The organism is Micromonospora sp. L5, assembly GCF_000177655.2.
GTDB lineage: Bacteria > Actinomycetota > Actinomycetes > Mycobacteriales > Micromonosporaceae > Micromonospora > Micromonospora aurantiaca.
Genome location: NC_014815.1, coordinates 2,607,552 through 2,665,222, shown reverse-complemented (window position 1 = coordinate 2,665,222; position 57,671 = coordinate 2,607,552). Strand labels below are relative to the sequence as shown.

Annotated in this window: 45 protein-coding genes, 2 tRNA genes, 3 rRNA genes, 1 other RNA gene and 1 pseudogene (2 of these 52 cut by a window edge); 22 read left to right on the top strand and 30 right to left on the bottom strand. The window is 70.6% G+C overall.

What is annotated here, in order from left to right:
• Window positions 1-835, top strand: partial view of a 2-isopropylmalate synthase gene (gene leuA / locus ML5_RS12750; protein WP_013289041.1) — the end only. Its footprint begins 911 nt before the window's first position; 835 of the gene's 1,746 nt are visible here — the last part of the coding sequence; the start codon falls outside the window, past its left edge; it ends in the stop codon at window positions 833-835.
• A gap of 121 nt (window positions 836-956) precedes the next feature.
• On the opposite strand, the gene ML5_RS12745 is transcribed toward leuA, so the two are convergent.
• Window positions 957-2,402 carry an MFS transporter gene (locus tag ML5_RS12745; protein ID WP_013474960.1) on the bottom strand — a complete coding sequence of 482 codons (1,446 nt, stop codon included), beginning with the start codon at window positions 2,400-2,402 and terminating at the stop codon, window positions 957-959.
• Window positions 2,403-2,510: 108 nt separating this feature from the next.
• Between ML5_RS12745 and ML5_RS12740 the strand changes: the two genes are divergently transcribed.
• On the top strand, window positions 2,511-3,170 hold the full coding sequence (locus ML5_RS12740; protein ID WP_013474959.1) for an HNH endonuclease family protein: 660 nt from the start codon (window positions 2,511-2,513) through the stop codon (window positions 3,168-3,170).
• A complete protein-coding gene (locus tag ML5_RS12735; protein ID WP_013474958.1) occupies window positions 3,152-3,604 on the top strand; it encodes a hypothetical protein in 453 nt (150 codons plus the stop codon). The genes ML5_RS12740 and ML5_RS12735 overlap by 19 nt, the downstream gene beginning before the upstream one ends.
• Window positions 3,605-3,659: 55 nt before the next feature.
• On the opposite strand, the gene ML5_RS12730 is transcribed toward ML5_RS12735, so the two are convergent.
• The 9 genes from ML5_RS12730 to ffs all read right to left on the bottom strand — a co-directional run bounded on the left by ML5_RS12730 (window position 3,660) and on the right by ffs (window position 14,047).
• Entirely contained in the window at window positions 3,660-4,763 is a 1,104-nt protein-coding gene (locus ML5_RS12730; RefSeq protein WP_013474957.1) for an ABC transporter ATP-binding protein, read from the bottom strand.
• Window positions 4,760-5,875 carry an ABC transporter ATP-binding protein gene (locus tag ML5_RS12725; protein ID WP_013474956.1) on the bottom strand — a complete coding sequence of 372 codons (1,116 nt, stop codon included), beginning with the start codon at window positions 5,873-5,875 and terminating at the stop codon, window positions 4,760-4,762. Before ML5_RS12725 ends, ML5_RS12730 begins: the two co-directional genes overlap by 4 nt.
• An 11-nt stretch (window positions 5,876-5,886) precedes the next feature.
• Window positions 5,887-6,855 carry an ABC transporter permease gene (locus tag ML5_RS12720; protein WP_013289047.1) on the bottom strand — a complete coding sequence of 323 codons (969 nt, stop codon included), beginning with the start codon at window positions 6,853-6,855 and terminating at the stop codon, window positions 5,887-5,889.
• The gene (locus ML5_RS12715; RefSeq protein ID WP_013289048.1) at window positions 6,852-7,856 is read right to left on the bottom strand and encodes an ABC transporter permease; all 1,005 of its coding nucleotides are present in this window, start codon (window positions 7,854-7,856) and stop codon (window positions 6,852-6,854) included. The genes ML5_RS12720 and ML5_RS12715 overlap by 4 nt, the downstream gene beginning before the upstream one ends.
• 78 nt (window positions 7,857-7,934) lie before the next feature.
• Window positions 7,935-9,596 carry an ABC transporter substrate-binding protein gene (locus ML5_RS12710; protein ID WP_013474955.1) on the bottom strand — a complete coding sequence of 554 codons (1,662 nt, stop codon included), beginning with the start codon at window positions 9,594-9,596 and terminating at the stop codon, window positions 7,935-7,937.
• 322 nt (window positions 9,597-9,918) lie between these two features.
• Window positions 9,919-10,512 (bottom strand): recombination mediator RecR, encoded by a 594-nt coding sequence (recR, locus tag ML5_RS12705; RefSeq protein ID WP_013289050.1) that lies wholly within the window; start codon window positions 10,510-10,512, stop codon window positions 9,919-9,921.
• Between the two features lie 8 nt (window positions 10,513-10,520).
• Window positions 10,521-10,829 carry a YbaB/EbfC family nucleoid-associated protein gene (locus tag ML5_RS12700; protein WP_013289051.1) on the bottom strand — a complete coding sequence of 103 codons (309 nt, stop codon included), beginning with the start codon at window positions 10,827-10,829 and terminating at the stop codon, window positions 10,521-10,523.
• Between the two features lie 108 nt (window positions 10,830-10,937).
• The gene (locus tag ML5_RS12695) at window positions 10,938-13,850 is read right to left on the bottom strand and encodes a DNA polymerase III subunit gamma and tau (RefSeq protein ID WP_013474954.1); all 2,913 of its coding nucleotides are present in this window, start codon (window positions 13,848-13,850) and stop codon (window positions 10,938-10,940) included.
• Window positions 13,851-13,957: 107 nt separating this feature from the next.
• Window positions 13,958-14,047, bottom strand: an RNA gene (ffs, locus tag ML5_RS31315) — signal recognition particle sRNA small type.
• 81 nt (window positions 14,048-14,128) lie between these two features.
• Here ffs and ML5_RS12690 point away from each other — a divergent pair.
• Window positions 14,129-14,213 (top strand) — tRNA-Ser (locus ML5_RS12690).
• A 63-nt stretch (window positions 14,214-14,276) separates the two neighbouring features.
• Here ML5_RS12690 and ML5_RS12685 read toward each other — a convergent pair.
• Together ML5_RS12685 and ML5_RS12680 are read right to left on the bottom strand one after the other, a co-directional pair.
• A complete protein-coding gene (locus ML5_RS12685) occupies window positions 14,277-15,497 on the bottom strand; it encodes an RNA polymerase sigma factor (RefSeq protein WP_013474953.1) in 1,221 nt (406 codons plus the stop codon).
• Window positions 15,494-15,826: a YciI family protein gene (locus ML5_RS12680; protein ID WP_013474952.1), complete on the bottom strand. Its 333-nt coding sequence runs from the start codon at window positions 15,824-15,826 to the stop codon at window positions 15,494-15,496. Before ML5_RS12680 ends, ML5_RS12685 begins: the two co-directional genes overlap by 4 nt.
• A gap of 511 nt (window positions 15,827-16,337) precedes the next feature.
• Between ML5_RS12680 and ML5_RS12675 the strand changes: the two genes are divergently transcribed.
• The 7 genes from ML5_RS12675 to ML5_RS12650 all read left to right on the top strand — a co-directional run bounded on the left by ML5_RS12675 (window position 16,338) and on the right by ML5_RS12650 (window position 21,880).
• On the top strand, window positions 16,338-17,360 hold the full coding sequence (locus ML5_RS12675; protein ID WP_236619408.1) for a DNA-binding protein: 1,023 nt from the start codon (window positions 16,338-16,340) through the stop codon (window positions 17,358-17,360).
• Between the two features lie 21 nt (window positions 17,361-17,381).
• A complete protein-coding gene (locus ML5_RS12670; protein WP_013474950.1) occupies window positions 17,382-17,894 on the top strand; it encodes an NUDIX domain-containing protein in 513 nt (170 codons plus the stop codon).
• Window positions 17,895-17,945: 51 nt separating this feature from the next.
• A complete protein-coding gene (locus ML5_RS12665) occupies window positions 17,946-18,560 on the top strand; it encodes a hypothetical protein (protein ID WP_013474949.1) in 615 nt (204 codons plus the stop codon).
• Window positions 18,557-19,078 carry a hypothetical protein gene (locus ML5_RS12660; RefSeq protein ID WP_013474948.1) on the top strand — a complete coding sequence of 174 codons (522 nt, stop codon included), beginning with the start codon at window positions 18,557-18,559 and terminating at the stop codon, window positions 19,076-19,078. Before ML5_RS12665 ends, ML5_RS12660 begins: the two co-directional genes overlap by 4 nt.
• A gap of 259 nt (window positions 19,079-19,337) precedes the next feature.
• On the top strand, window positions 19,338-19,715 hold the full coding sequence (locus tag ML5_RS32000) for a hypothetical protein (RefSeq protein ID WP_143766935.1): 378 nt from the start codon (window positions 19,338-19,340) through the stop codon (window positions 19,713-19,715).
• A 10-nt stretch (window positions 19,716-19,725) separates the two neighbouring features.
• Window positions 19,726-21,108, top strand: coding sequence for a hypothetical protein (locus ML5_RS12655; RefSeq protein WP_013289059.1), 1,383 nt, complete (start codon window positions 19,726-19,728; stop codon window positions 21,106-21,108).
• A gap of 127 nt (window positions 21,109-21,235) precedes the next feature.
• Window positions 21,236-21,880: a hypothetical protein gene (locus ML5_RS12650; protein ID WP_236619407.1), complete on the top strand. Its 645-nt coding sequence runs from the start codon at window positions 21,236-21,238 to the stop codon at window positions 21,878-21,880.
• Between the two features lie 105 nt (window positions 21,881-21,985).
• Here the strand turns inward: ML5_RS12650 and ML5_RS12645 are convergent.
• Window positions 21,986-22,072: transfer RNA gene (locus ML5_RS12645), tRNA-Ser, on the bottom strand.
• 75 nt (window positions 22,073-22,147) lie between these two features.
• On the opposite strand from ML5_RS12645, the gene deoD reads away from it, so the two are divergent.
• The 3 genes from deoD to ML5_RS12630 all read left to right on the top strand — a co-directional run bounded on the left by deoD (window position 22,148) and on the right by ML5_RS12630 (window position 24,069).
• On the top strand, window positions 22,148-22,855 hold the full coding sequence (deoD, locus tag ML5_RS12640; protein ID WP_013289061.1) for a purine-nucleoside phosphorylase: 708 nt from the start codon (window positions 22,148-22,150) through the stop codon (window positions 22,853-22,855).
• Window positions 22,856-22,966: 111 nt separating this feature from the next.
• Window positions 22,967-23,605, top strand: coding sequence for a TetR/AcrR family transcriptional regulator (locus tag ML5_RS12635; protein WP_013289062.1), 639 nt, complete (start codon window positions 22,967-22,969; stop codon window positions 23,603-23,605).
• Window positions 23,602-24,069: a thioesterase family protein gene (locus ML5_RS12630; RefSeq protein WP_013289063.1), complete on the top strand. Its 468-nt coding sequence runs from the start codon at window positions 23,602-23,604 to the stop codon at window positions 24,067-24,069. Before ML5_RS12635 ends, ML5_RS12630 begins: the two co-directional genes overlap by 4 nt.
• Before the next feature lie 12 nt (window positions 24,070-24,081).
• Here ML5_RS12630 and ML5_RS12625 read toward each other — a convergent pair whose 3' ends face one another.
• The 4 genes from ML5_RS12625 to ML5_RS12615 all read right to left on the bottom strand — a co-directional run bounded on the left by ML5_RS12625 (window position 24,082) and on the right by ML5_RS12615 (window position 25,884).
• Window positions 24,082-24,549 (bottom strand): nucleoside deaminase, encoded by a 468-nt coding sequence (locus ML5_RS12625; RefSeq protein WP_030274955.1) that lies wholly within the window; start codon window positions 24,547-24,549, stop codon window positions 24,082-24,084.
• 148 nt (window positions 24,550-24,697) lie between these two features.
• Entirely contained in the window at window positions 24,698-25,222 is a 525-nt protein-coding gene (locus tag ML5_RS12620; protein ID WP_013474946.1) for a tRNA adenosine deaminase-associated protein, read from the bottom strand.
• 122 nt (window positions 25,223-25,344) lie between these two features.
• Window positions 25,345-25,515, bottom strand: coding sequence for a hypothetical protein (locus ML5_RS32330; protein ID WP_018786529.1), 171 nt, complete (start codon window positions 25,513-25,515; stop codon window positions 25,345-25,347).
• 72 nt (window positions 25,516-25,587) lie between these two features.
• Window positions 25,588-25,884 (bottom strand): hypothetical protein, encoded by a 297-nt coding sequence (locus tag ML5_RS12615; protein ID WP_013289066.1) that lies wholly within the window; start codon window positions 25,882-25,884, stop codon window positions 25,588-25,590.
• Window positions 25,885-26,055: 171 nt separating this feature from the next.
• On the opposite strand from ML5_RS12615, the gene ML5_RS12610 reads away from it, so the two are divergent.
• Window positions 26,056-26,793, top strand: a complete 738-nt coding sequence (locus ML5_RS12610) for a M23 family metallopeptidase (protein ID WP_013474945.1) — start codon at window positions 26,056-26,058, stop codon at window positions 26,791-26,793.
• A 57-nt stretch (window positions 26,794-26,850) separates the two neighbouring features.
• Complete coding sequence (locus ML5_RS12605) at window positions 26,851-27,921, top strand: PHP domain-containing protein (protein WP_013474944.1); 1,071 nt, start codon at window positions 26,851-26,853, stop codon at window positions 27,919-27,921.
• A gap of 3 nt (window positions 27,922-27,924) precedes the next feature.
• On the opposite strand, the gene ML5_RS12600 is transcribed toward ML5_RS12605, so the two are convergent.
• On the bottom strand, window positions 27,925-28,899 hold the full coding sequence (locus ML5_RS12600; RefSeq protein WP_174361751.1) for a DMT family transporter: 975 nt from the start codon (window positions 28,897-28,899) through the stop codon (window positions 27,925-27,927).
• A 73-nt stretch (window positions 28,900-28,972) separates the two neighbouring features.
• Between ML5_RS12600 and ML5_RS12595 the strand changes: the two genes are divergently transcribed.
• A complete protein-coding gene (locus tag ML5_RS12595) occupies window positions 28,973-30,643 on the top strand; it encodes a DUF885 domain-containing protein (protein WP_013474943.1) in 1,671 nt (556 codons plus the stop codon).
• 45 nt (window positions 30,644-30,688) lie between these two features.
• Here the strand turns inward: ML5_RS12595 and ML5_RS12590 are convergent, their stop codons facing one another.
• From ML5_RS12590 to ML5_RS12580, 3 genes are all read right to left on the bottom strand, one after another.
• Window positions 30,689-32,284 carry a DUF6114 domain-containing protein gene (locus ML5_RS12590; RefSeq protein ID WP_013474942.1) on the bottom strand — a complete coding sequence of 532 codons (1,596 nt, stop codon included), beginning with the start codon at window positions 32,282-32,284 and terminating at the stop codon, window positions 30,689-30,691.
• A 77-nt stretch (window positions 32,285-32,361) separates the two neighbouring features.
• The gene (locus tag ML5_RS12585) at window positions 32,362-32,985 is read right to left on the bottom strand and encodes a DUF6230 family protein (protein ID WP_013289072.1); all 624 of its coding nucleotides are present in this window, start codon (window positions 32,983-32,985) and stop codon (window positions 32,362-32,364) included.
• A 393-nt stretch (window positions 32,986-33,378) separates the two neighbouring features.
• On the bottom strand, window positions 33,379-34,536 hold the full coding sequence (locus ML5_RS12580; RefSeq protein ID WP_013289073.1) for a DUF3068 domain-containing protein: 1,158 nt from the start codon (window positions 34,534-34,536) through the stop codon (window positions 33,379-33,381).
• Between the two features lie 113 nt (window positions 34,537-34,649).
• Between ML5_RS12580 and ML5_RS12575 the strand changes: the two genes are divergently transcribed.
• Entirely contained in the window at window positions 34,650-35,900 is a 1,251-nt protein-coding gene (locus ML5_RS12575) for an acyltransferase (RefSeq protein WP_013474941.1), read from the top strand.
• A 151-nt stretch (window positions 35,901-36,051) separates the two neighbouring features.
• A complete protein-coding gene (locus tag ML5_RS12570; protein WP_085983664.1) occupies window positions 36,052-37,230 on the top strand; it encodes a glycosyltransferase family 4 protein in 1,179 nt (392 codons plus the stop codon).
• On the opposite strand, the gene ML5_RS12565 is transcribed toward ML5_RS12570, so the two are convergent.
• Genes ML5_RS12565 through ML5_RS12555 form a run of 3 tightly spaced genes read right to left on the bottom strand, consistent with a single transcriptional unit; the run spans window position 37,215 to window position 41,031 of the window.
• The gene (locus ML5_RS12565; RefSeq protein WP_013289076.1) at window positions 37,215-37,409 is read right to left on the bottom strand and encodes a hypothetical protein; all 195 of its coding nucleotides are present in this window, start codon (window positions 37,407-37,409) and stop codon (window positions 37,215-37,217) included. The genes ML5_RS12570 and ML5_RS12565 overlap by 16 nt on opposite strands.
• A 35-nt stretch (window positions 37,410-37,444) precedes the next feature.
• Window positions 37,445-39,154, bottom strand: a complete 1,710-nt coding sequence (locus tag ML5_RS12560) for a hypothetical protein (RefSeq protein ID WP_013289077.1) — start codon at window positions 39,152-39,154, stop codon at window positions 37,445-37,447.
• Window positions 39,154-41,031: a hypothetical protein gene (locus ML5_RS12555; RefSeq protein ID WP_369752259.1), complete on the bottom strand. Its 1,878-nt coding sequence runs from the start codon at window positions 41,029-41,031 to the stop codon at window positions 39,154-39,156. The genes ML5_RS12560 and ML5_RS12555 overlap by 1 nt, the downstream gene beginning before the upstream one ends.
• 169 nt (window positions 41,032-41,200) lie before the next feature.
• Here ML5_RS12555 and ML5_RS12550 point away from each other — a divergent pair, with 169 nt between their 5' ends.
• Complete coding sequence (locus tag ML5_RS12550) at window positions 41,201-45,832, top strand: alpha-(1->3)-arabinofuranosyltransferase (protein ID WP_013474939.1); 4,632 nt, start codon at window positions 41,201-41,203, stop codon at window positions 45,830-45,832.
• Window positions 45,829-47,112 (top strand): lipopolysaccharide biosynthesis protein, encoded by a 1,284-nt coding sequence (locus ML5_RS32785; RefSeq protein WP_013474938.1) that lies wholly within the window; start codon window positions 45,829-45,831, stop codon window positions 47,110-47,112. The genes ML5_RS12550 and ML5_RS32785 overlap by 4 nt, the downstream gene beginning before the upstream one ends.
• Before the next feature lie 13 nt (window positions 47,113-47,125).
• On the opposite strand, the pseudogene nudC reads toward ML5_RS32785, so the two are convergent.
• Window positions 47,126-47,812, bottom strand: a pseudogene (nudC, locus tag ML5_RS31505) (NAD(+) diphosphatase); the annotation flags it as partial.
• Window positions 47,813-48,112: 300 nt separating this feature from the next.
• Here nudC and ML5_RS12540 point away from each other — a divergent pair.
• Window positions 48,113-49,930: a VanW family protein gene (locus ML5_RS12540; protein ID WP_201766740.1), complete on the top strand. Its 1,818-nt coding sequence runs from the start codon at window positions 48,113-48,115 to the stop codon at window positions 49,928-49,930.
• Between the two features lie 58 nt (window positions 49,931-49,988).
• Here ML5_RS12540 and ML5_RS12535 read toward each other — a convergent pair whose 3' ends face one another.
• The 5 genes from ML5_RS12535 to tyrS form a co-directional block, all read right to left on the bottom strand.
• On the bottom strand, window positions 49,989-50,615 hold the full coding sequence (locus ML5_RS12535; RefSeq protein ID WP_013474935.1) for an NADPH-dependent F420 reductase: 627 nt from the start codon (window positions 50,613-50,615) through the stop codon (window positions 49,989-49,991).
• A gap of 206 nt (window positions 50,616-50,821) precedes the next feature.
• Window positions 50,822-50,938 (bottom strand): 5S ribosomal RNA (gene rrf / locus ML5_RS12530).
• Window positions 50,939-51,017: 79 nt separating this feature from the next.
• Window positions 51,018-54,127: ribosomal RNA gene (locus ML5_RS12525) — 23S ribosomal RNA — on the bottom strand.
• 375 nt (window positions 54,128-54,502) lie between these two features.
• Window positions 54,503-56,017 (bottom strand): 16S ribosomal RNA (locus ML5_RS12520).
• The 16S, 23S and 5S rRNA genes sit together here, the layout of an rRNA operon.
• Window positions 56,018-56,625: 608 nt before the next feature.
• Window positions 56,626-57,671, bottom strand: partial view of a tyrosine--tRNA ligase gene (gene tyrS / locus ML5_RS12515; protein WP_041784507.1) — the 3' portion only. Its footprint extends 238 nt past the window's final position; only the last 1,046 of its 1,284 coding nucleotides appear in the window; its start codon lies beyond the right edge, outside the window — the gene reads right to left on this strand; its stop codon occupies window positions 56,626-56,628.

The following is a 57,671-nucleotide window of genomic DNA, read 5'->3' as shown; positions in this document are numbered from 1 at the left end:
GCTGGGCCTGAACATGTTCTCCCAGGGCATCGACCCGATGATCGACTTCTCGAACATCGACGAGGTCAAGCGCGCGGTCGAGTACTGCAACCAGCTGCCGGTGCACGAGCGCCACCCGTACGCGGGCGACCTGGTCTACACCGCGTTCTCCGGCTCGCACCAGGACGCGATCAACAAGGGCTTCGCCGCGCTGAACGCCGACGCGGCGGCGGCCGGGGTGCCCGTGGACGACTTCACCTGGGCGGTGCCCTACCTGCCGATCGACCCGAAGGACCTGGGCCGCACCTACGAGGCGGTCATCCGGGTCAACTCGCAGTCCGGCAAGGGCGGCGTCGCGTACATCATGAAGACCGAGCACCAGCTCGACCTGCCGCGCCGCCTCCAGATCGAGTTCTCCGGCGTGGTGCAGCAGGTCACCGACCACGACGGCGGCGAGGTCGAGCCGGGCGCGATGTGGGAGATCTTCGCCCGCAACTACCTGGTCGACCACCAGGTCGACCCGGCCGTGAAGCTGGCCGAGTACACGATCGGCACCGTCGACGGCAAGGTCGAGATCGACGCCCGCGTCGGCTTCGGCGGCGAGACCCGCCAGCTCACCGCTGTCGGCAACGGCCCGATCGACGCGTACGTCAACGCGTTGCAGTCCCTGGGCGTGGCGGTACGCGTGCTCGACTACCACGAGCACGCGCTGTCCTCCGGTGGGGACGCGCAGGCCGCCGCGTACGTGGAGTGCGAGGTGGACGGCCGTACGGTGTGGGGCGTCGGGGTGGACGCGAACATCGTGACCGCCTCGATCAAGGCGGTCACGAGCGCGGTGAACCGCACCCGCGCCTGAGGTGCTTGAGGTGTAAGGAAGGGCCCCTTCTTAACGCATTCTGCATAGGAGGGGGCCCTTCTTAACGCCCGCGCCCGAATGGCCCGAGTGTTAACAAGGGGCCCTTCCTCTACCGGAGGCGTTAAGAAGGGGCCCTTCCTTCCCCCCGCCCCGGGCGGTGGATCAGCACGGCGGCGAGCACCGCGCCGGCCAGCAGCAGCCCCGCGCACCACGCCAGCGCCCCCCGGTACGCGTCGGCGAGCGCACCCTTCTGCTCGTACCCGGTGCCCGACAGCCCCACCAGCAGCGGCAACGCGGCCACCGCGAGCAGACCACCGGCCCGGGACGCGGCGTTGTTGAAGCCGCTCGCCACCCCGGCGAACCGGTCCGAGACGGCGCCGAGCACAGACGTGGTCAGCGGCGCCACCACGAGCGTGAGCCCGGCGCCGAACAGCGCCACGCCCGGCAGCACGTCCACCCAGTACGACGCACCAGGCCCGACCCGGCGCAACAGCAGCAGACCCACCGCGGCGATCACCGGGCCGACGGTGAGCGGCAGCCGGGGGCCGATGCGGGCCGACAGCGCGCCCGCGCGCGGCGAGCCGACCAGCAGCAGCACTGTCATCGGCACTGTGGCCAGGCCGGTGAGCAGCGCCGACCAGCCGACCACGTTCTGCAGGTAGACGGCGAGGAAGAAGGTGAACCCGCCGAGCGCCGCGTACACGACGACTGTGAAGACGTTCAGCACGGAGAACAGCCGGCTGGAGAACAGCCCGGTGGGCAGCATCGCGGTGTCGCCGCGCCGCCGCTCGACCAGCACGAAGACCACCACGGCGACCACCCCGAGCACCGCCGCGACCAGCACCGCCGGGGAGTCCAGGCCGCGCGCCGGGGCGTCGATGAGCGCGTACGTGACACCGCCGAGCGCGAGCGCGCCGAGCAGCGCGCCCGCCACGTCGAACCGCCGCCGCCCGCCTCCGGTACGCGAGACCTCCTCGTCCCGGCTCTCCGGCACCCAGCGCAGCGCGGCGAGCACCACGCCGACGGCCAGCGGCAGGTTGACGAAGAAGATCCACCGCCAGGAGAGCGTGTCGATCAGCCAGCCGCCGAGCAGCGGACCGAGCGCGGTGGACACACCGGACAGCCCGGACCAGGTGCCGATGGCCCGGCCCCGGTCGTCCGGGTGGAAGCTGGCCTGGAGCACGGACAGCGACCCGGGGGTGAGCAGCGCCCCGCCCGCGCCCTGGAGGAACCGGGCGGCGACGAGCCAGCCGGTGTCCTGGGCCAGCCCGCAGAGCACCGACGCCACAGCGAACCAGACCACGCCGAGCAGGAAGACGCGCCGCCTGCCGAACCGGTCCCCGAGCGCGCCGCCGAGCAGCACGAACGCGGCGAGCATGAGCAGGTAGCCGTTCACGGTCCACTGGAGACCGGCGACTGTGGCGTCCAGTTCGGCGCCGAGCCGTGGCAGCGCGACGTTGACGACAGTGCTGTCCAGGAACACCATGCCGGAGGCGAGGATCGCGGCGAGCAGCGTGCCGCGTCCGGCGGCGGAGCCGGTACGCAGCGCGGGAGCGGGTGCGGTCACGTCTCACCACTCTGCCCGCCGCCCACCGTCGACGCCACGAATCGCGGAAACCGCCGCCGGGTACTGTGCGGACTCGCCCGGAGCACGCAAGCTGGAGAGGTGTCGTCTGTGCGTACGAGATCAGGAGCCCGTGCCGGGCTGGCGGCCGCGCTGAGCGCGGTGCTCGCCCTCGGCGTGGCCGGCTGCGACGTGTCGGTCACCGAGCCGGAGGCGCCGCCGAGCGCCGCCGGGAACGTCAACAAGCAGCTCGGTGAGCTCACAGTGGCCACCGCCGGGTCGATGAAGGGCTACAGCCGCTCCCGTTTCCCGCACTGGCGCGGCACCGGCAAGAACTGCGACGTACGCGACAGCGTGCTGCAACGCGACGGCGAGGGCATCAAGCTGTCCGGCTGCAACGTGGTCGGCGGCCGGTGGGAGAGCGTCTACGACGGCGTGGTGCTCAACGATCCCTCGGACGTGGACATCGACCACACGGTGCCGCTGGCCGCCGCGTGGCGGTCGGGCGCGGACGAGTGGGACGACTCGAAGCGCGGCGACTTCGCCAACGACCTGACCCGGCCGCAGCTCATCGCGGTTTCGGCGCGGTCCAACCGGGCAAAGGGTGACCAGGATCCGTCCCAGTGGAAGCCGCCGAACCGGTCGTCCTGGTGTCAGTACGCGGCGGACTGGGTGACGGTCAAGCACTACTGGCGGCTGACTGTGACAAGTGCCGAGAAGGCCGCTCTCACCGACATGCTGGAGGGCTGCACATGGGCGAGCAAACCGTGACCGGGCCGGGCGCCACACCGGCCCCGGAGGCAGGCGGCGCACCGGCCCCGGAGTCCGCACCGGCCGGTCCGGCCTCGGCCGGGATGACGGCGGACGGCCGGCAGCCGGCGTCCGCCGACGTCGCCGGGGCGGGCATGACCGCCGACGCGGTGCCGGGTGCGCCGGCCGGCGGCGCGCCGGGTGGACCGGCGGACCGGACCGCTGACATCACCGCCGGGCCGGGCGGGGTCATGACGGACGAGGTGGGCGTGGTGACCGGCGAGTTGACGTTGCGCACCGAGCACGCCGACGGCCGGGTGACGCTGCGGGTGCAGTACAAGGACGCCGACGAGTGGTACGCGGTCACCGGTGGTTCCGCGCCGCTGGCCGACCCGGCCGCGCTGGACGCCGTGCACACGATCGCGGTGGGTCTGCTCAACCGCCCCGAGGGCTGACCGACGAACGAGCGCGTCCCCACCCCGGGCCGGGGTGGGGACGCGCTTCGTCGTGTCAGACGTACGATCCGGGTTCGCTGGGCGCGGAGACCACGCCCGGCTCCTCGCCCTCACCCTCCGGCCGGGTGATCTTCGCGGTCACCTCGTGCGGGCGCAGCTCACCGGCGGCGATCTGCTCGGCCCAGTGGCAGGCGACCCGGCTGGCGCCGATCTGGCGCAGCTCCGGCCGCTCGTCGGCGCAACGGGTCGGCTGCGCCCACGGGCAGCGGGTGTGGAACCGGCAGCCCGACGGCGGGTTGGCGGGCGACGGCAGGTCACCGGCGAGCAGGATGCGCTCGCGCCGGTCCTCGACGTCCGGGTCCGGCACCGGCACCGCCGACATCAGCGCCCGGGTGTACGGATGCAGCGGCTCGGTGTAGAGCCGCTCGCTCGGCGCCTCCTCCACCAGCGCGCCCAGGTACATCACGCCGACGATGTCGGAGATGTGCCGCACCACGGCCAGGTCGTGCGCGATGACCAGGTAGGTCAGGCCGAGGCTGTCCTGGAGTTCGTCGAGCAGGTTCACCACCTGCGCCTGGATCGACACGTCCAGCGCGGAGACCGGCTCGTCGGCGACGATCAGCTCCGGGCCGAGGACCAGGGCGCGGGCGATGCCGATGCGCTGGCGCTGGCCGCCGGAGAACTCGTGCGGGTAGCGGGACAGCGCCCATTTCGGCAGGCCCACCGCGTCGAGCGTCTCGCCGATGATCCGCCGCCGGTCGTCCCGGTTCGCGCCGATGCCGTGGGTCTGGAGGCCCTCGGTCAGGATCGACTCGACGTTCTGCCGGGGGTCCAGGCTGGACATCGGGTCTTGGAAGATCATCTGCATCCGGCGGCGCATCGAGCGCAGCTTGCCGGCGGGCAGCGTGGTCAGCTCGACGCCGTCGAACGTCACCTCGCCGCCGGTCGGCGGGGTGAGCTGGAGCAGCGCCCGGCCGAGCGTGGACTTGCCGCAACCGGACTCGCCCACCAGCCCGTACGTCTTGCCGCGCGGGATGCTCAGGTCGACCCCGTCGACCGCCTTGACGTGCCCGACGGTCCGGTCGAAGATCACGCCCCGGCGGATCGGGAAGTGCACCTTCAGGTCGCGGACCTCGACGAGGATGTCGTCGTCGCTCATGGGGTCTCCTCCTCGCGCGGAGCCGGTCCGAAGCCGGGGACGGCGGGCGGGTCGGCCGGTTCGGCCTGGGCCGGCACGGCACCCGGTTCGGTGGTCGTCGGCGCGGTCGCCCGGGCGTCCGCCTCCGGGGTCAGGCCGGGGATCGGCACCGGATTGACGCAGCGGTAGCTGCGCGCGTCGTGGGTCAGCACCAGCTCCGGCGGTTCGCCCACGCACTCGTCGACCCGGCGGGCGCAGCGCGGGGCGAACGCGCAGCCGTCCGGCCAGGGCAGCACGTCGCGCACCGAGCCGGGGATGGGGTTCAGCCGTTCGCCGCGGCCGGCGTCCAGGCGCGGCACCGAACCGAGCAACCCCTCGGTGTACGGGTGCCGGGGCTGGCGGAACAGCGGACGACGGGTGGCCGTCTCCACCACCCGGCCGGCGTAGAGCACGTTGATGGTGTCGCACATGCCGGCCACCACGCCGAGGTCGTGAGTGATCATCACCAGTGCGGTGCCGGAGTCCCGGACCAGGTCCTTGAGCAGCTCCAGGATCTGCGCCTGGATGGTGACGTCGAGCGCGGTGGTCGGCTCGTCGGCGATCAGCAGCCGGGGCTGACAGGCGACAGCCATGGCGATCAGCGCCCGCTGCCGCATGCCGCCGGAGAGCTGGTGCGGGTACTCCTTGAGCCGCCGCCGCGGGTCCGGGATGCCCACCCGGTCGAGCAGGGCGGCCGCCTCCTTGGTGGCCGCCTCGCCCTTCATGCCCCGGTGCCGGGCCAGCACCTCGGTCACCTGGAGCCCGATCGGGATGACCGGGTTCAGCGAGGACAGCGGGTCCTGGAAGATCATCGCCACGTCCCGGCCACGGATGTCGCGGCGGGACCGGTCGTCGAGCTGGAGCAGGTCGGTGCCGTCGAAGACCGCCTTGCCGCCCACGCGCAGGCCCGGCTGCTTGGGCAGCAGGCCCATGATGGCCAGCGACGTGACGCTCTTGCCGCAGCCGGACTCGCCGACCAGGCCGACCACCTCGCCGGCGTCGACCGAGAAGGACACCCCGTCCACCGCGTGCACGGTGCGCTGCCCACGACGGGCGAACGTGACGGAGAGGTCGTCCACTTCGAGCAGTGCCATGACTGACTGACCTACTTCCGCAGCTTTGGATCGAGGGCCTCGCGCATCGCCTCACCGAGCAGGGTGAACCCGAGCGCGGTGATGATGATGCCGAGCGCCGGATAGATCGCCAGGCCGGGCCGGATGCCCAGGTACGGCTGCGCGTCGGCGAGCATGACGCCCCACTCCGGGATGGCCGAGTCGGGGTTGCCGAGACCGAGGAAGGACAGCGCGGCCGCCTCGATGATCGCGGTGGCCAGCGTCAGTGTGGCCTGCACGATGACCGGGGCGATCGAGTTCGGCACCACGTGGGTGAGGGCGATCCTGGAGCGCTTCACGCCGAGCGACGTCGCGGCCAGCACGTAGTCGCTGTTGGCCTGCGCGATCATCGAGCCGCGCAGCAGCCGGGCGAAGATCGGCACGGACACCACACCGACGGCGATCATCACGGTGGTGAGGCTGGCGCCGAGCAGCGCCGCGATGCTCACCGCGAGCAGCAGGCTCGGCATGGCCAGCAGCATGTCGATGAAGCGCATCAGGGTGGTGTCGATCCAGCGGCCCCAGCGCCCGCCGAGCCCGGCCGCGGCACCGGCGACGCCGCCGATCAGCGCGCCGACCGCGAGGCCGATCAGGGTGGAGACCACGCCGACGAGCAGCGTCTGCCGGGCGCCGACGATGAGCCGGCTGAACTCGTCCCGGCCCTGGTGGTCGAAGCCGAGCCAGTGGTCGGCGGAGACGCCCGGGATGATGCCCTGGCCGGACTTGACCAGTCCTTCGCGGATGCCGATGGAGTCCGTCGGGCTGTACGGGACGAGGAACGGCCCGATGACGGCGACCAGGACGAAGACCGCCAGGATGATGACGCCGATGACGGCCGCCGGGTTGCGCCGCAGCCGGCGGAACGCCTCCTTCCAGAGGCTCACCCCCTGCTCGTCGTCGCGGGCGGCCAGCTCGGCGAGCCGGTCGATCTTCTCGCGCTTCTTGCCAGTGGTGATGGTCATCGCACCCTCACCCTCGGGTCGATCACGCTGTAGGAGAGGTCGACCAGGAGATTCACCAGCACGTACACCACCGCAATGATCATGATGAAGCCCATCAGCACCGGGTAGTCGCGTTGGCTGATCGACTCGGCGACGAACGCGCCGATGCCGCTGAACGCGAACACGGTCTCGGTGAGCACCGCGCCGGAGAGCAGGAGACCGGTCTGGAGACCGATCGAGGTGGCCACCGGGAGCATGGCGTTACGCAGCACGTGCCGGCGGCGTACGGTCCGCTCGGTCAGGCCCTTGGCCTCGGCGGTCCGGACGAAGTCCTCGTTGAGCACCTCCAGCACGCTGGCCCGGGTGATCCGGACGATGATCGCGAGCGGGATGCTGGCGAGCGCGATGCCCGGCAGCACGAGGTGCCAGAGCGCGTCGGCGGCGGCGTCCCACTCGCGGGTCATGAGCCCGTCGAGGACGAAGAAGTTGGTGACCCGGGTCGCCCCGATGGTCGGGTCCTGCCGGCCGCTGGAGGGGAACCAGCCCAGGTTCTCCGCGAAGATCGCCTTGAGCACGTAGGCCAGGAAGAAGACCGGGATGCAGATGCCGATGAGCGATCCGCCGACCGAGGCGTGGTCGAGGAACCGGCCCCGGCGGCGGGCGGCCAGGTAGCCGAGCGGGATGCCGATGCCGACCGCGAGGATCATGGCCATCACGGTCAGCTCGACGGTGCCGGGGAACCGCTCCACGAACTCCGTGGTGACGGCCCGCTTCGTACCGGTCGAGGTGCCCAGGTCGAGCCGGATCATCCGCCGCAGGAAGCGGGCGTACTGGACCAGGATCGGCTCGTCGAGGCCGAGGTTGCGCCGGATGGCGGCGCGCGTCTCGGGCGTGCCCCGTTCTCCGAGGATCGCGGTCTCGGGCCCGCCGGGAAGTCGGTGGAGCCAGATGAACAGCAGGACGGAGAGCCCGAACAGCGTGGGTATCAGCTGTAGCAGGCGTCTGATGATGAACCGGAACACGGGCGCCTCGGAGGGTGTGCGGAGGGGTGCGGGCGGGCGCTGTGGTCACAGCGCCCGCCCGCGTACGGTGCCTTCAGATCACTTGAACTCTGCGGTCGCGTACCGCTCGTCGGTGAGCGGGCTCGCCTTGATCCCGGTCACGTCCTTGCCGAACACGATCGCCGGCGGGGAGTGCGAGATCGGCACGCCCGGCAGGAAGTCCATGATCGTCTTGTTCAGTGCCTTGTACTTCTCCGTACGGGCCGCCGCGTCGGCGGTGGTGTCGGCGTCCTTGAACTGCGCGAAGAGCTGGGGGTTGTTGAAGCCCCACTCGTCCTTCGGGCGGTCGAAGAAGGTGCCGATGAAGTTGTACGCGTCGCCGTAGTCACCGGTCCAGCCGAGGAAGTGCAGGTCGTGCTTGTTGCCGGAGGTGGTGGCGTTGAGGTAGTCCGGGCTCCACTTCAGCGGAATGGCCTGGACGTTGATGCCGACCGCCTTGAGGTCCGCCGAGAGCAGCTCGAAGATGTCCTTCGGGTTCGGCATGTACGGCCGGGTGACCTCGGTCGGGTAGTGGAACTTCAGCGTCAGGTTCGACGCGCCGGCCTCGGCCAGCAGCTGCTTGGCCTTCTCCGGGTTGTAGTCGTACTTGGTGACGTCGCCGTTCCAGCCCTCGACGGTGTCCGGGAAGAAGTTCATCGCGACCTTGGCGCCCGGGGGCAGCTTCGAGTCGACCAGGGCCTGCCGGTTCAGCGCGTGCGCGATGGCCTGCCGGACCTTCAGGTCGGCCAGCTTCGGGTTCCCCTTCTGGTTGATCGCCAGGTAGAGGATGTTGAAGGCGGGCCGGGTGAGGACGTTGAAGCCCTCCTTCTTCAGCGGCTCCACGTCCGCCGGGCCGACCAGGTCGTAGCCCTGGATGTCACCCGAGCGGAGCGCCTGCTTGCGGGCGTTCTCGTCCGAGATCGTCTTGAAGATGATGGTCTTCAGCTTGGCCTTGTCGCCGTAGTAGTCGTCGTTGCGCTCGATGGTGAGCGACTTGTTCGCGATGTCCCACGCCTTGAACTTGAACGGGCCGGTGCCGGTCGGGTGCTCCATCGCGTACGCGGGGTACTTGATGTCCTCGGCCGTGCCGGTCACGTTGCTGGCGTCGTACTGCTCCATCGCCTTGGGGCTCTGGATCGAGAACGACGGCAGCATGAGCGCGGCCGGGATCTTGCTGGAGACCCGGGTGAACGCCAGGTCCACAGTGGTGGCGTCCTTGGCGGTGCAGGACTTGAAGAGGCTCGGCGGCAGGTCCGGGTTCTCGTTCTTGGCGAACCCGCCCATGACGTCCTGCCAGTACGCGGTCACGTCCGGGCTCTGCATGAGCCCCTTGGCGTTGTACCAGCGGTTGAAGTTGGCGCAGACGGCCTCGGCGTTGAAGTCGGTGCCGTCGTGGAACTTGACGCCCGAGCGGAGCTTGAACGTCCAGGTCGTGCCCGCCGCATCCGGCGTCCAGGACTCGGCGAGGCCCGGCGTCACCTTGGTGCCGCCCTCCTCCGGACGGACCAGGGTCTCGAAGACCTGGCGCGCCACGCGCAGCGACTCACCGTCGCTGGCGAAGCTGGGGTCGAGCACCTTCGGGTCTCCGGCGACGCCGAAGACGAGGGTGTCCTTCTTGCTATCTCCGGAGCCACTCTCACGGTCGCTCTCGGCGCAGCCTGCAACCGCGAGGGCCGCGACCGCGATGGCCGCGATTGCGACCTTCGGCCTGGATGCACGCATGGTGCTTCACCTCGTCCTTGGGGGTACGGACAACGTGGTGACAGGGTCACCGATGTGCGCAGACCTTAGCCCTCGGGTGGACGGCGCGGAAACGGGCGGGGGGCGGGTTGGTATCGAATCGTGTCTGTTCCGCAACGAGGCATACGAATCGAAGGAGAATCCCTTGCGCTTCCGATGTTTCGTCGGCTAGAAGGCCGAATTTATTACGTCGATCCGGTCCCGGACGCACGTTCCTGTTAGATCGACGAGCATCCCGTTCCGGCCCGGAGACACGTCCGGCGGGCACCCCGCAGGGCACCCGCCGGAGGCGGCACGACCGGATTCAGACGGCCCGTCGGCCCTCGAAGGCCCGGCCCAGCGTGATCTCGTCGGCGTACTCCAGGTCGCCGCCGACCGGCAGTCCACTCGCGAGCCGGGTCACCGCGATCCCCATCGGCTTGACCATCAGCGCCAGATAGGTGGCGGTCGCCTCGCCCTCGGTGTTCGGGTCGGTGGCGAGGATCAGCTCGCGGACCTCGCCGCCGCCGAGGCGGGTCATCAGCTCACGGATCCGCAGGTTGTCCGGGCCGATGCCCTCCAGCGGATTGATCGCGCCGCCGAGCACGTGGTAGCGCCCGCGGAACTCGCCGGTCCGCTCGATCGCCACCACGTCCTTCGGCTCCTCGACCACACAGAGCACCTCGTCGGTACGCCGTGGGTCGCGGCAGATCCGGCACTGCTCCGACTCGGCCACGTTGTAGCAGGTCGTGCAGAACCGGACCAGGTCCTTGACCTTGCGCAGCGCGCCGGCCAGCCGGTTGACGTCGGCCGGATCCGCCGACAGCACGTGGAACGCGATCCGCTGGGCGCTCTTCGGGCCCACGCCCGGCAACCGGCCCAGCTCGTCGATCAGATCCTGGATGGCACCCTCGTACATCTGCCGGCTCAGAACCCGGACAGGCCGAGGCCGCCCATGCCGCCCGCGACCGGGCCCATCTTCTTCTCGGTCAGCTCGCGGGCCGCCTCGGCGGCGTTGTGCACGGCCGCGACCACCAGGTCCTCCAGCGTCTCGACGTCCTCCGGGTCGACCGCCTTCGGGTCGATCTTGATCGCCTTCAGCTCACCGGTACCGGCGACCGTCGCGGTGACCAGGCCCCCGCCGGCGGTGCCGGTCAGCTCCGCCTCGGCCAGCTCGGCCTGGGCCTTGGCGATCTGCTGCTGCATCTTCTGCGCCTGCTTCAGCATCTGCTGCATGTTCGGCTGTCCACCTGGGCGCACGGACCGCTCCTTCTTCCACTCGTCTGCTCGGCCGCGCCCAGCCTAGTCGGGCCACGGCACCGCTGAATCGCGGTCGGCGCGCGCTCAGCGCGCGTCCACCTCGTCGATCTTCTCCGCGCCGAACGTCTCACGCAGCAGCTGCACCGCCTGCTCCTCGCTCGACTGCCGGGCGGTCCGCTCGTCGATCACGTCGTCCAGCGGCTCGTCGCCCGGGTCGAATCCCTCGTAGGCGGGTGCCGCCGCAGGCGCGCCCCCACCTCGCACCGGGCCGTCGAAGTCCGGGTCGTAGGGCGGCTCGCCCGCCCACTCGGCATCGGCCGTCTTCCGCGCCGGCTGCGCCGCGCGCGGCCCCTTGCCGGGACCACCGCCCGCAGCAGCAGCCGCCGCGGCCGCACGCGCCGCCGCGATCGCGCTGTTCTTCGCCCCCGCCGGCCTCGCCGCAGCGGCAGGCGCCGGCGCCGCCGCGGGTGCCGCAGGCTTGGGTACGACGACAGGCGCGGTAGCGGTAGCCGTGCCCCCGCCCGGACGGGCCGCAGCCGGCCAGTCCTCCCCGTCGCCGCCGCTCGCCGCCGAGGCGGTGCCGGTGGCCGAGGCCGTGCCACCGGGTCGGGCCGGCTCCGGCCAGTCCTCCTCGGTCTGGTCTGCCGCAGGGCTCGCCGTCGAACGGTGCGAGGCGTCGGGCGAACCCGCGCCTGCCCGGCCCGCCGGTCCCCCGGCCTGGCTACCAGTGGCCGGGTTGCCAGTGGCCGGGTTGCCCGTGGCGCTGCCCGAGCCGGACACCGGCTGTCCCGGGGCGCCGCCGACGGCGTCGGTTGCCGGACGTCCGGCGACACCGGAGTCAGGACGGCCTGGCCCGGCGTGGGCCGAACCCGGGCGGCCCGGTCCCGCGTCGGAGCCGGGACGGTTGAGTCCGGAGTCGTAGCCCGGACGGCTCGGTCCCGCATCGGCCGCGTCGGCGTCCGGACGGCCCTGAGCAGTACCTAGCGCCCGGGAATCCGGGCGACCGGACCCGGTGTCGGACGCCGGGCCGGACGGGGCGGCCGCCGGGCGGGCCGGGGCGCTCTCGGGCGCGTTGCGGCCCGGTGCGGCGTCGGCCTGCGCGCGGCTCGCACCGGACGGACGGGACGGGCCGCCGAGCGAGGACGCGCCACGCTCGCCCGCCACCTCGCAGCGGATCTGCCAGCGACCGCCCAGTTCCTCGTAGAGCGCGTCGGTCAGCACTGCGGCGTGGTCGGCCATCATCTTCGCCAGCACCGTCGACTTCACGGTCAGCACGAGCGTGTCGCCGTCCAGGTCGCGTACCACCGCGTCCCGCATCAGCGCGGCGATCCGCTTGTTGCTGCGGTTGACCTTGCCGACCACCTCGGGCCACACGCGGCGCACCGCGACCGCGTCGAGCGCGCCGGGATTCGCCGCGCCGGGGCGGGGCGGTTCGGGCGTGGCCGGGTCGGGCATCACGGCGGACGGCGGTACCGGACGTCGGGCAGCGGCGGGAGCATCAGAGGCGGCAGCGGGCGAGCCGGAAGCGGCCGGATCGACGGCGGCTCGCTCGGGAGCGGCCGGGGCGGGGGAAGCAGCCTCCGGGCCGCCTGCCGGCTCCGTCACGGCGGGAGCCGGACGGGAACCGGGTGCGGCGTTCCGGGCGCCCACCGCAGCGGCGGCAGCGGCACGTGCGGCGGCGGCGCCGGTCGGGGCACCGGCAGCCGCCGGCGTGCCGGCGGAATCCGCGTGGACCGCGGCGGCAGCCGCGCCCGGGGCGGGAGCCGCTGGGCGTACCCCCTGGGTCTGGTTGGGGTGCGCGGGGTCGGCGGCGGCCGGCGGCAGCTCGGCGCCCCCGAGCGTCAGCCGGCGCTCCATCCGCTCCAGGCGCTGGAGCAGGCCGCCGGACGAGTCGTCCGCGCCGGGCAGGAGCATGCGCGCGCAGATCAGTTCCAGCAGCAGCCGGGGCGCGGTGGTGCCGCGCATCTCGACCAGGCCGTTGTGCACGATGTCGGCGCAGCGCGACAGCGTCGCCGGGCCGAGGCGCTGCGCCTGGGCGGCCATCCGCTCGATCTGGTCGGCCGGGCCGTCGATGAGGCCCCTGGCCGCGGCATCAGGCACCTGCTGCAGGACGATCAGGTCGCGGAGGCGCTCCAGCAGGTCGGAGGCGAAGCGGCGCGAGTCGTGCCCGGCCTCGGCGACCCGGTCGACGGTGGCGTACGCGGCGGCGCCGTCACCGGCGGCGAGCGCGTCGCACATCTCGTCGATCAGCGCGGCGTCGGTGACCCCGAGCAGCGCGGCGGCCCGGGCGTAGCCGACGCCCTCCGGGCCGGCGCCCGCGATGAGCTGGTCGAGCACGGAGAGGCTGTCGCGCATGCTGCCCCCGCCGGCGCGCACCACCAGCGGGAAGACCGCCGGCTCGACCTTGACGCCCTCCGCCTCGCAGAGCTGTTCGAGGTAGGGGCGGACCACCTTCGGCGGGAACAGCCGGAACGGGTAGTGGTGGGTCCGCGACTTGATCGTGCCGAGGACCTTCTCCGGTTCGGTGGTGGCGAAGATGAACTTGACGTACTCAGGGGGCTCCTCGACCAGCTTGAGCAGCGCGTTGAAGCCGGCCGACGAGACCATGTGCGCCTCGTCGATGATGTAGATCTTGAAGCGGCTGCGGGCCGGGGCGAAGAATGCCTTCTCGCGCAGCTCACGGGCGTCGTCGACACCACCGTGGCTGGCCGCGTCGATCTCGATGACGTCGATCGAGCCGCCGCCGTCGGGAGCCAGCCCGCGGCACGAGTCACACTGCCCGCACGGCTCGGGGGTGGGGCCCTGCTCGCAGTTGAGGGAGCGGGCCAGGATCCGGGCGCTGGAGGTCTTGCCGCAGCCCCGCGGACCGGAGAAGAGGTAGGCGTGGTTGAGCCGCCCGCTGCGCAGCGCCTGCGACAGCGGCTCGGTGACCTGCTCCTGGCCGATCATCTCGGCGAACGTCCGCGGCCGGTACTTGCGGTAAAGGGCCAGTGCCACCCGTCCCGCCTCCTCTCGACCGAGCCATTCTGCGCCGGTCGGCCCCGGGTGACCACCCACCACCCCGTGACCCGACCCGCAGCGACGTTACCCGGCCCGGGAGACAGAAAGGCCTCCCGTGCACCCGGCAGAGCTCGCTTATCCTTGCTGCCTTCCGGCCCTGGGGAGGTTCACGAGGTACCGCCGCACGGGAGGTGACGTCAAGCCTACCCGAAGGGTTGTGGATCTTCCGGGAGGGTGGGGTGGCCCGCCGTCGGGAGACCTGTATCCTGGCTCGCGGAGGATTCGCCTAGAGGCCTAGGGCGCACGCTTGGAAAGCGTGTTGGGTTCACACCCTCACGAGTTCGAATCTCGTATCCTCCGCTCGCAGACGACAGGGTCGGTTCCCGCACGGGGCCGGCCCTGAGTCGTACTCCGCGGCGCCCCTCACCGGCCGCCCAACTGGTCCCGCCGCCGCTTCAGATAAGCCGTCTCCGCGCTGTTCCCCGCCAGCTCGATCGCCCGGTCGTACGCCGCCCGCGCCTCCCCACCTCGCCCCATCCGGCGCAACAACTCGGCGCGCGTCGCGTGGTACGCGTGATAGCCCTCCAGCGGCAACCCGTCCACCTCGGCGAGCGCCACCTGCGGCCCGTCCAGTTCGGCGACCGCCACCGCCCGGTTGAGCCGCACGATCGGCGACGGGTCGACGCGTACCAGATGGTCGTAGAGCGCGGCGATCTGCGCCCAGTCGGTGTCCCGCGCGTCGCGGGCGTCGGTGTGGACGGCGTTTATCGCGGCGAGGATCTGGTAGCGGCCCGGCGGCCGTCCGGCGGCGATGCACGCGCGGACCAGGGCGTGCCCCTCGGCGATGAGTTCGCGGTCCCAGGCGCTGCGGTCCTGCTCGGCGAGGACGACGAGTTCGCCCGTCGCGGAGACCCGGGCGGGCCGGCGCGCCTCGGTGAGCAGCATCAGCGCCAGCAGCCCGGCGGCCTCGTGGTCGTCGGGCAGCAGCGTGCGGACCAGCCGGGTGAGGCGGATCGCCTCGGCGGTCAGATCGGCGCGGACCGCCTCCTTGCCCGGGTCGGAGGCGAGGTAGCCCTCGTTGAAGATCAGGTAGAGAACGGCGAGCACGCCGGTGACCCGGGCCGGGAGGTCCTCGCGGGACGGCACCCGATACGGAATTCCGGCCGCCTTGATCTTCGTCTTGGCCCGGGTGATCCGCCTGCTCATGGCGGCCTCCTGAACCAGGTAGGCCCGCGCGATCTCGGGCACGGTGAGCCCGCCGACCAGGCGCAGCGTCAGCGCCACCCGCGCCTCCATGGCCAGCGCCGGGTGGCAGCAGGTGAAGATCAGGCGGAGCCGGTCGTCGTCGATGACACCGAGCGGTTCCGGCACGTCGGCCAGCATCAGCGCCTCCCGGTGCTTGTCCTCCCGCCGGCTCTCGCGCCGGATCCGGTCGACGGCCCTGCGGTACGCGGTGGTGGTGAGCCACGCGCCGGGATTCGGCGGTACGCCGTCGGCCGACCACCGCTCGACGGCGGCGGCGAACGCCTCGGCTGTCATCTCCTCTGCGACGTCGAGATCGCCGATGCGCCGGGCGAGCGTGGCTACGACCCGGGCCCACTCCTCGCGGTGGACCCGGGTGAGCGCCTCGCCGACCTCGCTCACGCGCCCAGGAACGGCCGCAGCTCGACCCGCCTGTTGCACCGCTGCGACGCCAGCGCGGCGAGCGGCAGCGCCACGTCGAAGTCCGGCGCCTCGATGATCCAGAACCCGCCGACGTACTCCTTCGTCTCCACGTAGGGCCCGTCGGTGAGCAGCGGACTCCCGCCTCGCGCATCCACGACCGTGGCCGTCTCCGGTGCGGCGAGCCCACCGGCGAAGACCCAGTGACCGCCGGAGCGCAACCGCTCGTTGAACTCACCGATCGCGGCCATCTCCGCCTCGGTGGCCGAGCGGGTCGTGTCGTCGAGTACGGAGATCAGGTACTGCGCCATCGGTTCCTCTTTCACTCTCGCCAGCCACGGGCCGGGCCGCCGTCACCCCGGCTACGAACGCCGCCACCGCGATCCGACAGCCCCGACGAGGTCGATCACGCAATTCTCGTACGTGGCACGTCAAAGCTCTCGTCGTCGTCATGGCCCGGTTATGCGTAGCGTGCATAACCGACAGTCACTGAGCAGATTGAATGAGTGAGTGATCGCGGCATCGAGGCCAAGCAGGTGTGCGCGTTGCGGCGCCAACCTGGCTGCCGACAACGGCTCGGGACGGTGCGCTCCCTGTCAACGAGCGGAGCGGGACCGCATCGTCGCTGCTCCCGACGTTCCACCCAGCTTCTGGTCCCATGAACCGCTTCGCCATGCGCTTGCGGATCGGCACCTCGGTCGCGTTGTCCGCGCCTACCGTCACCATCCCTATCACGGGCGACAGCCGCTGCCCCAAACCACTGTCGCTGGCTGGTTCGGGATTACGCAGGCGCAACTGAGCCGCATCGAGAACGGACCGGAGGTGGTGCACCTCGACCGACTGGCGCATTGGGCCCGCGTGCTGCGGATACCCGCGCACACCTTGTGGTTCCGACTACCGGCCGCACCAGGCGACACCCCGCTGCCGGCCGATGTCGTGGAGGTGGGTCCTCAACTGATCCGCGCACTCCGGTCCGCAGATCGTCAGGTCGGCGGCAAGAACCTCTACAGCACCGTACTGACGCACCTCGCCGCCTTCTCCGGGCCGGCGGGTCCTCCTGCCATGTCCCCACAGGTACTCATGGCGACCGCTGCCCTGCGCGAGATGGCCGGTTGGATGGCGCACGATTCCGGGGACAGCACGACGAGTAGACGGCATTTCCTTGACGCCTTGGCGCTCGCCGTCGACAGCAGAGACGCGCTGCTGGTGGCGCAGGTGCACGGAAGCCTGAGCCACCTCGCCTGCCACGGCGGAAACGCGGAGGCCGCGATCTCACATGCCAGGGACGGGCTCGGGGCTGTCGCTCAAGAGGAGGCCGGTGCTCTGATACGCGCCCGTCTTTTCGCCTTGCAGGCACGCGGCCTCGCCGCAGCGGGTCTCACCGCCGACTGCCATGCTTCCCTTCAGCGGGCTGAGTCCGCCTTCGCGGAGGCGGCACCTGCACCCACCGAATGGCTGAGTCCATTCGACCGCACCTCGTTCGATATCGAGTCGGCGCGCTGCCTGCTTCGCCTCGGTGACGTCACGGCCGCTCTTCGTATCCTCAACGGCAACGTCGCCGAGCGGCCGGGCGGCCGGGTGCGGAGTCAGGCGCTCGCCCGGATGCTCCTGGCCACCGCGCTCGTCGGGCAGGCCCGGATCGAGGAGGCGTGCGACCTGACGCACCAGACCGTCGAACTCACCCACGGGCTGGGGTCGGCCGTTGTCCTCGACCAGCTCAGACATCTCGCACTGCTGCTGCGGTCGCATGCCGTCCGGTGCCCGGACGTGCCACAGCTTCTGGACCGGCTTCGCGACGCCATCCGGGAGCGGAGATGGGTGGCGCTGCCGCTGCCGACGGCGTGAGGACGGCCGACAATCGTCGGTATGGCCGACGAGCGTCCCCTGTACGAGCGAGATCCGGCAGCCTGGCAGGTCCACCTCGCCGAGGGCAACGCGCGGCAGCCCCGGAAACGGGTGGGAGCCGACGTACTGCTGCGCAACGGTGACGGCGACATCCTGTTGGTAGACCCGCGCTACAAGCCCGACTGGGACCTGCCGGGCGGCATGGCGGAGGCGAACGAGCCGCCGCACCTGGCCGCCGAGCGGGAGCTACGCGAGGAGTTGGGTCTCGAACTGCGCGTCGGACCGTTGCTGGTCGTGGACTGGGTGGCACCGCACGGCCCCTGGGACGACAGCTTGATGTTCATCTTCGACGGCGGCGCACTGCCTCCCGCCGAGCCGTTGAAACCGGCTGACGGCGAACTGGCCGACGCCCGATTCGTTGCGCTCGATGATGCGCAGGCCCTGCTTCGCCCGTACGTTTGGCATCGGCTGCGTCACGCGGTGGCCGCGCTGAGCGACGGACGCCCGAGGTACCTGACCAACGGAACCATCTGAGACCGTCGTACACATGTTCCATCCACAGCCTGTGGACGCCGAGAGGACCGGATGAGTTACCAGCTCAGCGCCGTGATCGCCGACGTCGAGTTGCTTCGCGAGCAGACCGCCGACCTGGACCACGCGGTGCTCGCCGCGCTCCGCCAGGACTTCGCGCTACTGCCGGTCACCCCCCAACTGGTGCAGGAACTGACCGGCGGCCTGCCGGACTACGCCACCGACGAGCCGCGCGCCGAGCGCCCGTTCCGGCTGGTGCTGTCACCGCCCTTGGCGGAGGTGCTGGCCCGCTGGTCGAGGAGCGGCCCGGTGGCGTACCTGGAGGCGGAGTTCGCGGGCGGCCTGGGCCACCAGTCGGCGGTGGTCTGGCTGGGCGGCGAGGTGAGCTGGGGCCCGCGGTACGACGCCGCGCTGGACCGGCCGCGTACCGAGTGGCCGATCAACACGGCGCTGGCCCGGCTGGGCGCGGAGCCGGGCGCGTGGATCGACCCGTTCGCCGAGCTGGGCCTGCACCTGGAGCGCGACACGGACGGCTGGCTGGCGCACGGCCGCCGTGGACTGTCCGCCGACTACTGGGACGACCTGGCTGAAGAGTGGGAACTACGCCAATCCGACCAGCACCAGCAACCTCATCGCCCTGGCCCCGTTGGTGACTGGGGGATTGCATGAAACTACGACAATTCGGCTTTATTGCCGCGATGCTTGCTGCCGCGTCCGCAGCCGGCAGCGGCGTTCATCCACAGTGGCCCACCCGCCCGATCGGCGCCGCCCAGGTGGTGAGTCTGGAGGGCCTGCGCAACGCGGAGTTCGGCGACACCGAGGCGGCCCTGACCCGGCGCGGCGTGCTGCGCGCCGACGAGGAGGCATGCGGGCCCGCGCTTGTCGGGCACGGTTCGGTCAGCCCGATCTTCGTCGACGACCGGCTCGTCCTGCTGTGGCTCGACGACCCGATGAGCACGCCCGAGGGCATCAGCGCCGGCTCACCGGTGGGCGAGGCCCGCGCCGCGTATCCCGGCGCCGTCGACCTGCCGGCACCGCCCGGCAGTCACCGCTTCGCCGGGCTGCTCGCCCGCGAGGGCGACCGTGCGTACCTGTTCCTGCACGACGGCGTCACCGTCCGCGAGATCATCGCCGGGTACGCGGACTGGGCCCGCCGCCTCTTCGACGAGGGCTACGGCCCCTGCTGACGCTCGGCAGCGACCGCCGGGCACAGCCCTCCACCCGGCCGCTTCCGGCGCCTCGGCTCAACGACCCACGCTCGACCAATGGGACGATTTATCAGGTCTGCCGCTTATCGAATAGCGAAGCCCTGAGCTCTGACGCCGGTACGGCCTGATTGGACGATTCTCTGCGCTTCATTTTCATGTGATAATGGCCGCATTGGTGCCCATGACGGGGCCATCTCGATGTCCGCCTACGTGTCGCGCACCGTGATCTGGGGAGGCCATGGACCAGCCCGTCGTTCCAGCCCTCATTCCCGCAGTCATGGCACTCGTAGGGCTGATCGCGGGTCTTGTCGCGCCGATGATTGCGGGGTCGGGAGAGAGTCGACGGCGAAGAAGGGAGGACCAGCGTGCGAGATGTGACGAGATACTGGGACTGTTCGAGGACATCAGCGTCTATCGCGCCTTGACCGAATCGGAATCGGCGGTACGTCGTCGGTTGGTGCTGTCGGCCGCGCGATTGAAGGACCAGGCAGCTCGCGAGGCATGCCTCGGCCTCGCCAATGCGGTGGCGAGATCAGACGCCGACGAGGAAGACATCCTGCGGCAATGGACGGTCATGATCCGAGAGGTCTCCCGCGTCTATCGTTCACATCTTTGAGGACAGCGACATGGCAAATCATGGGGGCAGGGGCAACGAGGATCTTCGGCTCACCGAGGAATTGATGGGGAAAACCGGCCCCGCCACGTCCAAGTCGTCGAACGCTTTGCGACGGAGCCAGTATCTGGTGGGGCCGCCGGAGGCGAACCGGCGCTCCGAGCTGGAACGTACGTTACGCGAGGCCTCGAAGATCTCGATATGCGGAATCGCCAGCCGGAGCGTAGTACTGGCGATGTCAACAGTTGCCGCGGAGGTACGCAAGAGCGAAAAGGACTTCCCGTGGGACAGCCTGCATTACGTCACACCGACGCCGTCAATGATTCTCACCGGGCGCAGCGGAGTCGGGCTCGGGCCGGTCGTACGGGACTGGCAGGCGGCCGTGGACACGATCCGAAACTGCGCTCGTCAGCAGGCGCGGGCGGTCCCCGCCGCCGCTGCCAGGCGGAGCAAAGCATTGCAGTTGCTGGGGATGCGTCACTATTTCTTGGAAATGCTGATGCACGTCACCGTCCGCAGTACAGGCCGTAAAGAGTTCTGGTTGACAATAGGGGCCGGCCATCAGAGCAACGACCTTCCCCTTCTGGTGGTCGAGGAGACGGACGACAACTATCCCATTCTAGATGACATGCACAGCCGATTGATCGAAGGCTGCGAAGAGCTGGCGATCCGGCAGGTGCGCTGTGACCTGATCGAAGCGAGCGATGTGAACGGCCCCCCACCGCCGGGAGGCTGGCACGACGAGAAGACGCCTTACCTCGTCGTACACGGCCTCGAGCCGTACGGGACCGGCGGGCAGGCCCGTCCCGCCTGCATGCCAGTGGCGGCCGTGATGATCCGCGCGAACACCAACCGCGGCCCGGTCGTCATGCTCAGGCAGCGCAACGAGTTCTCGGACACCGACTCCTTCGGAAAATACTCGCTCATCACCAGCAGGCTCCTTGAGGAGGACCTGGCTACCGCACTGGGAGTTCCGGTATTCGCCGACCGGCACGTGGATGCCGCCACCGACGCGATGTGGCAGGCAACCAGAACCGATGGCCCGCTCGGGGTCCCGGTGAAGGCGTTCATACGCGCAGCGCAGCGGGAGTTGTTCATCTGCTGCGGCCTCGATGCCCCGGAGAGCCGATTCCAGTTCCACGGATACCAGGTCGTTTCCACGGCGGACGGCTCACAACTCGGCTTCGCCGTGTTCGAGTTGGTGCTCAACCGGCATGAGCCTTTCGACGAACTCGTCGCAGCCGAGGACTGGGACCGGGAGGAGAACCTCCTCGTGGTCAGCCAGTCCGACCTGTACACCGAGGCGTATACTGATCGTTTGAATCGTCTGTTGACGCAGCGCGAGGGATGGTTCCGCACCACCATTCTGGCTCGCCCAATTGCCGCCAGTCACTGACCACGCCGACCTATCCGAAAATACAAGCCAACGAAACAGATCGATATTCTTCGAGCGAGGACCGATGTGGCTTCGAGATGAGGCGTCGACGATTCGACGCCGGGCACCGAATGATCTTCCCCAAGCAGTGATCGGTCTCGTCATGGTGCCCGCCGACGACCCGGAGCTGGTACTGGTCGGCATTCGGAGCAGTGAGGGGAACGTCCGCCATCCAGGAGTCGTGAGCATCCCCACCATGCGCGTGCCGGCAGAGTGGGCGATCCAGGAGACCGGAGTCATCAGGAGCGGCGAGACGAGGCAACTCGAAGGAGCGGAGGGCACCTTCGGCAGGACGCGGTCGACGTCGACAGCAGCCGGCTACGCCGTCGAAGCCCTCCTCTCGAAGAAAGTCCTCGACGGCTCCCTCCTCGACACCGGCTACACATCCGGGCGATGCGCCTTCCGGCTGGCGATGCGAAGCGACGTCGACGACCCGACCGGCCAGGACGGGAGCATCGAAGACACTCTGATGCTCACCGTCCTGGCAATCTGCGACTTCGGTGCCGATGCGCTGCGCGGCCGCAGTCACAGTTATTCCCAGCTCGAGTTCGTCAGGTCGTCGGATCTGGTGAAGGCCTGGCGACAACGGGACGGCCAACTGCTGTTCCCGGCGGCCAACCCGCTCGAGGTGTGCATTCGCGGACTCTGCGTCGAGTCAGCGGTACGGCTGCTCGACTCGCCTGCGGTGATACGCGCCATGAGCGCGACAGGCTTCGGGCCCGGCGTGCGGTGACAGGCGCGGCGACGCTGGCCGCACCGACGGCTCCTTCGTGACGGGATGCGAGAACGCCCGGTGCGATCCTCGCGGATCGACCCGGGCGTTCTCGCATTTCACGAGCGGTGGCGGCGGGATTTGAACCCGCGGAGGGCGTAAACCCTCACACGCTTTCGAGGCGTGCTCCTTAGGCCACTCGGACACGCCACCGCCGACGAGGGTACAGGACCGCCGGCTTGGACGCCGAACCGGTATCCCTCGGCCCGGCCTGGCAGGATCTTTGCCATGAGTACGCACATCGGCGCTGAGCCGGGAGAGATCGCCGAGCGGGTCCTGATGCCGGGCGACCCGCTGCGGGCCAAGTGGATCGCGGAGACCTACCTGGAGGGGGCCCGCTGCTACACGACGGTGCGCGGCATGCTGGGCTTCACCGGCCGGTGGAACGGTGTCGACGTGTCCGTCCAGGGCTCCGGCATGGGCATGCCGTCCGCCTCGATCTACGCCCACGAGCTGGTAAACGAGTACGGCGTGAAGTCGCTGATCCGGGTCGGCTCCTGCGGTGCCCTGACCGAGGATCTGCAACTGCGGGACGTGGTGGCGGCCATCGGCTCGTCCACCGACTCGAACATGAACCGGATGCGCTTCGACGGGCTGATCGACTACGCCCCGGTGGCCGACTTCGGGCTGCTGCGTACCTCGGTCGAGGTGGCCGAGCGGCGCGGCATCAGCATGCGGGTGGGGCCGATCCTGGCGGCGGACGCCTTCTACACGGACCGGCCCGACCTGTACGACAGGCTGGCCGACTACGGCGTGCTGGCGGTGGAGATGGAGTCGGCGGCGCTCTACACGATCGCGGCGCGCTTCAAGGCCCGCGCGCTGACCATCCTGACCGTCAGCGACCACATCAAGACCGGCGAGAAGACCACGTCGCAGGAGCGTGAGCAGACGTTCGGTCAGATGGTCGAGATCGCGCTGGACACCATCATCGCCTGACCTGAACGATCCTGGACCGCCTCGTCGCCGCAAGGCGGCGGGGCGGTTCGCGTTACCCGGGTCACAAAAATAAATACGACCGGTCGTGCTTGTTTCCCCTAGGCTGATCGCATGACCTCCGACGGCCGCGTCGCCCGCGGCGACCGCACCCGCACCGCGGTGCTGGACACCGCCGTGGCGCTGGCGACCGAGGTCGGCCTGCACGGCCTGTCCCTGGCCCAGCTCGCCGACCGGCTGGAGGTGAGCAAGTCCGGCCTCTTCGCGCACTGGCGCTCCAAGGAGGCATTGCAACTCGCCACAGTCGACCGGGCCGTGGCGCAGTGGCAGGAACGGATCGTCGCCCCCGCTCTGAGCGCGCCACGAGGCGTACGCCGGCTGCGCGCGCTGCACGAGGCCCGGATCGACTTCTACGCCGCCCGGGTGCTGCCCGGCGGCTGCTTCTTCGCCAACACCGAGTTCGAGTACAACGCCCGCCCCGGCCCGGTCCGGGACCGGCTCGCCGAGGCGTTCGCCAGGTGGACCGCACTGCTGGAGCGCCTCGTGCAGGAGGCGGTCGACCTCGGCGAACTCCCCGCCGACCTGGACGTGCCGCTGCTCGCGTACGAGATCGACGCGCTGGGGATCAGCGCGGTGATGCGGTCCCGGCTGCTCGACCCGGACGCCACCTACCGGCACGCCCGCCAGGGCCTGCTGACCCGGCTGCGGGCGCTCTGCCCGGATCCGACCCTGCTACCGGAAGGCCAGTCATGAGCCACGCCACCGCTGACCGGCAGGTCGCCGAGTTCGGGCACGTCGAGCACGTGCCGGTGCACTTCGACGACCTCGACGCCATGGGCATCCTGCACAACGCCCGCTACGCCGTGCTGCTGGAACGCGCCCTGACGCCCTACTGGGCCGAGCGCGGCGTCGCCTTCCGGGGCGACGTGCACGCCACCCCCGACGTGTTCCACGCGGTCCGTGAGTTCACCATCACCTACCAGGCGCCGGTCGTCGGCGTCGGCACGGTGGCTGTGCACTTCTGGCTCGAACACTTCGGCACCAGCAGCGCCCGCTACGCCTTCGAGTTCCGCTCGGTGGACGGCGCGACCGTGCACGCCACCGGCACCCGGTCGATCGTCCGGCTGGACCCGGCCACGCTGCGCCCGACCGCCTGGACCGAGGTCGGCCGAGCGGTCGCCGCGACGCTGCTGCGCCCCGCCCCGGCCGACGCCTGAGACCGGAAATCCTCAGCGGAAGAAGGCGCGCAGCAACGTCGCGCTCTCGCGTTCCAGTACGCCGCCATACACCTCGGGGCGGTGCGTGACGCGGCGGTCGCGCAGCACGTCCCAGAGCGACCCGACCGCGCCCGTCTTGGGTTCCCAGGCGCCGAACACCACTGTCGAGACGCGGGCCAGCGCGATCGCCCCGGCGCACATGGTGCAGGGTTCCAGCGTCACCACGAGCGTGCAGTCGTCCAGCCGCCAGCGGCCCAGCCGCTGCGCGGCCCGGCGCAACGCCAGCACTTCGGCGTGCGCGGTCGGGTCGCCGGTCAGCTCCCGCTCGTTGCGTCCGATCGCCAGCTCGGCGCCGTCGGGTCCGTAGAGCACCGCGCCGACCGGCACGTCGTCGGCGTCGGGGGTCGCATCGTCCGGGCCGGTCACCGCGACCTCCAGGGCCCGGCGCATCCACAGCTCGTGCCGCTGCCGGCGGCCGATCGCGCCCGGGTCGGCGAGCGCCTCGTCGGCGCCCGGACCGACGCGCCCGGCCCGGCCGGGGGTAGGCTGCCCCGGGCGTACGGTCTCCAGCGCCGGATCTGTCGCGTCGGCCGGTTCGGCGGCGCCGGGCGTCAGGGACTCCCCGGGCTCAGACCTCACGCAGCTCCTCGACCTCGTCCGCGCAGCCGAGCACCTGGCAGATCTCGGCTGTCACGTCGGCCGGCATGGAGCCCTCGTGCGCGCAGAGCGCCAGCAGCTTCTGCGCCGGGATGCCCAGGTCGGCGAGGAGGTCGGCGTCACCGACCGGGTCGGCCTCCGGGTCGACAGCGGGTTGCTCGGTGTCGTCGTCGCCGCCGGAGGCGCGCGGCTCGTCGACCTCCTCCAGCCCGGTCACCGAGGTCTTCAGGTCGCCGACGAGCAGCGCGCCCAGCCGGGACTCCTCCGCGTACGCCGAGTCCGAGCCGAAGACCCGCAGGTCCTCCCCCTCGTCCAGGCGCAGGATGACCAGGTACGTGTCGTCGGCCTCGACGAACAGCAGCGAGAGGTCGGCGTCCGGCTCGACGTCGCGCAGCCGGTCGGCGACCTCCTCGATGTCGGTGACGCCCCGCAGGCTCACCTCACCGGCGGTCCAGCCGCCGTCGACGCGCGCCACGGCAGCAGCGAAGTACGACACGGTCCCCCCAAATCAGCCTCGGCAGCACGCCGACACGTCACGCGATGCACGTTAACCGGTCGGGTCGGCAGGCGAGCGGTCAACGCCCCGTATGGGCCGGCCGTTCCTGAAGAGAAAGCCGATCAGCCGACGACGCGCCGGCGGGTGGCGATGAGTTGGCGCAGCCGCTCGGTGCGGGCCCGCTGCGGCCGCTGGCGCTGCTGTACCGCACGGGCACCGGCCAACTCGGCGAGGAGTTGCAGGCGTCGGCGGCTCCGATCGGGGTCGAGCCGCGGCGGTGTGGTCCAGGCCATACCGCGAGCGTGGACCGTCCTCAGGCGTACGTCAAGGTGGCCTTCGCTACGCAGCGAAACCGGCACCGAAGGTCACCAGAGCGGCCAGTCCCCGGTCTGCGCCCACCGCATCGCGACTATCGCTGCGGCGATGCTCCAGCCACCCGCGGTGACGATCGCCACGCCCGTCGCCACCCCCCGGTCGCCGTGGCGGACCAGCACCGCGGCGGCCAGCCAGGCCAGGCCGCCAGCCAGCAGCGTCCACCAGGCGTAACCGGCGACGCCGCCGCCGACCAGCCCGAACAACAGCAACCAGGCGAACGCGACCAGCGCACCGACAGCGACGCCGGCGCCGGTGATCGGGTACGGCTCGCGGTAGCTGGGCCGCATCGACGTGCTCGACGGGAACAGCCCCGAGGGCGTACGCGGTGGCGGGAACGCCCCCGGACCGGTCCCCTCGGGTCCGCCGTGCCACCCGTGCGTCACCGCCGCCCCCTTTCCCGGACCGTCCGTCCCGCTTCAGCTTTCGTCCCTACGGTAGTGGTCTGTCAGGATGACCGGATGCGCTCGCCATCGATCGGACGCCGCACGCGACCGGCGTACCCGGTCCTGCTGCTCGTCGCGGCGCTCGCCGGGTGCGGCGCCCCTACCGGGCGCGCCGACAGGTGGCAGGAACCGAGTCCGATCGCGACGGCGGCGCAGCCCGCCGACCCCGCCCCGCCGGTCGCCTCCTCGTCCGCCACGCCGTCGCCGGCGCGCACCGACGTGAAGCGGGTCTTCCCGGTGCGGGCCGGCAACGTCGACTACCACCCGACGCACGGCGGCTACCCCGGCACCGACGTGTTCGCCGACTGCGGCGAACCGGTGGTGGCGGTCACCGACGGCGTGGTGCTGGAGGTGAGCCGCGTCGACCGGTTCGACAAGCGCGGGCCGCTGGGCCCGAACAACGGCGGGCTCTCCGTCTCGCTGCTCGGCGACGACGGGGTGCGCTACTACGGCTCGCACCTGAGCGCGATCACCGCGGGTGTCGACGCCGGGGTACGGGTGCGTGCCGGGCAGCAGCTCGGCGAGGTGGGCCGTACGGGCAACGCCAACAACGTCTGCCACCTGCACTTCGGGCTCTCCCCGAAGTGCACGGGCGCGGACGACTGGTGGATCCGCCGGGGCGTGGTCTGGCCGGCGCCGTACCTGAACTCGTGGCGCAAGGGCGGCAACCGCTCGCCGGTCGCCGAGGTCACCGCCTGGCAGCGCAAGCACGGCTGCCCGGCTTCGCCCGGCCGGTCCACCCGCAGCGGCTGACCGACTCGCGGTTGCGGGGCCACGCGGCGGACGGCGTATGCGCGTAGGTTCCAGGACATGAGTGCCCGGGATCCCCTCGCCGACCTGCGCCGGATCGCGTTCCTGCTGGAACGGGCGGACGAGGCCACGTACCGGGTCCGGGCGTTCCGGTCGGCGGCGAAGACGCTCGGCGCGCTGCCCGCCGCCGAGGTGGCCGAGCGGGCCCGCACCGGCAAGCTGACCGAGCTGTCCGGCGTCGGTGACGTCACGGCCCGCTGCGTGGCCGAGTCGCTGGCCGGCGAGGAGCCGGTCTATCTGCGCCGCCTGCTGGCGACCGAGGGCACCGACCTGGACGAGGCGGCGGCGAAGCTGCGGGACGCGCTGCGCGGCGACTGCCACACCCACTCGGACTGGTCCGACGGCGGCTCACCGATCGAGGAGATGGCGCTGGCGGCGGTCGAGCTGGGCCACGAGTACATGGTGCTCACCGACCACTCGCCGCGGCTGACTGTGGCCCGGGGCCTGACCGCGGAGCGGCTGCGCAAGCAGCTCGACCACGTCGCCGCCGTCAACGAGGCGCTGCCGAAGGGCTTCCGGATCCTCACCGGCATCGAGGTGGACATCCTCGCCGACGGCTCACTCGACCAGGACGAGGACCTGCTGGCCCGCCTCGACGTGGTGGTCGGCTCGGTGCACAGCGGCCTGAACGACGACCGGGCGAAGATGACCCGCCGGATGCTGACCGCGATCGCGAACCCGCACCTGGACATCCTCGGCCACTGCACCGGCCGGATGGTCTCCTCCCGGCCCGCCGGGGTGACCGGGCCGGGTGACCGGGGGCACCGGGCGCGTACCCGCAAGGAGAGCGAGTTCGACGCGGACGCCGTCTTCGCCGCCTGTGCCGAGCACGACGTGGCCGTCGAGATCAACTCCCGGCCGGAGCGGCAGGACCCGCCGAAGCGGCTGATCCGCCTCGCGCTGGAGGCCGGGTGCCGGTTCGCCATCGACACCGACGCGCACGCGCCGGGCCAGCTCGACTGGCAGCGCTTCGGCTGCGAGCGTGCCGCGCTGTGCGGCGTACCGGCGAAGCGGGTGGTGAACACCTGGACGGCCGACCGCCTGGTGAAGTGGACGGCCGGCCGTAGCTGAACGTCAGCCCCGGGTGGCCGGCTCGGCGGCGCGGACTGCGGGCGCCACCGCCTCCGGGCGTGGGCGACGCCGCCCGAACAGGCCCTGGGCGACCGCCACACCGACGAGCACCACGAACGCGCCGACCGGCTGGTGCCAGTTCATCCGCTCGCCGAGCACCACCGCGCCGACGAGCACCGCGAACACCGGGATCAGGTACGTCACGGTGGACGCCGTGCTCGCCCCGGCCAGCCGGATGTTGCGCATGTTGATCACGAAGGCGAGCCCGGTGCCGAGCGCGCCGAGCGCCAGCACGCTCGCGATCACGCGCGGGGAGAGGCCGGTCGGCGACGGCGGCGTGCCGACGAACGGCGCGACGAGCGCGAGCTGCGCGGTCGCCACCAGCAGCTGAGCGGCCGACAGCGACAGCCCGGAGTACGCGCTGCCCGCGACGAACTTCTTCTGGTACGGGATCGCCAGCCCGTAGCAGGCCGCCGCGCCGAAGCACATGAGCTGGCCGACGAAGTGGGCGCCGCCCACGCCCTCCCAGACGCCGAGCACCACGAGCACGCCGGCGAAGCCCAGCCCCAGCCCGACCGCACGCCGGACGGTCAGCCGCTCGGTGCGGAACACCAGGACCGCCAGCGGCAGCACGATCAGCGGCGTGGTGGCGTTCCAGATGCCCGCGAGCATCGACTCGACCCGCTGCTCGCCGTAGCCGAACAGCGTGAACGGCACCGCGACGCCGAACGCGGCCACCACGAGCATGTGCGCCCAGACCCGGGGGTCGCGGGGCAGCCGGTCGCGCAGCACGGCAAGCACCACGAGCAGCGTCAGCGCACCGGTGGCCACCCGGTAGAGGGTGAGGTGCACAGGGTGCAGCTCGGTGACACCGACCTTGATGAACAGGAAGCTGGAACCCCAGATGGCGGCGAGCGCGACGAACCCGGGCAGCCAGCTCCGCGCCGGCGCGCGGTCAGGAGTGATCTCGACGTTCACCCCTGACACTCTGCCGCAGAGGTACGACGAAGTCGCGCGGTATTCCGGATGCGGGGTCACGTAGGGTCGCCTCGTGGGACGAATCGATGACCTCGCCAACCGGTACGTGGCCGAGTGGGCCCCGCTGAGCCCGACCGGCGCCACCTACGTCGGCATCGCCGGCTACGACGACCAGCTCGACGACCTGTCGCCCGAGGGTTACGCGGCGCGCGCCGACCTGGCCCGCCGCACGCTCGGCGAACTCGACGTGACCGAGGCGGAGACCGAGGCGGAGCGGACCGCCCAGGAGGCCATGCAGGAGCGCCTCGGCCTGGAGCTGGCCCGCTACGACGCGGGCGAGACCGGCAGCGAGGTCAACGTGATCGCGAGCGGGCTGCACGAGATCCGGATGGTCTTCGACCTCATGCCGACCGACGGCGAACAGGCCCGGGCGAACGTGGCCGCACGGCTCAACCGCTTCGCGTCCGCGCTGGACGGCTACAAGCGCACGCTGCGCGAGGCCGCCGCGGCGGGACGGGTCAGCTCGCGGGTGCAGCTCGTCGAGGTCGCCAAGCAGTGCGACGTCTGGGTCGACCCGGAGGGCGACAACTTCTTCCACGGGCTGGTCGAGCGGATCGACGCGGACGGCGCGCTCGGCGCGGAGCTGCGCAAGGGCGCCGCCGCAGCGACCGCCGCCACCGCCGAGTTCGGGCAGTTCCTGCGCACCGAGCTGGCGCCGGTGGGCAGGGAGAAGCAGGCCGCCGGGCGGGAGCGCTACGAGCTGGCCTCGCAGTACTTCCTCGGCGCGAAGGTCGATCTGGACGAGACGTACGCCTGGGGTTTCGCCGAGCTGGCCCGGCTGGAGGCCGAGATGCGCGCGGTGGCCGCGCGGATCGCCGGGCGCGGCGCCTCGGTCGACGACGCGGTACGCGCGCTCGACGCCGACCCGGCGCGGACGGTACGCGGCAAGGAGGCGTTCCGGGACTGGATGCAGGCGCTCGCCGACAGGGCGATCACCGAGCTGAACGGCACCCACTTCGACATCCCCGAGCAGGTGCGCCGGATCGAGTGCTGCCTCGCGCCGACGAGCGACGGCGCCATCTACTACACCGGCCCGAGCGAGGACTTCTCCCGGCCGGGACGGATGTGGTGGGCGGTGCCGCAGGGCATCACCGACTTCTCCACCTGGCGGGAGGTGACCACCGTCTACCACGAGGGCGTGCCGGGTCACCACCTCCAGGTCGCCCAGACCGCCGTCCGGGCCGACCTGCTCAACCGCTGGCAGCGGCTGCTGTGCTGGGTCTCCGGGCACGGCGAGGGCTGGGCGCTCTACTCCGAGCGGCTGATGGACGAGCTGGGCTACCTCGACGACCCGGGTGACCGGCTCGGCATGCTCGACGGGCAGGCGCTGCGCGCGGCCCGGGTCATCGTGGACATCGGCATGCACCTGGAGCTGGAGATCCCGAAGGACAACCCGTTCGGCTTCCACCCGGGCGAGCGGTGGACGCCGGAGCTGGGCTGGGAGTTCATGCGGGCGCACTGCCGGGTGCCGGACGAGAACCTGCGCTTCGAGCTGAACCGCTACCTGGGCTGGCCCGGGCAGGCCCTGTCGTACAAGGTGGGCGAGCGGATCTGGTTGCAGGCCCGCGAGGACGCGAAGGCCCGCAAGGGCGCCGACTTCGACCTCAAGGAGTTCCACCGCCAGGCGCTCGACCTGGGCTCGCTGGGGCTGGACCCGCTGCGCAAGGCGCTGGCCCGGCTCTGAGCCGGTGCCGGGTGCCGACGGAGAGTCCCGCCGGCACCCGCCGGGTCAGGCGCCGAGCGTCAGCCGCAACGTCGGCCGGCCGGTGAGCGTGTTGCTGGTGACGTACGCCAGGTCGATGACCGGGTCGGTGAACGTCACCGGGATGGGCAGCGTGACCGGCAGGCCGTCCGGGAACGGCAGGTCCGGCGTCAGCGTCAGCTTGATACCGGCGAGCTTGCCGACGAACCGGGTGCAGTAGAACGCGACGTCGTCGCGGACCGTGAGGCGGTCGGTCGCGTACCGCTGGGTGCGGCCCCTGGGACCGTCGGCGACCAGCAGGAAGTCGTCGGTCACCGCCTCCTTCATGCTGAACTTCAGCACCTTGAGCGCACCCTGCTCGGTCTGGAGGTCGGTGATCCCCTCGAACCGTAGCCCGGTCATGGTCACCTTGGAGCCGGTGAGCTTCGACGGCGTCTGGCCCACCTTCGGCAGGCTCGGGTCGGCGGCGATACGCGGCAGGGGCTTGCCGGGTTCCACTTTGCCGGGCTTCGCCGGGTCCACCTTGCCGGGCTTGCCCGGCGCCGGGCACTCGGTCGATCCGGGCCGGGTCGCCGGCTTGCTCGTCGGGGCCGCCGACCCGCTCGCGGTCGGTGTGGGCGACGGCGTCTCACTCTTCTTGCTGCTGCCCTTGAACAGGTCACCGATCCCCTCGAAGAAGTCGGTGATGATGTTGCCCTCCCGCGTCGGGCTCGCGCTCGGCGACGGGGTGGGCGTCGCCGTGGGCGCGCTCGCGCCGGGCGTCGGCGTGGCGGGCTTCGACGGGCAGGCGCTGGCGGCGGGCTTGCTCGGGGCGGCGGCCTGCACCGCTCGGGGCTGTACGGCGAGGCCGGTGGTGGCGAGGCCGAGCACCACGAGGACGATGCCGAAGGCGCGCGGGTCCGCCGAACGCCCCGCCCACTCCGGCGGGCCGCCGTCGGATCCAGCCGCCTGCCCGTTCACCGACTGCCGAGGGACCGGCCGCTCCCCGCCCGGCCGCTCGGCAGTCGGCTGCTCGACGGCCGGCCGTACGCCGGCCGGCACCTCGACGGTCGGCCGCTCGTCCGCGGGCTGTGCGTCCGCGGGCTGTGCGTCCTCGGGCCGCGTGTCCACGGGCTGTGCGTCCGCGGGCTGTGCGTCCGCGGCGGTGCCGGGCTCGGCGTCCGCAGCGGTGCCGGGTTCGTCGTCCGCCTCGGCGTCGCGCTCGTCGGCGGCCGGACCGGCGGGACCGGCCGGAGGGGTCGGCACCCAGGCGAACGCGAGCGCGCTGCCCACGATGCCGAGCAGCAGGCCGACGAAGAAGCCGCCGAGGTTGAGCCCGATCAGGGAGTAGACGGTGGTGATCGCCGCGACGATCGAGTAGAACAGCCGCTGCGGCGGGCTGAGCCAGAGCAGCACCCCGCACGTCACGAGGATGCCCGGGATCAGCAGCGAGAGCAGACCGGTGGCGCCGCTGCTGAAGCTCAGGCCGTTGAGGGTCAACCGGGTGGAGGCGAGCATCTCCACCCCGGCCAGGATGATGAACAGGCCGCCCCAGAACGGCCGGCTCCGCTGCCAGCGGCGGAAGGTACGCCATGCCCGGGCCGCGGTGCCGAGCCGGGCGTGGGACGGGTCGACGGTTGTCACGTACTCCTCCTGGCGGAGCGGGGACGGGATCGATCGGGCGGGCCCGCGGTGGTCGGCCACCGCGGGCCGTGCTCAGCTCAGAAGCACTCCTTGCCCTTGGCGTCGTCGCCCACGTTGACCTTGAGGCGGAGCCCGACCAGGTTGAACGTCGAGGAAGTGGTGTAGCGGGAGACCTGCTTCAGGTCACGGATGGTGACCCGGTCGGAGTTCTGGCCGAACGAGCCGCGCTGCGCCGTCGGGTTGAGGTCGCTGGCGTCGCGTCCGATCTTGATGTTGGTGAAGGTCGCGTTGCCCTCGAGCGAGTCCATCGCGATCACGAGGTCCTTGGCCCGGGCGGGGTCCTTGCCCTCACCGGCGTTGATGGTGAGCACCACCGGCAGGCCGGGCAGGTCGGCGCGGACGGACTGGCAGAGCTTGTACAGCTCGGCGCTGCTGATCTCGGCCATCGCGACCGGGCGGGTCGCGCCGGCCTTCCCGTCCTCGCCCTTCTCGCGGACGATGCCGCCGTACTGCTTGAAGCCCTCACCCTCCAGGCGGTCGGCGCCGATCTTGAACGTCTGCCCGGACACGGTGATGTCGGAGGCGATGGCGCCGGTCGACATGCCGAACAGGATGGCACCGGCGGCGGCCGTGGTGGGCACGATCATGGCGGCGAACCGCCGCCACCGGGTACGACCCTGGTTGTCGAGCCGATTCTGCACGGGGTTCCTCCTCGAACGAATGTGCGCGGCGGCCGGTGGGGAACCGGTGGCCCGCGCCGGGCCCGTCCTCTGTTACCGACGGGTAACGATCGAGCCTGATCGTGCACCCGATGCGGTGCAGCTCACAACCCCCTGATTACCCGGCGGTAACACCGGGGTGAGACAGAGAGGTGACCAGGCGTCACGAAATCCCTGCCCAGGCAGGGCGTGGAGGGCGAAATGTCGCGGCAAACCGGGCATAGATGACGGTGAGCGCGACGGAAAGTCACCGGACATCTCGCCGTTACAATCGAGTAACGAATGTAAAGTAGGTTCGCCCGCATGGGAGATCTTGACGACGGAGGGGTGGGCCGCATCGCGGCCCACCCCTCCGTCGCGCTTCCGGCGTACCGGTCAGCGGCGCTCCACCTCACCGGCGCCCGAACGCTGGGCCGGCACCGACGGATCGTCGGACCGCCAGTTCGTCGACGCCGGCGGGATCTCGTCGTCGAGCGGGCCACCCACGGGCTCCTGGTCCACGCGGGTGGGCGTCGGGTCGGAGGTCGGCGCGTCCGCGCGGTGCCGGGCGCTGCCGTCACCCTTGGGCCGGGTCACCAGCCACACGCCCGCGATCAGGGCGATCAGGCCGAGCACGCCGGCGATGATCGGACCCCAGACACTGATCAGGCCGATCTTGAAACGGTTGTCCTTCACCGTCTCGACGCTGCGGCTGATCGTGGCGTCGTTGTAGTTGAAGTCCGCGTCCAGCAGCACGGTCGGGGCGCCGGTGTCCGGGCGCAGCTCCTTGTACTGCTGCTCGCGGACCTTGACGTAGGCGCCGGTCACCGGGTCGACCCAGAGCGTACGGGTGTTGCTGTAGACGACCTGGCCGCTGGTCGCGCCGGGCGCGAACTTGCCCAGCAGCGTCTTGACGCTGTCCTCCGGGGTGTTCAGCGGCTCGTTCTCGATCCGCTGCTCGAAGCGGTACGTCTCGACGCCCTTGATCTTCTCCGTGCCGGTGAACCGCGCCGGGGCCGTCTTCTTCAGGTCACGGTCGAACACCTGGTAGTCACGCTTGCCGGTGCCGAACGGGAACTTGTAGATCTGGCCGGAGTAGCGCACGTTGCCGACCGGGGTCTGCTGCGCGCCGGACTCGTTGAGCCACTGCTCGTCCCACGGCGCCGCCGCGCCGGAGATCCGGTACAGCGCCAGCTCGGTGCTGTACTGGCTGATCACATCCTGGTTGTCGCCGCGCTTGACCGTCTGGAAGACGTTCCAGATGACCGCGTCGCCCTTCAGCTCCTTGGGCAAGCGGTCCTTCGTGTCCTCCGGCTGCGGGATGACCTCGACGCTGGACACGAGGTCGGCCTGCGGCACGTCGATGCTCACGCCGCCGGCTTCGGACTTGATCTGTAGGAACTTCGCGCCCTTCGCCTCCGCGACGGACGTCGTTGGTTCCAGGTCATAGGGCAGCTTGGTCACGGCGGGGGCCACGTAGAACGGCAGCCCGGCCGCGAAGACCAGCAACAAGACACCTAGCCCGAAGAGCGCGGCGCCCACGCGAAGCTTCACTCATCCTCCTGTAACCTGCCGCCCTACGGTCTGTCGTCCGGGGCACCCGATCCTTAGCATTGGCGGGAGGTTACTCCCCAGTCACCTGCAAAAGCGACCCCCTGGATGTCCAGATGTCCACAGCCACCACGCCAACAATCCCGGAGCCACCGGTAACGGGCCGTCTTCCCGCCCTCGACGCGCTGCGAGCGATAGGCGCGGTGGCGGTCGTCGGTCACCACGTCGGCTTCCAGACCGCCGTCACCATGAACACCACGTGGGGCGGCTGGTTGGCGCGCCTGGACGTGGGCGTGGCGATCTTCTTCGTGCTCTCCGGCTTCCTGCTGTTCCGCCCGTGGGCGCTCACCGTCGCCACCGGGCGCCCACGGCCCCGCGCCAAGCGGTACTTCTGGCGCCGGGCGCTGCGGATCCTGCCCGCGTACTGGCTGGCGGTGGTGGTCTGTTTCGTCGTCCTGCCCGGCAACCACCCGGTGTCGGCCGGTGACTGGCTGCGCCACCTCACGCTCACCCAGATCTACGGCCCGGGCCAGCTCCGCCACGGGCTCAGCCAGACCTGGAGCCTCGCCACCGAGGTCGTCTTCTACCTGCTCCTGCCGCTGCTCGCGGTGCTCGCCGTGGGCCGGACCTGGCGTCCCGTCCGCACCGTCCTGCTCGCCTCCTCCGGCGCGCTGCTGACCGTCGCGTGGATCGCCATGATGGGCGCCGGCTGGCTCGACGGCGCGCTGCACACCATGTGGTTCCCCTCGTACGGCGCCTGGTTCGGCGGTGGCATGGCGCTGGCCGCGGCGCACGTGGCCCTGCGAACCGGCACCGCGCCGGCCGCCTTCCGCGTGCTCGACGACCTCGCCTCGGCGCCGCTCGCCTGCTGGGGTGCCGCGGTCGCGGTGATGGCGATCGCGACGACGCCGATCGCCGGCCCGCGCGACCTGACCAGCCCGACCGCCGTCGAGTTCGGCACCAAGATGGCGCTCTACCTCCTGATCGCCGTCCTGATCACGATCCCGGTGGCGTTCGGCGGCCCGACCCGGGCGAAGGAGGTCTTCAGCACCGGGTCGGCGCGGTGGATGGGCCACGTGTCGTACGGGCTGTTCCTGTGGCACCCGCTGGTCATCGAGCTGATCTACCTGCTCGAGGACCGGCCGCTGTTCACCGGCGAGTTCGTCAACGTCTTCGCCCTGACCATGGTCTTCGGACTGATGTACGCCGCGGCCAGCTACTACGGCGTCGAGCGCCCTCTCCAGACGCTCGGCACGCAGAGCCGCCGCCGGCCGACCGGGCGCGGACCGGCGGCGGGGGCACCGGCCGTCCCGGCCACCACGCCGGGCGCCCCGGCCACCACGCCGGACGTCGCGGCACCCGCCTAGCTGTCACCAGCCGAACACCGATCGTCATCCGACGACGCCCGGCGGCTCAACGCCGCCGCTCGGGGCATTGCCGGGCGCAGGCCCAGCCCTTAATGTGACGCGCACCGCTAAATTACTTGAGAGTAGGGTTCGCGTGGAGCGTCGCTTCGGCATGCCCGGACACGTGCTGTTCCTCAACTGGCGAGACACTCGCAACCCCGAGGGCGGCGGTTCCGAGGTGTACGTGGAACGGATCGCCGCCGAGCTGGTGGCGCGCGGATTCCGCGCCACCCTGTTCTGTGCCGCGCACCGTGAGGCTCCCGCCGACGAGGTCAACGACGAGGGCATCCGGTTCGTCAGGCGCGGCGGCCGGCACACCGTCTACCTCTGGGCCGCGCTCTGCTACCTGGCCGGGGCGTTCGGCCTCGGCCCGCTCGCCGCGCGCCGGGGCGGCCGGCCGGACATCCTCGTCGACGTCTGCAACGGCCTGCCGTTCCTCTCCCCGCTCTGGGCCCGGCGTCCGGTGGTCAAGCTGATCCACCACGTGCACCGCGAGCAGTGGCCGGTGGTCCTGCCGCAGTGGGCCGCCCGGTTCGGCTGGTGGGTCGAGTCGTCGCTGGCGGTACGTGTCTACCGGCGCTGCCGGTACGTCACCGTGTCCGAGGCGACCCGGCGCGAACTCGCCACCCTCGGCGTACCGCCGGAGCAGGTCTCGGTGGTCTACAACGGCACGCCGGAGCTGCCCCGCACCGACGCCGGGCGCGCACCGTTCCCGCTGCTCGTGACGCTGAACCGGCTGGTGCCGCACAAGCGGGTGGAGGTGGCGCTGCGGGCGGTCGCGGCGCTCGCCGACGAGCTGCCCCAGCTCCGGCTGGTGGTGGCCGGTCAGGGCTGGTGGGAGTCGCACCTGCGCGAGGTCGCCGACGAGCTGGACATCACCGACCGGGTCGACTTCCGGGGCTTCGTGACGGAGGAGGAGAAGGCCGCGCTGCTCGCCTCGGCCTGGGTCGCCCTGACGCCGTCGCTCAAGGAGGGCTGGGGGCTGACGATCGTGGAGGCCGGCGCGGCGGGCACGCCGACAGTGGCGTTCCGGGAGGCGGGCGGCGTCGCGGAGGCGGTGGTCGACGGGCGCACCGGCCTGCTGGCCGACGACATCGACGACTACCTGGCGAAGGTGCGCGCGCTGCTGCACGACGACGAGATGCGTCAGGAGATGGGCGCTCAGGCCCGGCGGCACGCGGCGAACTTCACCTGGCCGGTGGCGGGGGAACGCTTCGCGACCCTGCTGGAGACCGCGGACTCGCCCCGCCGGGTGCAGCGGCGGGGCGACCCGTCCTACCTGTTGCCGTAGACCTCGGGGGCGTACGGGTCCTGCTTACCGGCCCGCTTGGCCGCCTCCGAGGCGTTACGCGCCTCGGTTGCGGCCTCCTCCGCCGTGGCGGTCGCGGCGGCGGAGAGCCCGCCGAGGGCCAGGACCCCGAGCAACGCCGCCACCAGGCCGGACACGACAAGGGTTAGAGCTCTACGCATGCCATTCCTCCAGTGGTGAGACGTGCGAGCGGACGTTACCACGCAGTAGCTCGCCGGCGTAGGGTCGAAAAGGCGGCAGCCATGACCACCAGAACGGCAGTTCCGCACGCGAGCACGACAAGCCAGCGACCGGATCCGGCCCGCTGCGGCGAGCCCGACGCGGCCGGGTTCCGGTAGAGGCTCAGCGACTCCCCCTCGTACCGGAGGTCGAGACCGGCCAGGACGGCCGGGTCCACTGTGCTCGGCGTACCGTGCTGCACCACCACCCAGCGCACGCCGGTGGCCGAGACCGGCCGTCCCTCGGCGAGCACCCGGCGTACCTCGCGCAGGCGCGGATTCTCGCCCGCCACCGCGACGTCGTCGACCACTAGCGTGTCGTCGGTGAGCACGGTTCCCGGCAGGTAGCGGGGCGCCGGGTCCAGCACCACCCGGCCCGGGTTCCACGGATAGGCCCGGTAGGTGGTCAGCGGCAGGGCGAGGATCTCACCCGGGTCGTCCGGCAGGCGCTCGGCGACCGCCTGCCAGTCCGCCGGGTAGCGCACCGGGCTGATCCGGCCGGCCCCGCCGAACGCCAGGTCCGGCATCGCGGCCAACGGCAGGAGCAGCAGCCCGGCCAGCACGATCCCGCCGACCTCCCGGTCGATCCGGGCCACCAGCCGCTCGGCGCCGAGCGCCGCGCACACCACCAGCACGAGGGCGTACGGCGCGAGGAACTTCTGCCCGTCGCGGAGCAGTCCCGCGCCCGGCACGTGCGCCACCGCCCAGCTCAGCGCCGTGTTCCCGCCGGGCAGCACGGCGAGGGCGGCCAGCAGGTACGCGCCGCCGGCCAGCACGCCCAGCCGTACCGCCGCGCCCGCCGGCAGCCGGCGCCGCAGCAGGCCGGCGCCGACCACGGCCAGGACCACGAGCACCAGGGTCGCCAGCGGGGCCGGCGTGCCGGACCGGCTGGACGGGGTGGCCTGCACGTTCCAGATGCCGCCGGTGCCCGCGAGCGCCACCAGCGGGCCGGCCCAGTTCTCGGCACGCGCCGCGAACGCCGCCACACCCGCCGGGTCGGACGTGCCGCCCGCGCCGGTCACCAGGGCCGCCACGATCCACGGTGCGTTGAGCAGCGCGACACCGCCCACCGCGACCGCGGACAGCCGCAGCCGGGCCCGATCCGCCGCCAGCACCAGCACCGTCGCCAGCGCGATCAGGCCGCCGGTCGGGGTGATCGCGGCGGGCGCGGCAAGCAGCACCACCCGGGCGAGCGCGCCGTCGCGGCCCGCCCGCAGGTCCAGCGCCGCCCGCACCAGCCAGGGCAGTGCGGCGTACGCCAGCAGCAGCCCCCACTGCCCGATCAGCAGCCGCTCGGCCAGGTACGGCGTCCACGCGTACGCCACGGCGGCGACGAGTTGCACCGCACGCCGTTCGGTCGGCACCAGCCGTCCGGCGCCCACGGCGGCGAACAGGACCGCCCCGGCCAGCGCCACCCGCTGCACCACCCAGCCCGGCACGAGCTGGGTCACCAGCGAGACCAGCGCGTCCATCGGCACCGCCCGGGGCAGGCTCTGCGCCGGGGCCACCAGATCCCAGCTCAGCGGCTGCCGGGGGACGAACACCATGTCGTACCGCAGCGCGTAGCCCGGCGCCGCGAGCGGGGCCAGGATCAACGCGGTGACGACGACCGCCACGAGGTACAGCGGCAGCGCCTCCCGCCACCGCCGGACCGCGGGGCCGCCGCCCTCGGCGGGACGTCCGGTCATTACGGCTTCGGCACCGCCCGGCCGATGGTGATCAGGTTGGTGCACAACCTGACTCCGGGCGTGTTCACGGTCAGCTCGACGGCGGACCCGGCGCCCTCCACCATGAAGAACACGTCGTTCAGCCCGCTCTTGAGCGTGATCTCGCGGGTGGCGTCGCCGAGCTTGAACACCGCCGTCGAGTCACCGGAGCTGACGTAGCCGAAGTGCACCACGTACGGCCACTCGACCAGGTAACCGTCCATCGGGATCCGGGTGGTCCGGCCACCCTCGGCCAAATGCCCGCAGCCCTCCACGGTGCCGGGCGCGACCTTGCGTCCCTCGACCACCACCGGACGGATCCGGCCGTTCTCGTCGAACGTCGACGGCTTCTCGCTCATCGTCACGAACGTCGGCCGGCGCTCCGCCGGACGGAAGAAGTGGGACTGGAGGTTGTCCGGCCAGAAGTACCCGGCCACCACCCGGTCCGGCACGATCGTGTCGAAGAAGACGGTGCCCGGCGGCGCGGCGGCCAGCTCGGCCTGCGTGGTGGCCAGGTAGTCCCGCCCGTGCTTGGTGCTCCAGTTGTCGCCGAACCGCGCGGTGCTCCACAGCGTGCCCACGCCGATGGTCGCCAGCAGCACCACCATCGAGACCAGGCCGACGGCGAAGGCGCCCGGCTCCCGCAGCACAGTCGGCAGCGGCCACGCGGACACGTCGTCCTCGTCGTTGTCCTTCATCCCGAGCAGCGCCACCCCGACGCAGATCGCGGCCACCAGCACCACGTCCGCGACGTACCGGGGGACGACGCCGACCAGCGGCCCGAGCGGCCCGCCGAGCCGGGTCACCGCGAACAGCGCCGCGACCAGGCCGAGGTAGCAGGCGAGCAGCAGCCAGGCCCGCCCGGCGGACGGCCGCCGCCGCACCGTGACCACGATCAGCGCCGCGAGCACCGCCCAGGACAGCCACTTCGCGATGTCGTACGGGTCGGACAGCGGCGGCCCGTCACCGGCGTACGTCCAGCGCCACGGCCCGCCCAGCAGGCCCGGCACCACCGTGTCGCCGATCAGGTCGCCGAGGAAGGAGAAGACCTGCCCGACCGAGGTGGGCTCGTCCAGTCCCCGGGCCGGGCGGGTCAGGTAGTACGCCAGGTACGCCCCGGACAGCACGGTGAGCATCAGCCACGCCGGCCAGAACCGCACGACGGTGGTCACCAGGCTGCGCCACGCGCGGCCCTTGGTGAACAGGAACGCGGTCAGCAGGAACAGCAGCGGCACGATGAGCAGCGCCTTGGTGTCGAAGAGCAGGCCGAACACCAGCCAGAACGCGACCAGGACGAGGTGCCGCCTACGGCCGGTGCGCACGTACCGGACCTGGGCCGCCACCGCGAGGACCAGGGCGAGTTGCGGCGGCAGGACGAGCAGCCCGACCAGCCACAGCGACGACACCTCGAGCGTCAGCGGGCTGAACAGGAACAGGCTCAGCGGGACCAGCAGCCCCCAGCCGGGCCGCAGCAGGTCACGGAGCAGCCGGTAGAGGGCGATCCCGACCGCCGCCTGCCCGGCCGCCAGCAGCAGGATCCACGGCCAGCCGGCGAAACCGGCCGCCCGGACCATCAGCCACGCGACCGCCAGCCCGGCCGGCATGAGGTGGTTGTTGAACGTGCCCAGCAGGTAGTCCGGGTCCAGCCGGGTGTCGAGCACCTGCGCGGCGATGACGAACTCGTCCTGCGAGAACCAGCCACGGGCGGCCAGCCCGGCGCGCGACGCGACGGACACGACGATGAGGGCGATCGCGACCGCGCGGACGCGGTCGGCGGCTATCCAGCGACCGATCGGTCCGGGTCCGTCGTCCTCCGCGCCGACGGCTGCCGGATGCGTCTCGGCCGCTGCTTGTGGCATTGACATGGTCGGCAGCCTGCCACACGCTTACACGCCGTGGGGACGGCCGTTCTCCTGATAACGCCCTGCCGCGCCCCCAGGTCGCCACTGCGCGTCCGGTCCGGATAACGTCGCGCGACACGCGTCATGTTGCAGGTGCGCGTACGGCCGGCGGAGACGGGAGCCGAAAATGCGTGCGGACGGGACGACAACGTCGCCGACGGGGACGGAAACCCCCGCCCGGGAGACCGGCCGTGCCCGGCAGACGGCGCGGCGGTTCCGGCACCTGACGATCTGCCTCGCGCTCACCGCCCTCGCCTTCCAGCAGGCGCCCGGGCAGGTCGTACCGGACACGAAGGTCGACCTGAACGTCAATCCGGCGGGGTGGCTGCTGCGCTCGCTGCACCTGTGGGATCCCACCGGCACGTTCGGCCAGCTCCAGAACCAGGCGTACGGATATCTCTGGCCGATGGGCCCGTTCTTCCTGCTCGGGACGGAACTGGGCATCGCGCCGTGGATCGTCCAGCGGCTCTGGTGGGCGCTGCTGTTCTGCGTCGCGTACCTCGGTGTGGTGCGGCTGGCGGGCCGGCTCGGCATCGGCAGCCCCGCCGGCCGGATGATCGCCGGTGTCGCGTTCGCGCTGTCCCCGCGCATCCTGACCCAGCTCGGCTGGTCGTCGGTGGAGTCCTGGCCCAGCGCCGTCGCGCCGTGGGTGCTCATCCCGCTCGTGGGACTCGCCCGGGGCGCCCGGCTGCGCCGCGCGGTCGCCGGGTCGGCGGTCGCCGTCGCCTGCGCGGGCGGCGTCAACGCCACAGCCGTCGCCGCCGTGGTGCCGCTCGCCCTGCTCTGGCTCGCGACGCTCCGGCCGTTGCGCCGCCGCGTCACCGCCCTCGCGGCCTGGTGCGGCGCGGTCGCCCTGGCCACCGCGTGGTGGCTGATCCCGCTGCTGGTCCTCGGCCGGTACAGCCCGCCGTTCCTGGACTACATCGAGACCGCCCGCAACACCACCAGCGTCACCGACGCGGTGACGACGCTGCGCGGCGCCTCCTACTGGGTCGCGTACCTGGCGTCCCCGTTCGGCGCGAACATCCCGGCCGGCGCCCGGCTGGCCAACGACACGCTGCTCGTGGTGGCCACCCTGGCGGTGGCCGCGCTCGGGGTGCTCGGCCTGTCCCGGCGCGGGATGCCGCACCGCCGGTTCCTCATCACCGGTCTGCTGCTCGGCGTCGCGCTCGTCGGTCTCGGGCACACCGGCGACCTGCCGAACATCCTCGCCGGGCCGCAGCAGCAGTTCCTCGACGGCATCGGCGCCCCGCTGCGCAACGTGCACAAGTTCGACGTGCTGCTGCGCCTGCCATTGGCGCTCGGCCTGGCGCACCTGGTCAGCCTCGCCGTACGCGCGGCCCGGACCGCCCCCGAGCAGCGTCGTGGCCGGGCCACGGCACGGGCCTGGCTCACCGCCGGCACGGCGATGGTCGCGGTCGCGGGCGTCGCCTCACCGGCGCTCGCCGGTGGCCTCGCCACCCCGGGGGCGGTGAAGGACGTGCCCGGCTACTGGCACGACGCCACCGACTGGCTGGACGCGAACACCGGACGCGGGCGGGTCCTCGTCGTCCCCGGCGCGCGCTTCCCCGCGTACGACTGGGGCAGCACCACCGACGAGATCGCCCAGCCGCTGCTGGACAGCCGGTGGGCGGTCCGCAACGCCATCCCGTTCACCCCGCCCGCCACGATCCGGCTGCTGGACGCGATCGAGTCGACGCTCGCCACCGGCGCCGGTTCGGCGGGCCTGGCCGACCTGCTCGCCCGCTCCGGGATCAGCCACGTCCTGTTCCGCGCCGACCTCGACCACGGCCGCTCGGACACGGCCCGCCCCGCGGTCGTCCGGCAGGCGCTGGAACGCTCGCCCGGCCTGACCCGCGTCGTGTCCTTCGGCCCGGTACGCGGCGGCTCCGACGCCCCTGACGAGTTCCGCGACCAGGGCCTGGACGTGCCCGGACGGGCACTTGAGGTGTACCGGGTGGACCGGCCCGTCCAGCCGGTGGTCGCGTACGACCGCGACGACGTGACCACCGTCGTCGGCGGTCCCGAGTCGCTGCTCGACCTGGCCGCCTCGGGCCAGCTCGGCGCCGCGCCCACGATCCTGGCCGGCGACGCGAAGGCCGGTGAGACCACCGGGCGGGTCGTGATGACCGACGGGCTGCGGAGGCGCGACGTCTCGTTCGGCCGGCTGCGCGACAACTCCTCCCAGACGCTCACCGCCGACGACACCTTCGCGGTGTCCGCGCCCGCGCACGACTACCTGCCCGACTGGGGGCCGGAGTGGTCGACTGTCGCGCGCTTCGAGGGCATCAGCGGGATCCGCGCCTCCACCGCCCGCTCCCAGATCGACGCGACCGGCGGCACCCGGCCCGAATACCAGCCGTACGCGGCGATGGACGGGAACACCGCCACGTCCTGGCGGTCGGCGCCGCACTCACGCAGTGACAGGCAGTGGATCGAGGTGAACCTCGCGAACCCGACCCGGGTCACCCGGGTGGAGGTGTGGTTCGACCTGAAGGCCGACGCCCTGCCCACCACAGTCACCGTGACCGCCGGATACGAGAGCCGCACCGTCGAGCAGTTCGGTGACCACATGGTCTTCGAGCTGCCCGGCGTGCACGCCACCCGCAAGGTCGAGGTATCAGTGGACGCCGCGTTCGACCTGCGCCCGTTCGGCGACAAGACGGTCGGCATCACCGAGATCAAGATCCCAGGTGTCCAGACCAGCCGGACCCTCCAGCTGCCCGCCGCCCCCGCCACCGACCAGCCCGCAGGCGTGGTCGTGTCGGCGGCCCCGTCCACGCCCGCCTGCTTCACCGTCGACGGCCGCCCCCGCTGCTCCACCGACGCGATCCGCGGCTCGGAGGACGCCTCCACCATCGACCGCACCTTCACGCTGCCGGTGGCCGGGACGTACGACGCGAAGCTGTGGGCGCGGCCGACGCCCGGCCCGGAGCTGAACGCCGCTCTGGACAAGCTGGTCGCCGACGCTCAGCCGTTGCGCCTCGCGCCGCAGGTCACCGCGTCCTCGACGGCGGTGCCCGACCCGGCCGGCCGGCCCGGCGCGGTCCTCGACGGCGACCCCGCCACGAGCTGGTCACCGGCGCTGAACGACGAGGCGCCGATCCTGCGCCTCACCTGGCTCGAACCGCAGGTCATCAGCCGGATCCGGTTCACCGTCGAGGAGGGGACCGCCGCCACCCGGATCGGCAGCGTCCGGGTGGTCGGCAACGACGGGTTCCGCAGCAACCTGCTCACCAACGACGGCGTGCTCACGCTCGACCCGCCGATGCGGACCGACTCGATCACCATCCAGTTCCTCGACAAGCCGTCCGCCACCAGCACCGACCCGTACGGCCTGCGGCTGCCCGAGCCGCTGCCCATCGCTGTCGGCGAGGTGACGGTGCTGCCCCTCGGCACCACTGTCGCACCCCGCCCGGAGACGCCCCTGAAGCTGGCCTGCGGGTCCGGCCCGACGCTCCAGGTCGGCTCGTCCCGGATCACCACCACGCTCACCGGCACGGTGCGCGACCTGCTGGAACTGCGCGAGATGCCGGTCACCGCCTGCGGCCGGACCACGCCCAAGCAGCTCGACCTGGGTAGCGGGGAGCACCGCCTCGTCACCACCGCGAGCACGCTCGCCACCGCCACCCGCGTCGCGCTGACGCCACGGACCGCGACGCCCGCCGCGGAGGCCACCGCCGGCGACATCGAGGTGGGTTCCTGGTCGGCCACCGAGCGGCGGGTACGGGTGTCCGAGCACTCCGTCGACCGGGTGCTCGCGGTGCGGGAGAACACCAACACCGGCTGGCAGGCGACCATCGGCGGCACGACGCTCACCCCGCTCGTGGTGGACGGCTGGCAGCAGGGCTGGATCCTTCCCGCCGGTGTCTCCGGGGACGTGGTGCTGCGCTTCACGCCGGACACCCCGTACCGGATGGGTCTGCTGCTCGGCGGCGTCCTGCTGGCGGTGGTGGTGCTGCTCGCGGTGCTGCCCGATCGCCGGCCCGCCGGGGATCGCGCGGTCGTCGTCGCACCGGCGGCCCGGCGACGGCTCACCCGCTCGCTGCCGCTGCTCGCAGTCGGCGCCGCCGCGCTCGTGCTCCACAGCGGTCTGCTCGGCGCCCTGCTGGTCGCAGCGGGCTTCATGCTCGCCGTACCCGGGCCGCGTCGCCTGCCGTGGACCAGTGACCCCCGGCGGGTCAGGAGGATCGCCCGGGCGGCCGAGACGTGGCTCCCCGGCGCGCTCGTGGCGCTGGCCGGGTGGGTCTATCTGGAATCGGGCGACCGGCACACCGACGTGCTGCCGCAACTCCTGACGGTCGCCGCCCTGGGCGCGCTCTGGCTCTCCACGACCGCCCGCCGACGGCCCGTACGCCGGATCAGGCCCGCCTCGGCGGCGGCCCCGGCCGTGCCGGCCCCCCGGACGCCGGAGCCGGCCGGGCAGCCGACGCCCGTCCCTGCCCTCGCCGCCGCGGCCGTCGCCGCTCCCGCCGCCCTCGCCGGTCCAGGCACGGGTCCGGGCCGATGGCCGGACCTCGACGTCGAGCCGGGTCCGGACCGAGACGCGGACCGCGATACCGAGCCGGGCCCGAGCCCGGGGCCGGACCGCGACGAGCCGGCCACGGACCGGGACGCCGGCCGAGGGCCGGACGGCGAGGCCGAGCCGGATACGAACCTGGACGGTCGCGCCGAGCCCGACTCGGACGGGCGGCCGGCACCGGACGTCGCGCCGGGGCCGGAGGACGGCCCGGCGTCCCGCGTCTCGGAGATCACGTGAGCGAGGGCCGGCCGGGCCCGCAGCCGGCGGACGGCCGGAGGACCGGGCTGGGAGCGGCGGGCGTCGCCGTCACGCTCGCCGGTGTGCTGGTCAACGGCCTGGCCTACCTGGTGCCGGTACTCGCCGCCCGGAAGCTCGACGCGGACGACCTCGGCGCGCTCGCCACCGCCCTCGGCCTCGTGGCCATCGCCGGTGTGCCGGGGCTCGGCCTGCAACTCGCGGTCGCCGTGCACCACGCCCGGCACGGCCCGTCCGACACCCGGCGGCTCACCGTGCTGACCGCCGCCCTCTGCGCGGGGGCACTGCTGGTGGCGACGCCTGTGCTCGTCGCCGCGCTGGACCTGCCGGCGGTGGTACCGGCGCTGCTGGCCGTCACCACGGCCTCGGTGGTGCTCTCGTCGCGCTCGCTCGGCGAGTTGCAGGGCGGTCAGCGCTTCCTGCGGCTCGCCGCCGCGATGGCGCTGCTGGCCGCCGCGCGCTACGGCGGGGTGATCGTGGGGCTGCTGCTCGGCGCGGGCCTGACCGGCGCGCTCGCGATCGGTGCGCTCACCGCCGCGCTGGCGCCACCGGCGCTGGCCTGGCTCACCGGTACGCCCCGGCGTCCCTCGGCCGCCCCGCGCCTGACCGTCGCCCAGGTGACCGCCGGGTGCGGGGCGACGCTGGCGATGCTCGTCGTCTCCTACGCCGATCTGCTCCTGGCCCGGCAACTGCTGCCGCCGTCGGGTTCCGGGGCGTACTCGGTGGGGACCGTCCTGACCAAGGGCGCGCTCTGGGCGCCGCAGGTCGCCGCCGTCCTCGCCCTGCCACGCCTGGCCCGCGGGGACCGCCGCAGCCGCACGGTCGCGCTCGCGGTGACGGGTGCCTGCGGCCTGGTCCTGGTGGGCGCGTCGGCGGTCGCCGGGGGGCTGGCCTTCCGGCTCGTCGGCGGACCCGACTACACGGCGCTCGGCCGGTACGCGCCGCTGTTCGCCGCCGTCGGCGCGCTCTACGCGGTGACGTTCGTTCTGCTCAACGACCGTCTCGCCGGAGGCGCCAGGTGGCCGGCCGCACCGCTGTGGCTGGGCACCGGCGCGCTGGTGACCGTTGCCGCGATCGTGCGTCCGCGTACCGTCGGCGGTCTCGTCGTCGCGGCCCTCGCCACGGCCGTGGTCACGACACTGCTGATGGCCGTGCCGGCGACTCGGCGTCCAGCCAGTCACCCAGCAACAGGTGATCGATCGAGTCCACCCGGCCCAGCGACCGACCGGACGCGATCCGCTCCCGCAGCTCCGCCCGGGTGAACCAGCGCGCCTCCAGCAGCTCCACCCCGTCGACGCGGACCTGCTCGGAGGTGGCGACGGCCCGGAAACCCACCATCAGGCCGGCCGGGAACGGCCACGCCTGCGACCCCTGGTAGGTCACGTCGGTGACTGTCACCCCCGCCTCCTCCGCCAGCTCCCGGCGGACCGCGTCCTCCAGGCTCTCACCGACCTCGACGAAGCCGGCGAGCGTCGAATACGCCCCCTCGGCCGCGCCCGCGTGCCGGGCCAGCAGGCAGCGCCCCGGCGGGCCGGGTGCCTCGACGAGCACGATGACAGCCGGCTCGATCCGGGGGAACAGCAGCCGCCCGCACTCCGCGTCCGCGCAGGTCCGGACGTGTCCGCCGCCACCGGCCACCGCCGCCGCGCCGCACGCGCCGCAGTATCGCTGCTGCCGGTGCCACAGCAGCAACCCCCGGGCGTACGCCTGGACGGCCGCCCCGGCCGGGTCGAGCCGGCCGGCCAGCGCCCGCAGGTCGGCCGCCCGTGTCGCGGCGGCCGCCTCCACGGCGGCCCGCTCGCCCAGCGCGGAGAGGTCGACGGCGAACACCGCGGCGTCCCCGTCGACCCCGAGGAAGACGGTCTCGCCCGCCGCGGCCCGGACGGTCGACGCCCGCTCGCCGGTGAGCCGGACCGGGCCGTCCCCGTCGACCAGGCAGCGGTCCCGCCACAGCGGCAGCACGACGCTCGCCGGGTCGGTCAGCCGCTCGGCCAGCCAGTCCGCGTCGGCGCGCCGCGCCGCCGCCCGGTCCAGCCATCCGCCGCCGTACGCCGGCACCCGATCCTGTGTCCGCACCAGCTCACCGTGCCACGATCCGCACCGCGGCACCGCCCCGAAACGGGTGATCGGTGCGACACCGGCGGTCAACCGACACGACCGCCGGACCGGACACTCCCGGCGGGCCCGAGCGTTGGTTACCGTAGGTGTCTCCCGCGGGGGAAGCGGTCCCCGCGTGTACTTCCGATCGAGGTTGCAGTGACGATGTACGGCGAGAAGATGCCGGCTGCCGACGACCGTCCCACCATCAAGGTGGCGGCGGTGAGCTGGCCCGGCGTCGAGATGGAGCCGGTCGCCACACCACCCGGGGGCGGCGCGGCCAAGCCGACACGCTCGCGACGGGCCCGGCTGCTGCTGGCCGGAGGGATCGTCGCGGCCGTGCTCGCCGGCGGCGTCGGCCTGGGCGCCTACGCGTACGCCGGTGACGTGCCCCGCGGCACCACGGTGCTCGGCACCGAGCTGGGCGGGCGGAGCCGCGCGGAGGCGGCCCAGGCGCTCCGCGCCGAGCTGGAACGCCGGGCCGACACGTTGAACACCCCGCTCGCGGTCACAGTCGGTGGGAACAAGGCCGAGCTGAAGCCGTCCGACGTGGGGCTCGCCATCGACGTGGAGGCGACTGTGGCGGCGGCCGCCGAGGCGGACGCGCACGCGGTGAGCCGACTCGTCGGCTCCCGGTCGGTCGAGCCGGTGGTCACCGTCGACCAGGCCAAGCTGGGGGCGGCCCTGCGCAAGGTGATGGGCGCGCAGGGGCGTGAGATGACCATGCCGGCGATCATCTGGACCGGGACCACACCGAAGCCCGTCTACCCGAAGCCGGCGCTGACGATCGACACCGACGGCGCCGCCGCCGTGGTCAAGGCCGGCTGGTTGGCCGCCGAGCCGGTCACCGTGCCGCTCGTCGAGAAGTGGCCGGCCACCACCCGCGAGGAGGTGGACCGGATCATCGCCGAACTGGCCCGGCCCGCGGTGGCCGCACCGGTCACGCTCACCACCGACGGAGGCTCGGTCACCGTCCCGCCCGCCGCCATCGCCCGGTCGCTGCGCTTCTCCGCCGACGACGCCGGCACGCTCACCCCGAAGGTCGACGTCAAGCGGCTGCGTACCGCGCTCGGCGACAAGCTGACCAAGCTCGAGGTCGAGCCGCGGGACGCCGGGCTGACCATCAGCGGCGGCAAGCCGAAGGTGCTGCCCAGCAAGGCCGGGCGCCAGGTCGACGCCGCCGCGCTCGGCCCGGCCCTGCTCGCGGTGCTGCCGAAGACCGAGGGCCGTACGGTGACCGCCGAGCTGAAGCCGGCCGCCCCCGAGCTGACCGAGGCGGAGCTGGCGAAGCTCGGCATCAAGGAGCGGGTGTCGACGTTCACCACCCACTTCACCGGTGGCCTTTCGTCGCCGCGCAGCCAGAACATCGTCCGGGCGGCGAAGGACGTGGACGGCGCGCTGGTGAAGCCCGGCGAGACGTTCTCGCTCAACGGGCACACCGGCGAACGCGGCTACGACCAGGGCTACAAGGACGCCCCGACGATCGTCGGCGGCAAGCTGGTGCCGGGCGTCGGCGGTGGCGTCTCGCAGTTCACCACCACGCTGTTCAACGCCACCTACTACGCCGGGCTGGAGGACGTCGAGCACAAGCCGCACTCGTTCTACTTCAGCCGATACCCGGCGGTGATCGAGTCCACCATCTACTGGCCTCAGCTCGACTTCAAGTTCCGCAACAACACGCCGTACGGCGTCCTGATCGACACGTCGTACACGTCCAACTCGATCACCGTCTCGATCTGGAGCACCAAGATCTACGACAGCGTGAAGACCGAGTACGGCCCGCGCCGCAACATCACCCAGCCGAAGACGGTCTACCTGACGCCGGGTCCGACCTGCATCGCCGCCGCCGGCGCTGTCGGGTTCGCCCAGGACGCGTTCCGGGTCATCAAGAAGGACGGCAAGGTGTTCAAGCGGGAGAAGTTCAGCTGGCGCTACGACGCCGAGCCGCGCTTCATCTGCGCCCCGAAGCCGGGCGACGACTGATCCACGAGACGCAGAAAGGCCCCGCCGGACGTATCCGGCGGGGCCTTTCCCATGATTCTCACGGCCGTGCCGCGGCCAGCCCTTCGCGTACGCCGTCGGCGTCCCGGTCGGTGCCGTAGACGGGCGTGTCCGGCTGCTGCCGCCAGCTCTCGTCCAGGGTGCCCGCGTCGACCGGGTCGAAGCCCAGCTCGTCCACCAGCTCCATCACGATCCGCTTGGCGTCCGCGTCGTCACCGGCCACCGGCAACGCGATCCGGCCCGCCGTACCCGCCGGCTTGCCCTCGTCCATCAGGTGCGCGGCCTGGATGTTGTTGAAGACCTTCACCACCCGGGCGCCCTTGAGGTGATCGGCGGTCCAGCGGCTGGAGCTGAGACTGCGGTCCAGCAGCTCGGGGATGTCCCCGTCCCGCTGGGGGTAGTAGTTGTCGGCGTCGACCACAAGCTTGCCGTCGAACAGCGCCGCGGGGAGCTGCGGCACCGCCTTCAGCGGGATCGCGATGACCACCAGTTCGGCGCCCTGCACGGCCTCCTCCACCGACACCGCCCGGGCGCCGGTCTCGGCGGCGAGGTCGGTCAGGCTCTGCGGCCCGCGGGAGTTGGCCACCGCGACGTCGTGACCGAGTGAACGCAGACGACGGGTGAGGGTGCCCCCGATGTGCCCCGACCCGATGATTCCGATCTCCATGCCCACTCCTGTACCCCGTGCGGTCGGACCCGATCACGGTCCCGGCGTACGACACGTCACGTTTCGCGCCGCCGAGCCGGCGGGCGATCGTGCGTCGACGGTCCCGGCTCGACGGTACGAGACCGAGGCGGTCCGTCGTGGTGTTTTCCGGGGGGCAACGCAATTCAGGGCCACCCCGTGTGGGGGTGGCCCTGAATTGGAAGATTGTCCGGCGGTGTCCTACTCTCCCACACCCTCCCGAGTGCAGTACCATCGGCGCTGGAGGGCTTAGCTTCCGGGTTCGGAATGTGACCGGGCGTTTCCCCTCCGCCATGACCGCCGTAACTCTATGAACATGTCAACCAACCCAACAACATGAGTGGTGGTTTGTTCAGAGTTGCACAGTGGACGCGTAGCAGCTTAGTAGTCAAGTCCTCGGCCTATTAGTACCGGTCAACTGAACCCGTTACCGGGCTTACATTTCCGGCCTATCAACCCAGTCGTCTAGCTGGGGGCCTTACCCCACAAATGTGGGTGGGATACCTCATCTTGAAGCGAGCTTCCCGCTTAGATGCTTTCAGCGGTTATCCCTTCCGAACGTAGCTAACCAGCCGTGCCCCTGGCGGGACAACTGGCACACCAGAGGTTCGTCCGTCCCGGTCCTCTCGTACTAGGGACAGCCCTTCTCAAGTATCCTACGCGCACGGCGGATAGGGACCGAACTGTCTCACGACGTTCTAAACCCAGCTCGCGTACCGCTTTAATGGGCGAACAGCCCAACCCTTGGGACCTGCTACAGCCCCAGGATGCGACGAGCCGACATCGAGGTGCCAAACCATCCCGTCGATATGGACTCTTGGGGAAGATCAGCCTGTTATCCCCGGGGTACCTTTTATCCGTTGAGCGACACCGCTTCCACATGCCAGTGCCGGATCACTAGTCCCGACTTTCGTCCCTGCTCGACCTGTCAGTCTCACAGTCAAGCTCCCTTGTGCACTTGCACTCAACACCTGATTGCCAACCAGGCTGAGGGAACCTTTGGGCGCCTCCGTTACCCTTTAGGAGGCAACCGCCCCAGTTAAACTACCCACCAGACACTGTCCCTGAACCGGATAACGGTCCGAAGTTAGATACCCAAATCAACCAGAGTGGTATTTCAAGATTGCCTCCACCCATACTGGCGTATGGACTTCACCGGCTCCCACCTATCCTACACAAGCTAATTCAGATACCAATGTCAAGCTATAGTAAAGGTCCCGGGGTCTTTCCGTCCTGCCGCGCGTAACGAGCATCTTTACTCGTAATGCAATTTCGCCGGGCCTGTGGTTGAGACAGTGGGGAAGTCGTTACGCCATTCGTGCAGGTCGGAACTTACCCGACAAGGAATTTCGCTACCTTAGGATGGTTATAGTTACCACCGCCGTTTACTGGCGCTTAAGTTCTCCGCTTCGCTCGTGAGAGCTAACAGGTCCCCTTAACGTTCCAGCACCGGGCAGGCGTCAGTCCATATACATCGAATTACTTCTTCGCATGGACCTGTGTTTTTAGTAAACAGTCGCTTCCCCCTGCTCTCTGCGGCCATACAACGCTCCACCCGCGCGGGGCTTCACGTCTCCGGCCCCCCTTCTCCCTAAGTTACGGGGGCAATTTGCCGAGTTCCTTAACCACAGTTCGCCCGATCGCCTCGGTATTCTCTACCTGACCACCTGTGTCGGTTTGGGGTACGGGCCGCTAAGAACTCGCTAGAGGCTTTTCTCGGCAGCATAGGATCACTGACTTCACCTGAATCGGCTCGGCATCACGTCTCAGCCTACATGCGCCGCGGATTTGCCTACGGCACGGCCTACACGCTTACCCCGGCACAACCACCGGCCGGGCTCAGCTACCTTCCTGCGTCACCCCATCGCTTGACTACTACCCGCCAGGTTCCCACGCTCCCCACCATTGGTCCGAAGACCGCCGGCAGTTCGGGTGGTTAGCACAACGAGGTTCGTCAGGGTCGCTCTTTCGCGGGTACGGGAATATCAACCCGTTGTCCATCGACTACGCCTCTCGGCCTCGCCTTAGGTCCCGACTCACCCAGGGCGGATTAGCCTGGCCCTGGAACCCTTGGTCATCCGGCGGAAGGGTTTCTCACCCTTCTTTCGCTACTCATGCCTGCATTCTCACTCGTGCCGCGTCCACAACTGGGTCACCCCGCTGCTTCACCCCCGGCACGACGCTCCCCTACCCATCCACACACCTGCATACCCCATCAAGGAGGCACGAAGTTAAAATGTGAATGCCACAGCTTCGGCGGTGTGCTTGAGCCCCGCTACATTGTCGGCGCGGAACCACTTGACCAGTGAGCTATTACGCACTCTTTAAAGGGTGGCTGCTTCTAAGCCAACCTCCTGGTTGTCTATGCGACCCCACATCCTTTTCCACTTAGCACACGCTTAGGGGCCTTAGCTGGTGATCTGGGCTGTTTCCCTCTCGACTACGAAGCTTATCCCCCGCAGTCTCACTGCCGCGCTCTCACTTACCGGCATTCGGAGTTTGGCTGATTTCGGTAAGCTTGTGGGCCCCCTAGACCATCCAGTGCTCTACCTCCGGCAAGAAACACGCGACGCTGCACCTAAATGCATTTCGGGGAGAACCAGCTATCACGGAGTTTGATTGGCCTTTCACCCCTAACCACAGGTCATCCCCCAACTTTTCAACGTTGGTGGGTTCGGCCCTCCACGCGGTCTTACCCGCGCTTCAGCCTGCCCATGGCTAGATCACTCCGCTTCGGGTCTAGAGCATGCGACTAAAAACGCCCTATTCAGACTCGCTTTCGCTACGGCTCCCCCACACGGGTTAACCTCGCCACATGCCACTAACTCGCAGGCTCATTCTTCAAAAGGCACGCCGTCACCCCGCAAGGCTCCGACGGATTGTAGGCGAACGGTTTCAGGTACTATTTCACTCCCCTCCCGGGGTACTTTTCACCATTCCCTCACGGTACTTGTCCGCTATCGGTCACCAGGAAGTATTTAGGCTTACCAGGTGGTCCTGGCAGATTCACGGCAGATTTCAGGAGTCCGCCGCTACTCGGGAACACCCACAGAAGACCAGCAGCTTTCACCTACCGGACTATCACCGTCTACGGTCAGCCATTCCAGACTGTTCGACTAGCCACTGGCTTTGTAACTTCTCCAACAGATGTCAGTCTGTTGAGCAGGGTCCCACAACCCCGACCACGCAACCCCTGACAGGTATCACACGCCGCCGGTTTAGCCTCAATCCGCTTTCGCTCGCCACTACTCACGGAATCACTATTTGTTTTCTCTTCCTACGGGTACTGAGATGTTTCACTTCCCCGCGTTCCCCCCACACACCCTATGTGTTCAGGTGCGGGTGACATCACATGACTGATGCCGGGTTTCCCCATTCGGACACCCTGGGATCACAGCTTGGTTGACAGCTCCCCCAGGCCTATCGCGGCCTCCCACGTCCTTCATCGGCTCCTGGTGCCAAGGCATCCACCGTTCGCCCTTGACAACTTGACCACAAAGATGCTCGCGTCCACTGTGCAATTCTCAACAAACAACCAACCCACAACCCACAGCCCCACACCTGCAACCACCACATGGTCACGGTTTGCGAGACCAGGCCATGCCTGGCGCCTGACAGACCCTTCGGTCCGTCTCAAGGCTCTGAAAGACAACCACTCGGGTTGTTCTTTCAGGACCCAACAGGGTGCTTACATCCTTCACCAGCCGCACCACAGTCTCGTTCCCACCACCCCGAAGAGCAGCTGTACTAGAGGAACCACGGCCGTTGCCGGCGCCGAACTTGCCAGTGTCTCCGCCATCTGAGCACCCCACCACCACGTTCGGGCGGTGTGGGCTCCATGCCACCTTTCGGTGGATGGTGCTCCTTAGAAAGGAGGTGATCCAGCCGCACCTTCCGGTACGGCTACCTTGTTACGACTTCGTCCCAATCGCCAGCCCCACCTTCGACGGCTCCCTCCACAAGGGTTGGGCCACCGGCTTCGGGTGTTGCCGACTTTCGTGACGTGACGGGCGGTGTGTACAAGGCCCGGGAACGTATTCACCGCAGCGTTGCTGATCTGCGATTACTAGCGACTCCGACTTCACGGGGTCGAGTTGCAGACCCCGATCCGAACTGAGACCGGCTTTTTGGGATTCGCTCCACCTCACGGTATCGCAGCCCATTGTACCGGCCATTGTAGCATGCGTGAAGCCCTGGACATAAGGGGCATGATGACTTGACGTCATCCCCACCTTCCTCCGAGTTGACCCCGGCAGTCTTCGATGAGTCCCCGCCATAACGCGCTGGCAACATCGAACGAGGGTTGCGCTCGTTGCGGGACTTAACCCAACATCTCACGACACGAGCTGACGACAGCCATGCACCACCTGTGACCGCCCCCGAAGGACCTGCCATCTCTGACAGTTTTGCGGCCATGTCAAACCCAGGTAAGGTTCTTCGCGTTGCATCGAATTAATCCGCATGCTCCGCCGCTTGTGCGGGCCCCCGTCAATTCCTTTGAGTTTTAGCCTTGCGGCCGTACTCCCCAGGCGGGGCGCTTAATGCGTTAGCTGCGGCACAGGGAACCGGAGAGGCCCCCCACACCTAGCGCCCAACGTTTACAGCGTGGACTACCAGGGTATCTAATCCTGTTCGCTCCCCACGCTTTCGCTCCTCAGCGTCAGTATCGGCCCAGAGACCCGCCTTCGCCACCGGTGTTCCTCCTGATATCTGCGCATTTCACCGCTACACCAGGAATTCCAGTCTCCCCTACCGAACTCTAGCCTGCCCGTATCGACCGCAGGCTTGGGGTTGAGCCCCAAGTTTTCACGGTCGACGCGACAAGCCGCCTACGAGCTCTTTACGCCCAATAAATCCGGACAACGCTCGCGCCCTACGTCTTACCGCGGCTGCTGGCACGTAGTTGGCCGGCGCTTCTTCTGCAGGTACCGTCACTTACGCTTCGTCCCTGCTGAAAGAGGTTTACAACCCGAAGGCCGTCATCCCTCACGCGGCGTCGCTGCATCAGGCTTCCGCCCATTGTGCAATATTCCCCACTGCTGCCTCCCGTAGGAGTCTGGGCCGTGTCTCAGTCCCAGTGTGGCCGGTCGCCCTCTCAGGCCGGCTACCCGTCGTCGCCTTGGTAGGCCATCACCCCACCAACAAGCTGATAGGCCGCGAGCCCATCCCAAGCCGAAAAACTTTCCACCACCAACCATGCGGTCAGAGGTCATATTCGGTATTAGCCCCGGTTTCCCGGGGTTATCCCAAAGCCTGGGGCAGGTTGCTCACGTGTTACTCACCCGTTCGCCGCTCGAGTACCCCGAAGGGCCTTTCCGCTCGACTTGCATGTGTTAAGCACGCCGCCAGCGTTCGTCCTGAGCCAGGATCAAACTCTCCAACAAAAACTTGTCGAACAGCATCCTGACAACAAAAGTGTTGCCAAAGGAATCCCAACCAGCCAAACCAAAAGGCCTGACCAGTACGGGGTATAAAACAATTGGCACTGGCTTTACAAGCACCCTGTTGAGTTCTCAAAGAACAACCACACACCAACCAGAAGCACCGCTACCAGCGGAACCCCCAGCCGGGGCATTTCGTTCAACCACCCGCCGCTCTCGCGCCGGGCACTTTTACTACGTTACCCGGTGGTTTCTGCCGTGTCAAACCGGTGTCAACCAGTTTGTCGTGCGTCACCTTTTACCGGGCACCCCGATTCAACCGACTTCCGTCGGTCGTTCCGAGGAATTCGGTAGGCCGGCCCGCCCGCGGTTTTCCCGCTGGCCCGTCCGTTTCCCTACCGGCCGAGAACCTTACCCGGTCGGTTCCGCCTCGCCAAATCCGCCTCCCGGCGAATCCGGGGCACCACCCGGTTCTCAGGTCCTGCGCTCCGGCCTTCCAGGTCTTTCGCCCTGTTTCGTCCGTTCCGCGCTGTCAGAGAGAAAGTTACGCGCCCAGCGGAGTGATCGTCAAATCCGCTGGGCGCGTCCCGCGTCACACAGTCGACAGGCGGCTATCCGCGCAGCTCGACGCCCGCGAACGAGCGCTTGCCCCGGCGCAGTACGAGGTAGCGGCCGTGCAGCAGGTCGTCCGCCGACACGGTGGCGTCCACCTCGGAGATACGCGTGTTGTTGACGTACGCGCCGCCCTCGGCGATGACCCGCCGTGCCTCCTTCATGCTCGGCACCAGGCCCGACTCCTTGAGCAGGCCGGCCACGTCCGGCAGCTCGTCGAGGTGCACCAGGCCGGCCTCGGTCAGCGCGGCGCGCAGCGTCTCCGGGGCCAGCTCGTCGAGCGAGCCGCGCCCGAACAGCGCCTGGCTCGCGGCGACCGCCTGGGCCATCTCCCGCTCGCCGTGCACGAGCGTGGTCAACTCCTCGGCGAGCGCCCGCTGGGCCAGGCGCGCCTGCGGGCGTTCCGCTGTGGCCTTCTCAAGTTCCTCCAGCTCCTCACGGGAGCGGAAGCTGAAGTACCGCAGGTAGCGGCTGACGTCCCGGTCGTCGGCGTTGACCCAGAACTGGTAGAACGCGTACGGGCTGGTCATCTGCGGGTCGAGCCAGATCGTGCCGGTCTCGCTCTTGCCGAACTTGGTGCCGTCGGCCTTGGTGACCAGCGGCGTGGTGAACGCCTCCACCGGCCCGGCGCCGCGCCGCCGGATGTAGTCCACCCCGGCGGTGATGTTGCCCCACTGGTCGGAGCCGCCGTACTGGAGCCGGCAGCCGTGCCGGCGGTGCAGCTCGAAGTAGTCGTTGGCCTGGAGGAGCTGGTAGCTGAACTCGGTGTAGCTGATGCCCGTCTCCAGCCGCGCCTTGACCACCTCGCGGGCGAGCATCTTGTTCACCGGGAAGTGCTTGCCGACGTCCCGGAGGAACTCCACCACCGACATCTCGCCGGTCCAGTCCAGGTTGTTGACCAGTTGCGCCGCGTTCTCCCCGGAGTACGTGACGAACGGCGAGAGCTGCTCGCGGATGCGCTCCACCCAGCCGGCGATCACCTCGGGCGGGTTCAGCGTCCGCTCCGCGCTCTCCTTCGGGTCGCCGATCTGCCCGGTGGCGCCAC

Bases quoted from the DNA above. Each gene is read 5' to 3' on its own strand.
- ML5_RS12610 (WP_013474945.1), top strand. From the start codon at position 26,056: ATGCGCTCGCCATCGATCGGACGCCGCACGCGACCGGCGTACCCGGTC.
- ML5_RS12605 (WP_013474944.1), top strand. From the start codon at position 26,851: ATGAGTGCCCGGGATCCCCTCGCCGACCTGCGCCGGATCGCGTTCCTG.
- ML5_RS12665 (WP_013474949.1), top strand. From the start codon at position 17,946: ATGAGTTACCAGCTCAGCGCCGTGATCGCCGACGTCGAGTTGCTTCGC.
- deoD (WP_013289061.1), top strand. From the start codon at position 22,148: ATGAGTACGCACATCGGCGCTGAGCCGGGAGAGATCGCCGAGCGGGTC.
- ML5_RS12570 (WP_085983664.1), top strand. From the start codon at position 36,052: ATGCCCGGACACGTGCTGTTCCTCAACTGGCGAGACACTCGCAACCCC.
- ML5_RS12540 (WP_201766740.1), top strand. From the start codon at position 48,113: ATGTACGGCGAGAAGATGCCGGCTGCCGACGACCGTCCCACCATCAAG.
- ML5_RS12535 (WP_013474935.1), bottom strand. From the start codon at position 50,615: ATGGAGATCGGAATCATCGGGTCGGGGCACATCGGGGGCACCCTCACC.
- ML5_RS12670 (WP_013474950.1), top strand. From the start codon at position 17,382: ATGGCCGACGAGCGTCCCCTGTACGAGCGAGATCCGGCAGCCTGGCAG.
- ML5_RS12720 (WP_013289047.1), bottom strand. From the start codon at position 6,855: ATGACCATCACCACTGGCAAGAAGCGCGAGAAGATCGACCGGCTCGCC.
- ML5_RS12635 (WP_013289062.1), top strand. From the start codon at position 22,967: ATGACCTCCGACGGCCGCGTCGCCCGCGGCGACCGCACCCGCACCGCG.
- ML5_RS12680 (WP_013474952.1), bottom strand. From the start codon at position 15,826: ATGGCGCAGTACCTGATCTCCGTACTCGACGACACGACCCGCTCGGCC.
- ML5_RS12655 (WP_013289059.1), top strand. From the start codon at position 19,726: ATGGCAAATCATGGGGGCAGGGGCAACGAGGATCTTCGGCTCACCGAG.
- ML5_RS12730 (WP_013474957.1), bottom strand. From the start codon at position 4,763: ATGAGCGACGACGACATCCTCGTCGAGGTCCGCGACCTGAAGGTGCAC.
- ML5_RS12575 (WP_013474941.1), top strand. From the start codon at position 34,650: ATGTCCACAGCCACCACGCCAACAATCCCGGAGCCACCGGTAACGGGC.
- ML5_RS12735 (WP_013474958.1), top strand. From the start codon at position 3,152: ATGGGCGAGCAAACCGTGACCGGGCCGGGCGCCACACCGGCCCCGGAG.
- ML5_RS12630 (WP_013289063.1), top strand. From the start codon at position 23,602: ATGAGCCACGCCACCGCTGACCGGCAGGTCGCCGAGTTCGGGCACGTC.
- ML5_RS12725 (WP_013474956.1), bottom strand. From the start codon at position 5,875: ATGGCACTGCTCGAAGTGGACGACCTCTCCGTCACGTTCGCCCGTCGT.
- ML5_RS12615 (WP_013289066.1), bottom strand. From the start codon at position 25,884: ATGCGGCCCAGCTACCGCGAGCCGTACCCGATCACCGGCGCCGGCGTC.
- ML5_RS12565 (WP_013289076.1), bottom strand. From the start codon at position 37,409: ATGCGTAGAGCTCTAACCCTTGTCGTGTCCGGCCTGGTGGCGGCGTTG.
- ML5_RS12710 (WP_013474955.1), bottom strand. From the start codon at position 9,596: ATGCGTGCATCCAGGCCGAAGGTCGCAATCGCGGCCATCGCGGTCGCG.
- ML5_RS32000 (WP_143766935.1), top strand. From the start codon at position 19,338: ATGGACCAGCCCGTCGTTCCAGCCCTCATTCCCGCAGTCATGGCACTC.
- ML5_RS12700 (WP_013289051.1), bottom strand. From the start codon at position 10,829: ATGCAGCAGATGCTGAAGCAGGCGCAGAAGATGCAGCAGCAGATCGCC.
- ML5_RS12550 (WP_013474939.1), top strand. From the start codon at position 41,201: ATGCGTGCGGACGGGACGACAACGTCGCCGACGGGGACGGAAACCCCC.
- ML5_RS32330 (WP_018786529.1), bottom strand. From the start codon at position 25,515: ATGGCCTGGACCACACCGCCGCGGCTCGACCCCGATCGGAGCCGCCGA.
- ML5_RS12555 (WP_369752259.1), bottom strand. From the start codon at position 41,031: ATGCCACAAGCAGCGGCCGAGACGCATCCGGCAGCCGTCGGCGCGGAG.
- recR (WP_013289050.1), bottom strand. From the start codon at position 10,512: ATGTACGAGGGTGCCATCCAGGATCTGATCGACGAGCTGGGCCGGTTG.
- ML5_RS12660 (WP_013474948.1), top strand. From the start codon at position 18,557: ATGAAACTACGACAATTCGGCTTTATTGCCGCGATGCTTGCTGCCGCG.
- ML5_RS12560 (WP_013289077.1), bottom strand. From the start codon at position 39,154: ATGACCGGACGTCCCGCCGAGGGCGGCGGCCCCGCGGTCCGGCGGTGG.